We start from the raw sequence: 41,050 nt of genomic DNA on the forward strand, positions 1-41,050 counted from the left end.
GACTCATAATCCGTCGGCCGTGGGTTCGAGTCCCACCCGCCCCACCACGGCGTCAGGGCGCAGGAACGATTCCACCTGCGTCAACTGTGCGCCCGCGGCAGTCGCTCTCTTTGCAGCGACACGCCGGAGATCATTAGCTGGCCCCCTGCTGGCCCCAAAGGCTGACGATCATGAGAAGGCCCCGGCCGGGTATCTGCCCGGCCGGGGCCTTCTCGTTTCGGGCGGCTGCCCTGGGAGGCCTCAGGACAGCCGCCCTCTCGCCCGCCGCCCGACCTCTCCAAGCTGGCGGCGGGAGTCCGGGGCAGCTAGCCCGCGGTCTCGCCGCGGGCCTCTGCACGGGCCGCCTTCAGCGCTTCGCTCTCCGGCTGACGCTGGCAGACGCACGGGCACGCTTCCTCGGGTACGAGGTAGAGGAACCCGCCGGCGATGCCGAGGGATGTGCCTTGAGTGCAGGCGTGCGGGCCTGCTGCGTCCGCGGTGAGGAGCTGCCACAGGCACGGCCCGCACGGCACGAGAGCCGGCGGCGGCACTGCGGGGTCGCTCTGCGAGGGGCGGGGTTCCGGCACGGTCGAGCCCTTCCTTCTCTGCTCGAAGATCAGGTGATGGGCGGCCCGCCCCCGGGGTCGGCGACGGGCGGGCCGCCCTGTCCCGGTGCGACCCTCCCCAGGGCCGCACCGGGGGTCTACCGAGGGATACGGATCACGAAGGCGGGTGGCTTCGGGCACTCCTTGTGGATCCAGATGACGGCGCCGCCGGCCGACATGGAGACCTTCACGACGGAAGTGCCCGGCCACTCCTTGGTGATCGGCGCGTCGCAGCGCCAGCAGTACCGGACGCCCTCGCTCATCAGCGCACCATCCGCATGGCCATGCGGAGCGCCGTGCCGTCGGGGCAGCGGGTGAGGTCGTCGGCGCACTGCTCACAGCTCTGCGTGTGGTCGAGCAGCGCCCGGTAGATGTGCGTGTGACCGCAGGAGCGGCAGCAGCGGGGGAACCAGCGTGCTCCGCTGCCGTGCGCGTCCACGTCCCGCGCGCCGAGGTCGACGGCGATGGCCGTGTTGAGGGAGGCCGCACACCAGACGCAGCGCCGGCCGCACACCTGGTCCTCGGCGAGCCCGGCCGGGTCGGGCAGCTGAATGGGCAGCGAGGGCTGTTCTGTGGGATGCGTGATTGACATGCGTACCTCCGCTGGAGAGGGGCTCGGCCGCGAGGAGGGGTGTGTGGTCGAGCGGCGGGCCGCTGCTACGGAACGTAGGCGCGGCCATCCAGCGGGTTCCAGAAAGTTCTACGAGATTCCACGAGATTCAGCCCAGGGCCTGGATCGCCTTCGCAAGCAAGCTGCGAGCCTCCGCCCCGTACACGGCGAGGTCGGCCAACTCCCCGAAGGTTTCCGCGTACACCGCCACCTCGGCGCTCTGCTTGATCGTCAGATAGCCGGTCACCAACTCGATGTTCACCTGGGCGGAGTCGTAGATCCAGAAGCCCTCGACTGGCATCCGCGTCCGGTCTGGGCTCATCGGGATGACGCCGAGGCTGACATTCGGCAGCGAGCCAACCGTGATCAGCTGTCCCAGTTGGCCCGCCATGACGTCGCGGCCGCCCATCCCCGAGCGGAGGACAGACTCTTCGACCAGAAATGCGAAGGTGCGCCCGGTGCTATACAGCACCTGCTGGCGTCTCATCCGCGCTTCAACCGCCGCGTCGACGTCGTCCACGATCACGCGGCGCTGCTGAACGGCACGCAGTACCGCCGTCGTATAGGCGCGGCTCTGGATCAAGCCGGGGACGAACCACGAGGAGTAGGCCCGGAAGCGAGATGTGCGCTCGAAGAGCGGCCGGACGGCTTCCTGCGCCTGGCGGAGGCCCTCGCGCTCCATGCGGTGCCATTCCACGAACATGCCCTCGACGGCGCGCAGCGATTCAACGAGGCCTTTTGCTCGCTCCGGGACGCCGCAGGCCCTGCACCATGCCCGGATGTCCTCTGCGGACGGTGTAGTCGTGCCGTTCTTGAGGCGAGAGACCTTGGAGGGGTACCAGCCCAGCACGGTGGCGAGGGCTGCGCCGGTCAGCTCGGAGTCCCGGAGGATTTCGGCGAGCTGATCGGCGAGATCCTTCCGGGCCTTCTGGGCGCTGGACGATGCCGATGCGGCCATGGAGGTATGCGGGGTCAGGCGGGGCGGTACTGATTGTGGGGGGTGGCCCGGCGCCAGACGGCTGCGAAGGCATCCGCACATGCCTTGGCGAGCGACGGGTCCGAAACGTATTCGCGGCCGTCCTGGGCGAGGTGACCGTCCCCAGTGAAGTGGTGGAACAGCACAGTCTCGTCGTCGAATACCCAGAAGTCCGTGCCGGGGAGCAGCAGGTCCTTGGCACGACGGCGGGGGAGCCAACGCACGTCCTCGCCGGCGGCCAGGTTGGTGAACGTCAGGTCGTATTCGTACCGCGCGTAGTCGCTGATCGGCTCGGACACGATGCGTGCCCTGCGGACCGTCACGCCGCGGGAGGTCGCTTCGGTGACGGCATCGTGCCAGCCTCCCCACCAGCTTGCCCGGTCGCCGGGGTCGAGCCGCTTGCCCTGCTGCCAGGCGATGAACTCGGGGTCGTCGAGCATGTAGCTGTCGCGCAACTCCAGGTGCGCCGCGGTTCGTTGGGCTCGCGCCAGGGCGCTACGAGCTGGTGGCTGCACTTGCTGCCTCTCCGTCGTCGTCTGGGCGTGGGATGTACTTCAGCATGGCCGCGGGCAACCGGATGATCGTTTCGTGGTCCGGCACGTCTGTTGAGTGTCCAGGGATCGACCCGATCTCCTGGCACTCCCGGACCTCTTCCTCTGTCGCCTTGTACGACTGGATCAAGAGATCGCCAGTTTCCTTATGGAGCCAGATGGTTGGGGATTCGTCTGTGGGGGTGTTCGGGATGATCCCCAAGAACTGTAGGGACACGGCGCTCTCCTCTGTCGAGCGGATTCCACGTTGTTGCACGCACCTTCAGCCTGTCGGGGCACCTCGTCAAGACCCCGTCACTCTCCGTGAAGCGTTCGGGCATGGGGAAAGCCCCCTTCCGCCCGAAGGCGGAAGGGGGGCTGTGTCACGGATATTGGCGGCGGGTCGGATCGAGGGCGGCCTGCGGCGCCGGTCTGTCGTCGGGCTCCGGGTCGGGCGCCCCGTCGCGGCGGCACACGAGCGCGTCCGGATCGTCGGCCGGCGCCTGGAGCGAGTAGCCGCTGGGGCAGGTCTGCCCGTCCGTCCCGTCCTTTCCGTTGGCGCCGTCTTTCCCCGCGGGCCCTTCGGGTCCTGCCGGGCCCGGCTCACCTTGCGGTCCCGGTGGGCCTGCGGCGCCGTCCGCGCCCGGGTCGCCATCGGCTCCGGGCTTTCCCACGCCGTCCGCGCCATCGTCCCCCGAGGCGCCGCCCTTACCGTCCTCACCGCCCTTGCCCGGCTTCCCCGAGGCGCCGTCCTTGCCCGGCTCGCCCCGTTCGCCCTTGGGCCCGCGCGGACCGGTGATCGACTCGCCGCGGCTTCCCGGTGGCCCAGCGACAGGCTTCCCCCCAAGCCGCTCAACCTGCGACGCCAGAGCATCCCGCGCCGAGTTGGCGGTGCGCAGATCATGGGACAGCTGAGAGGTCTGCCACCAGATGTACGCGACGAGAAGCGCAAGCAGCGTGCCGAGCAGCAACACGATCGGGTCACGGCGCGGAGGCCGGTGCGCGCTCATCAGGTCGCTCCCCGGTTCGTGTTGTACAGCTGGATGGCGAGGAGGAGCACGGGCACGATCAGCGAGAAGAAGATCAGACGCCGGTCGGCCACCCGCTGACGCTCTTTCTCGGCGATCTGCTCCTCCAGCTTGACGACGCGGGAGACGAGGGTGGTGTGCCGCTCGTCCTGCGCCTCCTGGCCCATGCGCAGGATCTCGCCGTCCACCTTCTGGTTGACGAGCGCGACGACTCCGTGGATGTCCTCCTTCAGGTCCTGGCGGACATCCTCCAGGCGGCGGACGACTTCCCCGGTTGTCCACTGCTCGTCAGCCACGTGTGCGGCCTCCAGTCAGGTCAGATCGAGATGGGGCCGGACCCGACCGGGCCTGTGCTGCTCGGCTTGTTGGGCACGGCGTAGGTGATGCCCCACGCGCCGAGGACGGCGAGGACGATCGTGACGATCTCGCCGGTGACGAGTGCGCCGTCCTGTGTGGCGGCGACGGCGGCAGCGGAGCCCGCGGCGACACCGGCGACGAGGGACTTGGCGAAGCTGGAGATACGCATGGGGGTCCTCACTTCTTGGGGAGCTTGAGGGTCTGGCCGACGCGGATGTCGTCGGGGTTCTTGAGGTCGTTGAGGTCGGCGATCTGGCGCCAGCGGTTGCCGTCGCCGAGCTGGCTGGCAGCGATGGACCAGAGGGTGTCGCCCTTGCGGACGGTGTAGGTGCTGGCCGTCACGCCCTCGGCGTGCTCCAGGACCCGGGCGAAGTCGATATCACCAGGGTCACCGTGAGAGTTCTCCGGGACGTGCTGGTGGCCGAGCCACCCGTAGTACCGCGTCCACGCCGCGCCGCTCAGGCGTACCCCGTTCGCGCCGTAGCTGCCGCCGACCTGGCCCTTCTTGTAGGGCTTCCACTTCACCGTCGACTGCATGGGGATACCGTGCTTGGCGTGGCACCAGCGCACGAACTTGCCCAGCTCGGCGAGCGCCCAGTCCGGGGCGTCCGGCCAGAACAGGTAGTCGACGCCGGCCTTCTTCCCGGCCCATGTCGTGGCGTTCCGCTCGTCGCACGTGCCGACCAGCTCGACCTGTACGGCGTTGAGGGTGTTGGTCTCCACTCCGCCACGCGCGTTCACCAGCGCGCGCGAGGACACGTCGAAGTCGAAGTGCTGGTACCAGCGCAGCCGCCGGTTCTTGATGTCCGGCAGGGCGGTGAAGTTCGGGGCGTCCAGGCCGCCCCGGTAGCCGGGCACCGTCCGGCCCTCGGTGGTGTGGAGGACGCCGACGTTCGACTCCATCGCCGAGCCGCCCACGTTGTCCTGATACCAGTGGGCGCCGGTCATCGCGCCGGGATACCGCTGCGGTCCGCTCTTCATCGGCTCTGCCCTTCAGGGAGGGCAGCCCGCACGGCTGCGTCCTTGGCCTCAAGCAGCTTGCGCAGCGCCACGGTCAGCTCGGGGCCGTCCAAGTCGCTGCGTGCAGCGAGGTCGACCGCCAGGTCCTCGAAGCAGTCGGCGACCGCGGCCAGGTGTGCGGGCAGGTGGGTGCTGTCGAAGTACCGCAGCACGTTGCGCACCGCGGGGTGGTACTCAGCCATGAGCCCTCCAGGACATGAGAAAAGCCCCGGCCAGGAGGCTCGGGGCGGGTGAGAAAGAGGGAGCGGTCAGGCGATGCGGTAATACATCAGCCGGGTCTGGTTGCCGCCGCGCAGGATGGTCTGTCCGGCGTCGCTGGTGTTCTGCGAGAACTGCATGGTCACCGTGCTGATGGTGCCGTCCGTCGCGAACGTTCCCCGGTCGTAGGCGGAGTGGAAGTTGCCCGGCGGGGAGGTGGCGTCGGTGCCTCCCGCGATCCTCGTCGTCGTGTTCGCCGGTCGGCGCAGGATGATGTCGGAGCCGAGGTTGAGGCTCGTGGTGCCCGCGGTGGCGGCGTAGGCGGCGGTGAAGGAGCACATCGTGGCGCCGGCGGCGTTCCATGACCATTTGAAGTCGGCGGCGGCGATCGCCGAGTAGGAGATCAGCAGCTCGTACCAGTACATCGCGTTGGGCTCTGGGGTGAACGTGATCTCGGAGTTGACCAGCGTGGTGGAGCTGGTGACGATCTGGTCGTTCTCCTGCTGGACCAGGCGCGGGTTGCGGGCGTTCATGCCGTCGGCGGTCATCGCCTGCCCGGCAAACCACTGGGGGATCGACACGGGGCCTCCTAGAGCGCGACGACAGCGGGCTGGGCGAGCAACACGGCGGTGTGGGCCGTCTGCGCTTTGGTGACGGTGTTGATGCTGCGCTGCACGGTCATGCGCTGGGGGGTGGTGATCTCGAAGTTGTCGTAGGACACGGCCAGGGGCAGGGGGTTGGTGTTCGCCGGCGACAGGATGGTGCGCACGCCGACCGATCCGGCGGCCGTCAGGACCGCGTCCGCGGCTTCCACGTGCCAGCCGTCGGGCTCGGCCAGGCCCCGCGGCCAGGCCTTGGCGCGCAGTGTGGAGCCATCGAGCTGGAAGCGGATGGTGTAGAAGGCGGCCGCGGTGTGCTTGCCGGGCACGGTCACCGTGACCAGGTCGGTCAGCGTGCCGCCGACCCGCTTCTGGAGGACCAGCTCCAAGGTCTGAGAGGTTGTGAACCCCAGACGGGCGGCGTAGTGGTTGCTGCCGTCCAGCCAGCGCGCGGCCAGGTGCAGATACTGCGCGCCGCCGGCGGCCAGGACGGGCGTGGAGCCCTCCACCCGCACGTCGAGGTCCGGGGACGGCGCGGTGAGCATCGTGCTGCGGGAGACGTTGAGGCTGCCCATGGAGTGCAGGCCGACGCTGCCGTTGGTGGAGTAGTCGGAGGTACTGCCGCCCGTGGACGTCCATGCCTGTCCCGCAGTCGAGCTGCCCCACCCGTTGGCGGTGGTGCGGGTGAACGCATCCCACGCCGCCGGGGCGCACGCGCTCACGCGGGCGATCTCCCCGCCCAGGCGCACGTCGAAGGGGAAGTGTGCTGGCTGCAGTGCGGGGGCCCCGGCGGGTCCGGTGGAGATGATCCATGGCGCCCGGGTGAACCGGCCCTCGGGCGGGGTGTGGACGAGCAGCTCGGTGGCGGCGTTGGTGATGGCGGACACCAGGTGTGAGCCGCTGGTGTCCAGCCGGTTGGGCCGGTTGGGGCCCGCGGTCGAGGCATCCCCCGGGGGCAGCTGCGCGACGTTCCAGGTCGAGCCCGGAGAGGCGTTCAGCTCGACATTCCAGTCGTAGAGCCCGATCGTCTCGGTGCCGCCCTCGGCGATGAGCTGGATCTGGTCGGGGGGCAGCCACGGCGGGGGGTTGGCGATGGTCAGCCGGTCTCCGAGGCTGAGCCCGGCCACCTGGTCGGCCAGGTCCGGGTTGGCGGCCAGGTCGATGTGAACGAGCGGATAGCGGGCCTCATCGACGGTGCCGAGATGGACGCGCCACCCGGCCTGGTCGGCGAGCTGCTCGTCACGGGCGACGTTGACGGTGACGCCCTCGTCGTAGACGCCGACACCGTCGGGGTCTACGGCCGGGTCGTTGATGTTGAGCGGCCCAGTCTGCTTGGCGTAGTGCGCCTCCCCGCCGTCCTCGCGCTTGGCGGTGACATCGTTACGCAGGCCCTGGTCGTCGTCGGTGGGCTCCAGGGGCGGGGAGACGTGCCCGGCGGTGTAGCTGAGGGCGAGTACCGGCGAGCCGACGTGCACGTAGGCGGTGTGGCTCATCAGGACGGCGCCGTCCTTGTAGCCGGTGCCGGTCAGGGCGATGGTGTGCCCGTTGTCCTGCACGCGCATCGTGCCGTACTGGCGCCGCCCTGCCACCGATCCGATGTCGTACTCGGCCCCCGTGGACCAGGAGCCCGCATCCAGGGAGGCGAACATGAACATCGGGAAGCGGCCGACGGGGTTGTTCGGTCCGGAGCAGATCGAGGTGGCGTGCATGTCCGCCGTCATGAAGATCATGCGGTCCAGCCAGCCCAGGTCACCGAAGAGCTGCACCATCTCGGCGCGCTCGTAGGCGAATGACTCCCACGTGTCCGAGCCGCCCAGCCAGCGCGAGGGACACTGCCACACCAGCGCCTCGGCGGAGGTCGAGGCGAGCAGGGCCTCCATCCACGCCTTCTGTGCCGAGCCGAGCATCGTCTTGGCGGGGGTGACGGGGTCACCGTTGGGGTCGCGGTAGGAGCGCACATCGGAGGCGATGTACAGGACGCGGCCCACCTGCCAGGACTGCCAGATGCCCGCGGCGTCGGCGAGCGGGTAGTGCGGCACCCACTCGCGGTACACCTGCTGCGCGGCGGGCCTGGAGGCGCTGGTGCGGTCGCTGTTGTTGGGCCCGAAGTCGTGGTCGTCCCACACGTAGGTGGAGGCCACGGAGCGGAAGAAATCCGACTGGCGGAAGTTGCCCACGACCGGGCCGTAGTTCATGTTCTCGAAGTAGGCGGTGCGGAACGCGGCGACGGAGTTGGTTGCGATGTTGCGGTAGTGCAGGTCTCCGAGGTGGGAGAACCACAGCCACTGCTCGGCGTCGCCCTGGACGCGCATGGTGTCGAAGACGGGGCTGTTGCTGACGGCGTTGGTGATGTCCCCGTCGTAGCCGTCGCCGGTCAGGCCCGCGTCACCGGCCGCGCCGAAAATGTACGAGAGGGGCTCGCCGGCGGGGCCGGGGTGGGTGAGGAAGTGCGCTTTGAAGCTGATGTTGAGGTCTCCGTCATCGACAACAGCCCAGTACCGGGTGTTCGATGACAGGCCGCTCATGTTGAACGTCAGGACGTTGTCGGCGCCGGAGGCGACCGGCCCGAAGGTGGCGGGTGCGGTCATGGCCTCGTTGTCGGCGACCAGCAGCGTCCCGGAACCGGCGGCCGTCAGCCGGGCCTTGAGCTGGGCGGTGGTGGCGGTGGACGCGCCGGTCCACACCGAGGACACGTTCAGCGCCATGGCTCACATCCCTTGGTTGTACTTCGATTTCTGCGTCCGGTAGGCGAGCCCGGCGGCGTCCCGGGATTCGTAGATGACGCCGCCGTCCACGTCGGCCGCGCTCTGCAGCAGGTCCAGGAATGCGCCGGGCCGCTGGGGGCCCATCTGTGGCGTCTGGTCGAGGTTCCCGACGACCTGCAGGGGCACGTTCTGTTCGGCACACAGCCGCTCGATGCGCCGCCCGGCCAGCTCGCGGTCGTAGCCCTTGGCCGCGCGCCAGGTGTCGGCTGCGGAGGGCGGGCTGGGGCCCCAGTAGGTGATGTGGCCCAGACCCATCGCGTTGGTGGTGACGCCGCCGCCATCGACCGTGCCCCACCGGTAGTTGACGGTGCGGATGGCCCGGTGCTTCACCGCGTAGGTGCCGCTGGCCGCCAGGGCGCCGTCGTAGTACAGCTCCCAGTCGATGCCGCCGGCGCCGTCATCGGAGGTGGTGAGGCGGATCTGGTGCATGGCGTCGTTCATCAGGTCGGCCGGGGCGACGTTGGCGAGGAACGCGGTGCTGGCCGCCGTCTCGCCCCGGCTGGTGACCATCAGCCGGATGGCATTGGCCGTGACGTTCGTGGTGATCGTCCACTGGATCTGGTTGTCGGAGTCGAGGCGGGGGCCGTTGTCCCAGATTTCGAAGCTGTTGGCGTAGCCCAGGCCGCCCCCGGAGAACACGTGATCCACCGACCAGGCCAGGAGCGCGCGCGGCGGGACGTAGGCGGTGATGCGCCCGATCGTCTCGTCGGGCAGTTCCACCACCGGCTCCAGCCACGGCGCCAGGGAGCCTTTCCCCCACGCCGGCTGGCCCTGGTAGAAGGACCCGGCTTCGCCGATCGCCCGCATCGGCTGGCTGCCCTGCACGACTTCGGTGCCGTGGCGGGCGTCCTCGCCGTCGGTGAGCGGCCAGTGCGCCAGGGGACTGTGGCGGTCGATGTGGCGCCGCAGGCTGTCGCGGGCGGATGGCGTGCCCTGCTTCAGACGCCGGGTGATCCCGTTGGCCTGCACGCCGGTGTAGACGTCCTTGCCGGAGACGTCCCAGCGGGTCGGCCAGCTGGAGACGTGGCCGTCGAAGCGGGTGGAGACCAGGCCGGTGGGTGTGGTGACGCGGATCCGGATGGGCGTGTTGCGGCCGAGCTGCCCGTAGTAGGGGCTGCCCGGGTTCTTCGGGCTGTACTTGCCCAGCCGGTTGTTGATCGTCAGGGGGCATTTGCTGGTGTCGGCCTTGGCCGCCTCGTCCTGGCGCCCCCACGTGATCTGGATCGGGTTGCGCAGGTAGACATCCGAGGTGATGTCGACCCAGACACCGCCGAGCTGCAGCTCGATGGTGACCACCAGCGGGTCCCGGGGGAATGCCACGGCCGCCCCCTACCCTCTGCCGAAGGCGGACTGGACGTCGCCGCCGCCCTCGACCCGCACCATCTTGCGGAACAGGCGCAGCAGTTCGTCGTAGGCACCGCTGGTATCGATCCGCACGGTGATGGTGCCGCCGCCCCCGCCTGCGCGTGACAAGGGGGTGACGCCCGCACCGCGGGGCAGGGACAGCAGCTCCGGGCCGCGCTCGCCGACCATGGCCATACCGGCCCGGTTGACCAGGCCGCCCTTGGCCAGGTAGGGGATGTTCGGCGTACCGATGGTCACCTTGGGGACATCCACGCCCATGAAGCTGCCGCCGCCGATGCTGAAGGAGAAGTTGTTCCACTTCCCGATCACCCAGTTGATCGCCGACTTGAACGCGGTCCTCACTCCGGAGAACAGGCCGCTGGCCTTCTTGGCCAGCCGCCCCGGCAGCGTGGCGAAGAAGCCGACGAAGTCGTTGAACTTGCCGCGCACCGAACTGATGGTCCCGCTGACCACGGAACGGATCTGTGAGCCAGCGGACGTGAAGGCGCCGACGATCCTTTCCCGCACCACGCCCGCCGCACCGGGGATGGTCTGGGTGAAGAAGCGGCCGATGGGCAAAAACACGCGATCACGCATGAACGTCCACGCCGACCACAGACCGGATTTGATGCCCGACCAGGCCACGCGCCAGGCGGTCTGAAACCACGTCGTCTTGGTCGCGATGAGCACCACCGCGGCAACCAGCGCGACGATGCCCACAATGATCCACGTGACCGGGGAGGCCCAGATCGCGCTGTTGAGGACCCACTGCGCCGCGGCCCACAGAGCGGTTCCGGTACGGACCGCGGCCATGCGCACGTAGTACGCCGTCAGGGCCAGGGTGTTGCCCTGGATGGCTGCGGCGTTCACCGCGGTCAGACCGGTGTTGATGCCGATCACGAGGTTGTAGCCGATCATCCCGAGCTTGGCGCCCACCAGGGCCGCCGCGAACGCAGCGAGCACCGGAGTGGGTACGGCGTTGATGAGCTGGGCAAGGCCGGTCGCCAGCGTCGCCGTAGTGCCGATCAGCGGCGAAACGGCCACCAGCAGGTTCACGGCGGCCGTGCCGAGCGTCGCCAGGGTCTCACCGCCCTGGTCGGCCATGTTCAGGAACTGGGCGAAGCCCTCGGAGTCCTTCAGGCCGGACCCGAAGGAGGCGAAGCCCTCGGACATCTTCACCAGGCCGCCGCTCATGCCGTCCGAGGTCGGCAGGAAAGCCTGCAGCAGCCCGGCAAAGCCGACGGCGAGATTTTTGACGATGGCCAGGAAGCCCGTCAGAGCGGGGCCGGCCGCTGCGGACATGTCCGCGGCCCAGCTCTTGAAGCCCGCGGACTTCACGCCGACGGCCACCTCGTCCAGGAACCCTCCGAACGCCTTCGCGGCAGCCTGCACGAACGGAGTCAGCATGGGCAGCAGATCCCTCAGGATCCCGATGCCCTTGGTGAAGACGGGCATCGTGCTGGCCGACATCTCATCCGACCAGGACGCGAAGTCCGTCTTCAGGCCGATGAACGCCTTGGCGGTGTCCCGAGTGGCGGGCGTCATGTCCGCCAGGGACGCCTCGTATGCCTTCTGCGCCTCCACGGCCGCCTCGCCGCCCTTGGCCGCAGCATCCTGGGCCGCGCTGTACAGCTCCCACGATTCGGTGACCTCGGCGAGCTGCGGGCCGGCCGCGGCGTTGAAGGCCTTCACCGCGAGACCGGCGGCCACCGCACTTGAGGCGAGGGCGGCACCGCCCGCCACGGCCGCCGCCAGGCCGGGCAGAGCGATCCCGACACCGGCGAGCTTCCCGGCGGCCGTGCCGACAGCGCCCAGCTTCGCGCGCAGCTCTGCGAGCTCGGGGGATGCCTCGTCGCGTGCGACGAGGTTGAACACCAGGGAGGTGTCGCTCATGGCACCTCCCTGATCGTCAGTTCTTCACTTTTGAGTGCGCCTCGTCCTGCGCCTTCTCGTAGGCGTCGAGCCAGTCGAGGATGTGGTCACACTGCTCGACGGTCATCAGGCCCCACTGCCAGGGCCGGATGCCGAGCAGGTGCGCCGCGTCGCCCAGCCGCCTTAGCCGGCGACGGGCAGACTCGCTTTTCCCTCGTCCTCCGGATCCTCGAATGCCTCGGCGATCTCACTGTCCAGCTGCGCGAGGGCGGCGGCCAGCTCATCGCCGTGCAGGGACTCGGCGACCTGTGTGCGCATCTCCCGCAGCTCACCGGCGGAGTAGGACAGCTCCAGCTCGTCCCAGGCGAACTGGACGTCCTCGTACCGGGTTTTGGGGTGATCGCGGCGCAGGAAGACGTACAGCAGCGCGCGGCGGCACAGGCTGTTGCCCTTCAGTACGCGGGTAGTGAACTCGGCGAAGTCGTAGCCCGTGCGCCGCTCGATGTCCTCCCGCTCCGGGGTCATCAGCTTCTTGGGGTTGTACTTCCAGCGCTGGGGCTCCTCGGAGCCCTCAGGCGTGTAGACCAGGTACACCGTGTTCCTCCTATCGGACCCGGGACGCGATGCGCTGGGCCATGTTGTGCATGGCGGCCTCGACCGCCTCCTTGTAGAGGCCTTCGCGGCCCTGGAACGAGCGGTCGAACCAGCCGAGTTTGCCGCGCTGCTGTACCCACACTTCGCGGTCGCCGAAGACGGGGTGGCGCCAGCCGGAGGCGCGGTTGGTGCGCTTGGGGGCGTTGGGAAAGCCGCGCACGTTGCGGGTCTTGAATGCCTTCACGCGGGCGCCCGTCCAGCGGCCGCCCAGCTTCACCTCGGGCCTGATCTTGCGGGCGATCGAGGAGCGCAGGGCCGGGCGGGTCGGCAGGCCGCCGGCGGAGACCATGCCCATGACGCTGGCTTTGGCGTGCTCCGCCCCGGGCCGCAGGGCGTCGCGCAGGTTCCGTGCGAGCTCCTTGCGCAGTTCCTTGCCGTCCTCCTCGGCGCGGATCGCGCGGGCCAAGGCGTCCAGGCCTTCGTGTGTGCAGCGCAGTTCGAACGGCGGGCCCCCGGCCATCAGGCGGTGGCCCGGGTGACGGCTCCCGAGGTGGGGTAGCCGACCGAGACGGACGCCTCATCGCCGACGGATCCCTCGATGGGGTTCCAGCCGTTGATGAGCACGCTGCCGGTGTACTTGGGGTTGGAGGTGCCGACCGCGGCCTGGGAGAGCCGCACCTCGAAGGGGACGACCGTGCCGAGCAGCGGCCACATGATCGAGTCGATCTTTGTCGCGGCGACGTCCTGGAGGAACTCCAGGCCGAGCTCACCGGACTTCAGACCGCCCAGGAGTTCTTTCCAGCCCTGGGAGGCGTAGGTCGTGACGTCCTTGTCCTCGACCTCGGCGGACACTTCCGCCTTGCGGCAGTACTCGGTCAGTTCGATGCCGTTGAGGCTGACGTACTCCGCCAGCAGAACCATCTTGGGCATGTGATCACCAGATCCCGATTGAAGAGACGAAGAGGAACGAGGGAGAGGTGCCGGTGATCGTCCATGCCACCCGCCACCAGGTATCGGTGATGGCCGTGCCGTCCGTGCGCAGGATCTGACCGCCCACCGCCGAGGCGCTGGAGAACGTCAGCCGCGTCGTCGGCGAGGAGAACCCGGTCGCGTCGTCGGACTCGATGCGGCCGGTGATGCCCGGCGTCCCGGTCCCGGCCACCGACAGCACGTGCAGCGAGGCGTACAGCCGCTTGCCCGCCGCCACGGCCCCCACGTTCAGCGAGGCGCCGGTTCCCGTCGCGGTGCGCGCCGTGCCGGGCGGATGGGCGAACTGCCCGCGCACCAGCGGCCAGCTGCTCTTGGCGGTGCCGGTCCAGGGGGCGACCTCGCCGACCGCCTCACCGAGCTTGTAGTCGGCGCGCAGGGCGTTGGTGAAGTAGGACAGGCCCCCCACCGACGCGCCAGCGGGGCCGATCGACCAGGGGCCCAGGCCGCCCAGGGACGCCCACGAGTGGTCATCGACCTTGCCGGGGTCGCCGGCCTCCCACTGCCCCTCGCCGGAGAGCTCGGCCGAGGCGAGGCCGCCGAGGATCTCTTTCCAGCCCTGGGAGGCGTAGTTGGTGGTCTCCTTGTCCTCGACCTCGGCGGAGATCTCCACCTTGTTGGAGTGGCCGGTCAGGTCGGCGCCGCCGGTGAACAGCCGCACGTCGGTGAGCACGAACTTGGGCATCAGGTGCTCCCGTCTCCGATGACCTTCAGGGCCAGCTCGGCGCCGAGGAAGGTGGTGTCGTGGTGCGTGTACCAGCGGTAGGCCTGCACGCGCATGAGGTGCAGGTCGTCGGCAAGGCCCCCCAGGGCCAGCACGCCGGGGGCGCCGCGGGCCGCCTCGATGGCCACCTTCAAGGACGCCGGGCCGGAGCCGGACAGCATGGCGTCCAGGACCCGCTGGGCGGCCCGGTCATCGGCGCGGCCCACCAGGACCCGGCAGGTGAAGTTCAGCTCGTCGGTGCCGCGGCCGAACGTCTTGTCGTAGGTGACCTCCACCTCGGCGACGAAGAAGCACGGGGCGACGACGGAGTCCGGCACATAGCCGGTGCACGTCAGCTTCCCCACACCGGCGGGCAGGACGACCGCGCGCGCAGCGGCGGCGACGGCGTCCCGGATCAGGGAGATCTGCACGGTGCCCCCTATCCGAAGCCGGGAAGGATGAACGGCTCGATGAGGCCCCACACGTCCGGGTCACGGCGCGAGAGCCGCACCACGCCCCAGTCCGCCGAGCCGGTGATGCCCTCGGGGCTGTCCTTGCGCTTGTACAGGCGGGCGGCCTGGATAAGCGCGGCCTCGGCGATGTCATCCGGCACGCCGGGCCAGCCGAACCGCGCCGTGATCCGCACGCGGCCGGCGGCCGTGCCCCACGTCCCGTTCACGCGCAGCAGGCCCGTGATCGGCCTGCCGTCCAGCAGAGCGTTGTCGGGGCTGGCCTCGTAGCCGGTGACGGGCGTGTAGGAGGCGCCCGCGCCGGTCTCCACCAGCAGGCCGGTGGCGTTGCCGATGTCGTCGACCAGGAAGAGGTCGCCGTCGAGCTCGCGCACCACACGGCCGCGCGGGTTGAACGTGCGGGCCACCGGGGCCGGGTCAATCCAAAAACGGCGGCCGCACGCCCGGTCGATCCCCCGGGAGGCGGCGGCCAGCGCCGAGTTCAGCAGACCGTTACGGCTGTCATCGGCGGCCTCGATGCCCAGCTTCTCCTTCAGCGCGGGCAGCTCGCCGTACTCGTTGGCCACCTCCCCTCACGCCCCCGCGGGCGGGGGCGCGGTCTTCTTCTCGGCCGTCTTCTTCGTGGGCGGCCTGCCCTGGACGGCGCTCTGCTGCGGGGTGGCGGTGCGCCCCTGCGGCTCCTCCGCCTCGGGGGTGTGGCCGTAGTGCGCCAGCTGCTCGTCGACCTGGCGCACGCGGTCTGTCTTGCCCTGGGTCTTGTAGGTGTCGCGCTCGCGCAACAGCGCGGCGATCATGTTGTCGCTGGCCATCGGGGCTCCCTCAAAAGACGGTCAGATCAGCTGTGTTCGTGACGTTGGTGTTGGCGGAGTACGTCAGCCGCACAAAGCGCCACGGCTGGTTCGGCCGCAGGATCTTCAGCGTGGTGCCTGCGGTGGTGAGCGCGAACGTGGCGGTGGCCCAGGTGTCCGGGGCGGCCGGGTCCGCGTAGGAGAGGGCGGACCAGGTCACGCCGTCGGCGCTGCCCTCGATCGCGTAGGTGCACGTTGGTGTCGCGCCGACCGCCGTGGTGATGGCCAGCAGCGTGGGCCGCTCAACGGCCGCGCCGCGATCGACGATGTGTGTCGAGACGCCGTTGCCGGTTTGCGCCTGGGAAAGGCGTGCTGCGTTCGGCAGCCGGTCGCCGCCGAGGGCCTGAAGTGTCGCCATGTGGACCTCCGTCCCTGGTGCCGTGGTGGGGCGCGCGGCCCGGGGGGTGGGCCGGACCGCGCGAGGGTCGGTCAGAACGCCGGCGTGGCCATGCCGGTACCGCTGACCTTCTGCATGCCGTTCGAGTACCGGCCGAAGGTGTAGGCGTAGTACGAGTAGGCGACGAGCAGGACGCCCAGGTTGGCGGCCTTGGCCTGCTCCGCCCGGATGAACATGGGCGCGTTGGCGTCCTCCCACAGGTGGCATTCGGCCTGCGGCACGACATACAGCTCATCCTCGTTCGTGCCGGCGCCCAGACCGGTGGGGATGTTGTTGTCGACGATGACCTCCAGGCCACACGGCAGGACGCCGCGCGGGCCGGAGGCATAGGAACTGCTGGCGTCGGCCTTGCCGCTCGCCTGCACCGGAATGTTCGACCAGTTGATCATCGGCCAGACCGACGCCATCTGGCTGGAGAGCCAGTACCAGCGGCGCGAGTGCATGACGGCGTGCGTCGGGCGGCCCATGGCCAGCAGGTTCGCCTCGACGCCCGCGGCCGCGCCCAGGATCTTCGGGTACAGCTCGGCGCCGGACGGGGTGGCGTCGGTGTAGGCGGTGGCCTGCGCGACGGCCGACAGACCGGTGGTCGCCTGGTTGATGAGGGTCGAGTCCAGGACGGTGGCGACCCGGTTGAACAGGTCCTGCATCGTGACGTCCTCGATGCCGGTGCCGCGGTCGATCGCCTGCCTGGAAACGGTCTGCTGGCCAGCTGCGGTCTGCACCGGCACGGTCAGCAGGGTGTCGTCCATGTTCGTCTCGGACACCGCGTCGTTCTCGGCTGCCTGGTTAGCGGCCGAAGACGACGTGGTGATCCGGGAGATGTTCACCGACATCCCGGCTTCGGGCAGCGGGTGCCGGTTGCAGGCGTCCGCGAAGGGACGCAGGTTCGCCGTGGCCGGGGCATACATGTCGGTCAGGTACTGCGGCACCGTCAGGCCTGAGAAGGCCGACGTGCCGACCGCGCGCTGGAGGTACTCGGCGCGCTCGACCCGCTCCTCGCGCATGTGCTGGGCGAGCCGGTGGGAGGCCTCGACGTCCTGGTAGAGGAACTGCCGTGAGACGTCCATTAGGAAGCTCTTGCCGAACGGGTCCTGGTCCTTGCGGTACGTGCGCTCTTCCTGGCCGACACGGGCGACCTGGTCGTAGGACGGCTTGCGGGCCTGGGTGGCCGTGGCGCGGGACTCCTTCTGCTTGGCCTCCCGCTCCATCTCCTCAGTCTTGATCTTGTTGGCGTTGGCCAGCTTCGTTTCGATGCCGCCGATGTCGCCGCGGGCCTGGTCGCGCGCGGCGAACAGCTCGGTGACCCGCTGGTCCTCTTCGCCGGTGAGGGCGGCGCGGCCGTCCTGCTGTGCTTTGTCGAGGATCAGCTGGACCTCGGCGCCGCACTTCTTCAGCCGCTTCTGGGCGGCCTCCAGCTCGACCTCGATGCTGGCGATCAGGTCGTCGATGGTTCCGGGCATGAGTGCCTCCGTACAGGTGTCAGGTGGGTGCAGACAGCTCGACCACGGCCCACCCGGGACATCTGCCGGGCGGCACAGGGCTCGCCTCCGGGCATCTGCCGGAGAGCGCGCTGTGTCTGGGGTTACTCAGTCCTCGTCGGCTTCGACGAGAAGCTTCGTGCGGAGCATGGAGATAGACCGCCCCGGGGCGGCCGGGGCCACCGCGCGTGCGGGCGCCGGCATCTGCGGCGCCAGGTTGTGCGGGGCGGCCAGGTCGGAGCGCTGTGCAAGACGGCTGTACGCCTCGCGGGCGAGCAGCGCGGGCAGGTTGGGGATCAGGTCGAGGAACTCGCCGGAGCGCGCCGCGATGGAGGTGTGCGGATTGGCGCCGTAGGTGACGGGGCCGACGTCGCCGCGCTCCAGGTCGAACCGCTGGATGCGGTACTCCGTGTAGTCCGGGGACCACTGACCTGAGGTGATGCGGAACATGAACGACTGCTCGCGCACGTCGGCGTCCTCGATGGCCTGCACGAGCAGCTGTACATCGGCCCGCTTGGGGTTGAGAAAGGCGCGCTGGCCCAGACCGGAGCCATCTGCCCACAGCTCCAGCCGCCCGTTGCGGGTGCTCGCCATGGGCGTGCCCGCGTGGTTGAAGCGGAACACCACCTCGGGGTCGGCGGCCAGCGTCTCGTCAGCTGCCCCCGCTGAGACGATCTCGGTGTAGGGCCCGAACATGTCCCACATCTCGTAGCCCTGCTCGAACGCCGAGGCGTAGCCCTCGACTTCGTACCAGTCCATGTCGTCGCGCGTGATCTTTTTCGCGCGCAGCTGCGAGGTGAACCGGATCTCCGGTGTCTCGGGCCGGTCGCGGGGAAGGGCCATCGCAGTGGAGCCCGCCGCGCCGGCGCGGGCCTGGGCAGCCTGCTGCCGCAGGATCGCCAAGTCGGTCATGAGGGTGCTCCTCCTGCTTGCGGGGTCGCGGTGGTGGGCGTCGGCTGGGTGCCCTTGCCGAAAAGCCGGTCGAACTCGGCGAGCTGGGCTTCGGTGAACGGCGGCCGGTCATCGAGCGCGCGGGCCTCGGACGGCGCCAGGGTGCGGGCATCGATCTGCGTCTTCATCACGGCGGCCCGGGTCTGCGGGTCCATCCGCAGCAGCGCGTCCGTGTTCAGCTTCACGAACCGCGGCCGGGGCGAGAGGCGGCTCAGCGCATCCTCGCGGCGCTTGACGGCCGGGCCCAGGGACATGACCAGGAACTGCAGGTTGCGCTGGGTCATGTTGGCGTAGGTCACCGAACTGCCAGACACTGCCGCGTCGATCAGGTCGGAGGGGCAGTCGAAGAACCGGGCGATGTCCCCGATACCGAACTGCTTCGCCGCGATCCAGTCGGCGCCCGCCTGCTCGGCCTGGATCATGTCGTAGTCCCAGTCCATCCCGGTGACGAACAAATCCCGGTTGGCGACAGCGGCCTTGAACCGCTGCTTCGTCGCCTCGGCGACGTCCGGACTGATCGTCTTCGCGGTGTTCTTCAAGTGAGCAGAAGGGACAGCACCATTGGAGAACCAGTCGAGGGCGAACTGCTGAATGGACAGGAACTCGCTGATGGACCACGCCGCATACGCCACCGGGGACAAGCCGACCGGCAGCCCGGCCACGGTGTACTGCTTCTCGTGCCAGACCTCATGCGGCTCGTAGAGGGTGCCCGCGATCCGGTACTTCCTCTTGCCCTTGCGCATCTGCACGGTGACGTCGCCGATCGGCGCCAGCTCGATACGGGCGGGAAGGCCGAGGCCGTCGCGCGCGGTGATGAGCCCCACGGTGTTCCCGGCCCGGTCGAGGTCGAACTGAGAGCTGTACAGCCACTCGGGCATCTCGACCTCATCCCCGCCAGGGGTGAGGAGCACGGCGGGCTTGGGCACCTCGACCTGGATGCCCTCGACCCTGCGGTACAGGTCCACGGGCATGGTCGAGATGAGATTGGCGCGCAGCCGCAGACAGGCCCATACGGCGCTGTGCCGCAGCGCTGTCTCATTCGTGACGACCGCGATACCGCCGCCCGTGCCGGGCCGGGCCGGGACCATCTGCTCGGCGCTCTGTCCCGCGTGATCGCGGCGCCGGAAAAGGCTCACGTCCTGCCCTTCCTGCCGGTGCTCGCAGCCAGCCAGGACCCGGCCAGCACCACGGCGCCGCTGACGGCGAGCGCAGCCCACCCCAGCCACCTGTACACGCCCGCGCCCGCGCCGGCCGCCACGAGCAGCAGGCCTGCGGTGTCGAGCGCGGTCGTCATCCGCTCGCGCACTACGCCCCCTCCTTCAGTAGATCGAATCGAGTGGGTCGTAGTCGTCGATGACATGCGGGCCCCGGATGAGCAGAGCCCAGCGGGCGAAGGTGGCCGCACACAGCGGGCTGATCTCGGTCAGCGAGTTGGTGCGGTCCAGCGTCCACGCATCGCCGTTGCGGCGCGTGCGGGCGCCGTTCACCGCGGCGGTCAGCGGGACTTGATCGATGTGCCGGGCAGTGCCCTGGTTCATCGCGTCGGCCATCTGCCCGCACGCCTCGACCACGTCCCCGTTCCGCATGACGATCAGGTCGCCGCGCTGCGGGTGTTCCTTGTCCTTGGGCACGTCGATGCCCGCGGCCACCAGATCGTCGATGAGCGAACCGGCCGGGGCGCCCGATGAGGCGACCGCGACGACCACGGGGTCCCACAGCTTGTGGAGCTTGACCATGGCGGGCACCACCCAGTCCGTGCCGGGGCGCCGTGCCACGACCTCCATGTGGACCTTGCCGTCCGCCCGCAGCGAGGCCGCCGCGATGGACGCCTGCGTCCGGTCCTGTGACACGTCGATGGCGAACGCCACATCCCGGCCCGGCCTGCTCTTCGCGTCGACCAAGCCGGGCCACTGCTTCTTCGGCACGTTCGGGTCGGTCGGCGGCGTCGGCTTCCGCGTGCGGTTCAGATACGCCCGGTCGAACTCCGCCGGGTCCATCTTCTCCAGCTCGGCCGCGATGATGGCCTCGGTCACCGTATGGCCCAGAGCGGGCAGCGTGGCCCGCCACGTCGCAGGGTCCGCGCGGTCCATGTCCTCCGGGGCATACCACTCGAAGTACGCCGCGCGCGGCCGGACCGCCGCAGCGTCCGCGGCCAGGGCGGCGAACAACGCCTCGATCAGCGCGCGCCCCATCTTCCGCTTCTTGTTCAGCCACACCGACTTGGTGGTGCCCCCCGCCGAGGCCCACCACAGCTGAGCCTTGGCCCGGGTCAGCATGGCCGGGCTGAACGCCTGCTCCAGCCGGTCGTCCTCATGGGCGAACGCCTCGTCGATGAACCCCAGATCCAGCGGCGGGCCGTGGCCGGCCTTCTCCGTGTTCGCCGTGATGCCCATGCGCGAGCGGGTCGAGGGCCACAGGATCGCCTCGTTGCCGTTGCTCTTGCGGATCCGCGCCCGCTTCGCCAGATCCGATCCGGAGATCTTCTCCCAGAACTCGTCTTCCCACCGCTGCCTCGCCATGCCCCGCGTCTGGGCGGCGTAGACGATGTTCTGCCGCTGCCAGGCCAGCGAGCGGTGCACCTGCGCGCCCAGGCACAGCTCGGTCTTGCCCTGCTGCCGGGAGACGGACAGGCCGACCTCGCGGTGCGCGAACAGGCCCGTCGCCGGGTCGATCTCCAGGGCGACGTCCGACACGTACTTCTGCCACGGCATCGGCGGAGCGCCGAGCTTGGCCATCACCTTCCACAGCTTCGGCCCCAGCGACGGCCGGTCCGGATGCCGCGGCGTCCCCCAGCGCGGCGGGCACGTCAGCCCGTACCGCTCGTACAGATCCTCGGCGAACTCAGTCGGGGGAGCCCAGGTCTCCGAGGTCGTCGTCATCGTCAGCGGCCCGCCCCTCCAACAGCTGGGCGAGCGTCTGACGGAGCTCGCGGGTCAACTGCGGAAGCAGCTTGTCGTCCTGGGCAACCGGCTCCCCGCACGTCTCACACTCACCGGTGGCCGCAGCGTCGATCCGGCCGGCCAGCGTGTACGCCAGCTCGGACAGGGACGGCTCGACACCGACCAAGTCGCCGAGCTGCTCGACATCGCTGCGCACGGCTTCCTCGACGGGCCCCATGTCGCCCCCCTTCGGCAAGATCACTCGCGGCTCAACGGCCCGGGGAGAGAAAAATAAAAGCTGGGCGCGGGGTTGCGATATGTCCGTTTCTAAAGAATCTTTGGGTTGTCCCAGGTCAGGGGCCTGCGAACCAGTCCACTGAGGTGGTCAGTTGCTGTACCTCTGCGAGTGGGCGGGCACCCTTCTCGTTGTTGCACTTGCGCAGGCAGACGGGGCAACCGTTCACGCCGTGGATGGGGGCGAGGTTGTCGGGGTCGACCTTGGCCCCGCCCTTGGATACGGGGTGGATGTGGTCGACGGCATCGGCGGCGCTGTGGCCGCAGAGGATGCACACGTCGGATTCGGCGAGGACGCGGGCACGCACCTGCCGGTACTCGTAGCTGGTGAGCTCTGCGCGCCCAGCCATGCCGCCTCCCGTCAGAAGCAGTTGATCGCCAGGTGAGGCCAACTGTCGGGCTGAGCCTGGCGGTCGCTGTGGGTGCGGTAGGCGGCGGCGTCCTTGTACCAGCGGGCTCGGCAGACGTACCGCTTGGCGGTCTTGCTGTGCATGACCTTGATGAAGTACAGGTCGGGGCCGTCGATGTCGCGGGCGAAGTCACGGATTGCGGCTCGGGCCTGATTGGCGTTTGCGCCCGGGGTGATCAGATCCGCGCTGGCGATGGAAGCGCTCGATGCCTTTTGCGTGACGCTGTAGTCGGGGCGGCGGGGGCGCTCATCGTTGGCCGTTGCCCCGCACCCGGCGGTGAGTAACAGGCAGGCTGCCGTGGCGAGCAGGCGTGAGTGCATGGTCCCCCCTGGGTGTTTGCGTCAAGGGGCAGCATGCGTCGTACGGGAAAGCGGTGAAGGCAAAGTGATGAGGCCGTGACGCAACGAAGTCCCGACCGATTGGATGGTCGGGACTTCGTCATGCGTCTGTGGTGCCGTGTGTGGGCACAGTTGTACGCGGAAAGCGTGACAGGTCGCTGACCTGCGGTCAAGCAGCTTGGGCTGCGGAGCGTTCAGCGGCGAGCGCGGTCACGGCTTCGACGGTGTACCAGGGCTGGCCCACGGTCCCGCCAGCGCGGGCGAGCTGCCCGCGCTGGACGAGCTTGCGGACGCCTCCGAGGCTGATGCCGAGCAGGCGGGCGACCTGGTGGGCGGTGAGGTGGCCGGGCCGGATGATTTGCGACTCCATGCCCCCATGATGCCGCGACCTGGTCAGGTGGTGAGGTCTCGTGGCGCCTTGCCAGCCTCGTAGGCGGGGAGGTCGGGGCGTAGGCGGTGCAGGTCCTCTGTCTTGTATTCCAGGCGGGTGGTGGAGATGGCGACGAAGCGGGCGCCGCACGGCCGGTCGCGCGGGTCGGGGGTGCTCCATCCGGACGCGATTCGGTCGTGGTGGGTGGCTTGGGTGAAGGCGCCGTGGCGGCACTTGCTGCACGTTGTGGTGTACCTGTCGACGAGCAGGACGGCGGTTCGGGCGGTCGTGGCCATTCGGGCATCCTCTCGCAGGGGTGCGGGGTTCGGTGTGTGGTTCGGTCAGTTGAGCCGGATGGCTTCCACGAGGGCTTCAGCGGCGGTGAGGGCGTGGGCCCGTCGGGCGATCAGGGTCTGCCGGTCCGGGGCGGCGCGAAGCGCGTAGGTGGCCTCTGCTGCTGCCCGCGCCAGTTCCCGGGCCGTGGGGACGAGGACCTCCACGGCGACGAGGGGCGCACTGATGGCTGCTCGGGTGGAGTGGCTTTCGGCCCGGAGCGCGGCGTACTCCTCCTGGGTGGCTCCGGTGAGCCGGGCGTCTTCCCGTACCCACATGGCGCGACGGTGGGCGTCGAGCGCGGTGGCAAGTTCACGCAGCGCGTCCAGGACGGCAAGGCGGTGCTCGGCGGCGTCCTGGCGCCGGGCGGCGGTGCGGGTGACGCGGTTCTGGAGAAGGGTGGCGATGACGGAGGCGGACAGGGTGCCGAGGACGGCGATCAGGGTGGACCACATAGGGCGTTCTCCGATCTTGTTGGTGTCGGCTGGCAGTTGTCGCCATAGGAGCGATTGCGGACGGTTATGAGCTTCTGGAGGGAGGGCCTGAAACCCGAAACTGTGCAGCTCAGTGTCGGTATCGGGGGTGAAACCGGTTTCGGATCAAGGTGAAACCAGGGCCTTGATCCGAAACCGGCTTGAGGGCCCTACTCGCCGTCCTCGACGCCCGGAAGATCGGCCCAGCGGAGCCCCTTGGCACCGCCGCAGCACTCGCGGATGGTGAGCTGCTTGGTGGCCACCTTGAACGGCTTCAGGGCCGTGCTGAGCGCCGTGGAGGCTGCGGCGGCGTCCATGTCCGTCCACGGCTTGTACAGGTCGGGCCGGAGGCGGGCGAGGGCCTCGACCAGGCGGTGAGAGTGCACGGCTTCAATGCCGTCGGGCCAGATGGCGCGCACGTGGTCGACGACCGTTTCGACGTCGACCTCGATGACCTGGGCACCGATGGCCTGCCCGGTGAGGGTGCCGGCGGCGGTGCGCAGGGCGAGGGCGCGCTTGCCGATGTCTTCGGCTTCGGTCTGCTTGATGAACGCCGCCCGCACGGTGATGCCTTCGCGGCCGCGGGCGAGGATGCCGGTGCCCTGCTCGTCGATGCTGATGTCGGTGGCGCGCAGGCCGCGGTCGTAGGCGCCGGTGCCCAGCACGTTGTTGTTGGCCCGCCAGTCCATGACGGCCAGGCACAGGCGGGTGCCGACCGACGAGGACACCGACGAGGGCAGGGACGGCGCGTCCGGGTTCTGGGTGAGCAGGATGAGGATGATGCCGTAGGCGCGGCCCTTCTTGATGAGGCGGGTGGCGAGGGTGGCCGCCTCGTCCTTGTACTCGGCGTGGGTGAAGAGTTCCTGTACCTCGTCGATGACGATGACGCGGGGGCCGAGGTCCTGGCCGGGGTACTTCTCGGCGAGTGCCCGGGTGACCTTGCGGCCTTCGGGGACCTCGCTGGCGGGCAGGGACTTGATGAATTTGGCGCGCCGCTGGTACTCGGCGATCCCCGAGCGCATTCCGGCGAGAGCGGCCTCCAGGTCCTCGTCCTCGTCGCCGGAGACGTAGCGGTGACAGATCGGCTTGACGGAGTCGAGGTCTCCGGAGCCCTTGAGTTCGTAGATCCACAGTTCGGCGGTGGGGTCGAGGGCGACACCCAGGACGATGGCCAGCGCGCAGGACGTCTTGCCGGAGCCGGGGATGCCGCCGACGAGCAGGTTGGAGTACATGAGGGTGATCTCGATGAGGTTGCCGCGGGGGTCGAAGCCGTAGGGCAGCGGCTCGTACACGTCGGCCTGGCCGGACTTCATGAGGGGCCACAGCTTGCGGCCGGCCTTGGCGGGGTCGCGCTGGGCGACCCACAGGACGAGGCGGCCGGGGTGGGCGGTGCGGTCGGCTTCGGGCCACACGGTGGAGATGGGGCGGCGCATCGCGGCGGCGAGGGCGGCCCGCTTCTCCAGGACGGCGGTGGCCTCGATGCCGGGGGGCAGGTCGACTTCGGCGCGCCAGCCGGGGCCGTCCCGCATCACCTCGGAGGCGAATTCGACGCCCTTGCGGCCCTTCTTGCCTTCGATGCCGATGGCGGCGAGGGCGTCGAACACCTCGGTGGAGTCGAGCTTGCGCAGCACGTTGGTGGCGACGTAGCGGGTGATGAGGGGCTTGTCGTTCTTCTTGCCCGCCAGGCCTGCGAGGGCGGCCGCGGTGATGCAGGCGGTGAGGGTCCAGCCGGGTACGAGGAAGCTGCTGATGAGGGTGGTGATGCCGGTGGCGGTCGCGATGGCGATGGAGGCAATACGCCGGGGCCGGACGCGGCGGGAGTGCTCGCGGGACAGGGCGAGCCAGGCTTCAATGTTGGCGCTGGCTGCGGCCTTGGCCTCGACCGGGCGGGCTTCGGTGTCGGCGACCCACTTGCCCCAGCGGGTGATGAGGCGGCCGGTGCCGCGCGGTGCGCGCAGGAGGAGCCTGGTGAAGTAGACGGGCGTGCGCAGGGCGTGGAAGGCAAGGACGTGCCCGTAGTAGGAGGCGGTCCAGCGGGTGGCGTCGATGAACTGGGCGGCGGTGCGCAGGAAGGTGGGGAAGATGGGCGGGGCCTCGGCGAGGTAGGCCTGCTTCTCGGCGATCCAGTCGCCTGCTGCCGGGGTGGTGTCGGGGGTGTCGACGGGGCGGGGCTCGGCGTTGGCGACGACGTCGATGATGGTCTCGGTAAGCGTTGACGCGGGGTCCGGGAAGTCGGGGGGCGGGTCCTTGTGGAGCTGTACGACGTTGTCGGCCATGCTGGTGATCTCCTGGTCTGCATGCTCGTTGCGGCTGGGGGCACGGGGCGGCCGGCGGTTCCTAGGCCGGTGACGGCCGCCCCGTGGCGTAGCTACTTGTTGTTCTCGCGCTTGGCGGTGCGCTCTTCGAGCTTCTTCAGGGCCCGCAGCTGTTTGGCGGTGTACTGGCCGCCGCGCAGGGCGGCGACGGTGCTGATGCCGTAGATGCGGGCGAGTTCGTAGGCGCTGGGCTTGTGGGCCACGTCAGTTCTCCTCACCGGTGTCGGCGGGGGTGGCCTGGGCGATGGCGGCGTAGGTGCGGGCGATGTCGGCGTACAGGGTGCCGACCGCTGTGATGCCGGGCACCTGGTGCCGCTCGGAGGAGGCGTAATGGTTCTTGTCCTCGGCGTGCTCGGCGAGGCGAGCGGCTTTGCCGGCGTACCGGCAGGCCCGGTACAGGGCGTCTTCGCGGATGTTCTTGGCGTCCATGGGGGTCCTTTCCTGGTGGAGGGTGGTCATTTGCGGTTGAAGCCGGGGCAGCCGTTGACCATGTGGTCCACGCACTGCGGGCAGTCCTCGCGCGGCCCCAGGCGGCGGTGGATGCTTTTGTCGTAGGCGTGCTGTCAGCACTGCGGGCACTCGCCCGGGGGTGTCGGCTTGGGGGCCATCAGCGTCGCTCCTGCTTCTCGGCTTTCTCGGCGGCGACGACCCGGTCGTGGGATGCCAGGTACTCGTCGCTGTTGGGGTCCGTGTCCTTGTTGTTGAACTCGGCGTTGTGCTCGCGCTGCTCCGGCGAGCCGAGAATTTTGTCGATGAGGCCCATGACGGGCTCCTCTCGGGTGTGTGGGCCGGGCTGTCCGGCCCCACCGCACCCCCGCTTGATCGCTTTACGGGCGCCCACAAAGTGATCAAGGTGGGGGACGGAAGGGCAGGTCAGCGGCCCTTCTGGGCGTCGCGCCAGATGGAGCGCAGCATCAGGAAGCAGCCGGTGGCGCAGGTCGCGCCGATTGCGACGGCAGTCATGGCGACGGCGAATGCCAGGGCGAGGGCGCAGGCCACGCACCCGCCGACACAGGCGAGGCCGCCGATCGTCAGCCACTTCTTGGCGTCGAACTGCTGCTGCGGCGTGTGCTGGCAGCCTTGGTGCTGCGTCTGCTGCTGAGCGGTCTTGGCCAGCTCGACCGCGGCGAGCGCCAGTTGCACGGCCACGGTGTCGGTCTGCGCCTCGGTGACTGCGGCCTCTGCCTTGCCCAGCGGGGTGAGCTCGTTCATGCCGCCCACCCCTTGATGCGGCGGCTGATGCGCGGCCAGAGGATGACGCCGGCCGCGAAGGCGAGCACGGCGGGCTGCGCGACGAGGACGGCCACGACGGACAGGAGCGTGGGGAAGGCGACGAGGAGCGCGAGGAGCGCCCCGAACAGGAAGCGCATCATGCGTATCCGCCCTCCATCGGCGTGGCCGGGGGTTCCGGCTGCGGCTTCTTCGCGGCCCTGGAGAGGGCGGCGCGGATGTACGGCTCGTCAACCAGGAGCCGCCGGTTGCGTTCCAAGTGTTCGGCGATCTGCTTGGCCTTGGCATCGGGGCCGAGGATGGATGCGGCCTCGATGACGGCGCCCTGCAGGTTCACCGGTTCCAGGGCACTGACCTGCTGATGCGCAGCCGCATCAGGTCGATGCACTTCGTACTCGGGTGGCCGCTGGCCGAGGATCAGCGCGACCTGGATGGGGTCGACGGCGAGCCCGTAGGTGAGGAGCAGCTGGGAGAGGTCGTTGGGCGGCATATCCGGTTGCGCATCATGTGCGATGAGCACCGCATCCACCGGGTCCATCGCGGCGAACTTGCGCCGCAGGACGGCCTGCGCCGACCGGTCGCGGCCGAGTGACGGCTTCTCACTCTGGCGCCCGTACATGCTGCTGAGGGCGGTGTCGGCGCCGTTGCGGATGCGGATGCGCTGCACGTCGACGAGCTCGGCGCCGAGCTGCGCGTCGCCGCGGCCCACCTTCTTGGCCAGCGTCCAGCTCTCGCGGAGCGCTTCGTCGCGCGTCTTCTCGTCGGGGTGGTGCTGGGCGACAGCTTGCTTGTAGGCGATCTGCTGGACGGCGTCGGCGTTGCGGCGCATCTGCTCGGCGTCCACACCGGTGCGGTAAATGTTGACGCGGCGGGCGATCAGGCCGAGGCCTTCGGCGGCGCCGCTCATCGCCATCGGTGTCAGCCCGTACACGATGGCCTCGCCCGTGCTCTCGGCGATCGCAACACCGGTCGCGCAGGCGCCGAGGGGGGCGAGCCACAGGCCGATACGGACCACGGTGGGGGACGGCTGGTCGAGCATCGTCAGGCACAGCATCGTCAGCGCCAGGACGAGGGCGAGGCCCTCGCCGGCGGCGACGACACCGGCCGCGGTCGCGCCGCGGTGGAACTGGGCCTGCACGTTGCTGTAGGTGCCCCATCCTCCGAACCCGCCCACGGCCAGCATGAGGACGGTGGCGACGCCCAGGACGGCGTACTGCCACGCGTTGAGGGTGCGGTTCATCGCCGCCCCCGCTTCTTGCCATCCTCATCATCGAGGGTCTGACACAGGATGAGGGCGTACTCGCCGCGGGTGATGTCCCGCTCCACGCGGGGCATGCGTGCCTGCAGCATGCGTTCCAGCTGCTCGGCGGGCTCGGAGAAGCCGCGGCAGCGGGTGGCGTACGTGCAGGCGAGCGCGAGCCGCGTCTCTTCGAGCATCCGGTCGTTGGGCCGGTGGGCGGCCAGTTTGTCGGCGACGACGCCGAGCAGCTCGGCGGCGTCGGCTCGCATGGCGGCGGCGAGGTCGTCCGGGTAGGGGTGTTCGCGCGCGGGTGGGCGCGTGGAATGATCGGTCATGCCGACTCCTGGTTAGGTCAGGATGTTCGGTAGAGGGTCGGGCGGTGCGATCGCCTCGCCGGTGTGTCAGCACCGGCGAGAGCTGCTGTCCGGCCCTCGTCCTATTTGGTTGTGTACTTCTTGATCGCGTTCGCGACGGCAGTCCAGCTGAGCTTTCGGTCCTTCGCCACGGCGTAGACGCTTCCGAGTTCCTCAGTCCCGTCCTTCAGTGCCTGGGCTCTTCGCTTTCGGGCCTTCTCCGCCTTGGTTTCGAGCTGTGTCAGCAGCTCGTCTTCCGCACGGATCCGGTCCCTCCATGAGGGCGTTTCCACCTCTCCGAGAGTATCGCACGGGGGGTTATATGCAACCCCCCGTACGATACTCGTCACGCCGCTTCCTTGGGCTGGAAATGCGCGAGAGTCAGGAGCCCCTGCCCGCCCTCGTACACGCAGCCGCACCACCGGCAGGCGAGCCGGGTCTCACCGGGCAGGCGACTGATCACGGCGCCGCACACGCCGGACTCGGTCATCGCCACGCACGTGCCGAGACGCTGCCGCCGGGGTGCCGGGTCGCCGACGATCGACCGTGCGGCACTCTCCAGGTCGCTGATCTCGCGCGCCAGGTCACCGACGGCCGGATAGTGGTCGACGATCCATTCCAGCTCCATCGCCAGCCAACGGCAGTCCGCGCCCAGCTCGGCCGCGGGCGGCGGCCCGTGGTGGGGCCACCGCTCACGCTGCACGTCCACGCGCCACAGGTGCACCACCTCGGCCGCGCGGCCCCAGTTGACCGCGTCGAGGACGTCCTCGTCGATTGGGGAGCGCGGTCCGGCCGCTCCCCGGGTGGCGACGATCTCGCCCCAGCCGGACCGGCGAGGCACCAGGCACTCGCCGACCTCCGCGTACAGCGTGGGCAGCTCGTTCAGGCGCGCGGCCAGCTGCTGCCGGTGCCTGCCGCACAGGTAGCTGCTGGCCGCGTCGCCGCACAGTTCGCAGGTCACAGTGCGCTCTGCTCCTTGGGCTCGTCGAGGGCCGCCACGGTGTCGCAGGGGTAGTCGCGAAGGAGCCCGAGACAGCGGACGCCGTTCCATCCGGAGCAGTGAGCGCAGATGACGAATCCTGCGCGATCCATGGGCCGGTGCAGGGTTCGTACGCGCTCGATGGCGGCCTCGGCGCGCTGCAGGTCGGGCACGACGAGCTGCACGTGCCGCTTGTTGCCCGCGGCGACGTGTTCGAGGGTCTCGACTCGGCGGTACAGCGCGTCCAGGGCGTCGTCGGTGATGCTGTCGGCGGTGTACCGCTTCCCCTTCATGCGGCCCGCTCCTTCCTCGCGCAGGTGGTTTCGTCGTGGTCGGCGCCTCTGGTCTCCCAGCCGCGCAGGCAGCAGGTCGCCGACAGCTCGTCCCAGCCCAGGGTGGCCTCGTCCTGGCGGGCGCGGATGCGGACGGCACGGGCGGCATGCACAGCGGCCGCGCGGCGGTCGTTGGCGGCGAGGAACTCGCGGGCGTGGGCGACCAGGAGGAGCAGGCCGGTGATGAACAGGCCGATGGCGTACCACCAGTCGTCTGACCGGGCGCTGGTGGCCGCGCAGTGACCGGTGAAGGCGGCGGCGGTGAGGTAGTGCCAGCGCAGGATGCGGGCGGACGGGGTCACAGGTACCTCCCGGCGAGAGCGACAGTGCGGATCGTGCGGGCGGGGAGGCCTTGGCCCCACAGGTCGGCGGCGAAGCGGTACGCGTGGTGCTGGCGGCGGGGGCGTAGCGTGCACTGGCAGGCGTCGGTCTCGGCGGTGGCGAGGATGAAGTGCCCGCGGCGACAGCGGCGGCGCATCATGCGGCGGCCTTCCCTTCGGCGCCGTGGGGGCAGTAGCCGACGCGGACGCGGGCCAGCAGGTGTTCGACGCCGAGGCGGCCGGCGGCACGCTCGTGGGCGCCGCAGGTACAGAGCCAGTCGGCGACGGCGGTGTGGTCGTGGCCGCGGACGGTGAGGCCGGCGGGGATGCCCTGGATGCGGGCAGGCTGGTCGCTCACGCCGCACCGCCCTCGTAGCTGTGGCCGGGGCACCAGACATCCGGCTGATCAGCCCAGGGGTGCGGCGAGTGGTAGTCGTCGTGCCCGCACTGGCGGGTGCTGGGCGTGGCGGACGGGTCGCAGAATGCGCAGTGGCACGGGCCGTCGGTGCAGTCCGGCGTCTGGCACTCCGTGACCGGGGCGGGCAGGGCTTGCTGCTCGCGGAGCAGGGTGGCGAACTGGTCGCCGCTCATGGTGACGAACCAGCGGCCGGGGTCGGTGGTGCCGCGGCGCTTGTGCCAGACGACGCCGAGGGTGGCGTGATCGTTGTCGCGCTCGAGCTCGGCTTCGCCGACCCAGGCGGGCAGTTGGTCGCGGGCGCAGTTCTTGACCTCGATGACGACGCCGGGCACACCGGCGATGTCGCCGCGGTCCTGGATACCGCCGAGGGTGCGGCGCTCGGCCTGGACGAACCCGGCCTCGCGCAGGAAGCGGACGACGGCGGTCTCGGCGGCGGTGCCCTTGGCTTTCGATCGGCTCACAGCAGGGTCTCCTGTACGGGTTGGGGCCGACAGCGGTGGTCGGCGATGACGGTGTGGGTGCAGCGGCCGGCGGCGATGTGCTCGGTGCCGCGCCAGCGGATGCGATCCCCGGTGTGCTCGCCACGGTCGAGGCACCAGGTGAGGCGTCCGTCCAGGCGGGCGAGGATTTCGGCGACCGGGTCGAGCGGGGTGGGGTCGGCGCGGACGTCTAGGGCGGCGACGCGGTCGGGGGTGCGGGCGGTGATGATGTCGGCGCCGCAGCGCGGGCAGGGACGGAGCTGCGCGTGCTCGGCGGCGGCCTGCGCGTGGTCGGCGGCGGTCGGCCTCGGCCGGCGGGCGGTCACCGCGGTTCCAAGGTGAGTGCCGTTGCGAGTGCCGTTGGAGTGCCGTTGGTTTCTGCTGTGACGGCACTGACGTGTGTGCAGGTCAGACCAGGTTTTGAAGATCGAAGTGCCGTTAGTGCCGTTGAAGGCGCATAAGAACCTCGACTCGTGTGCGCGCGTATGCGCGTGTGAGCTTGATATGGGAGTTCAACGGCACTAACGGCACTAGAACCCGTTGACCTGCGAAGACGCCCCGTCCGCAACGGCACTTCCAACGGCACTGCAACGGCACTCGCAACGGCACTCATCGCGATCACCAGGCCCTCGGCTCGTCGGTGTCGCCCTCGGCGAGCAGGCCGAGCCCGGCGTAGAAGTAGCGGCCGGACGATGGCTTGCGGGCGATGCCGCGTGCCTTCAATTCCCGGCCGAACGTGCGGGCGTCCATGGCCTGCTCGCCCTCGGAGTGGCACCACGCCTCGTAAGCGGCGCGGACGCGGCCGGTTTCGGTGCGCACGTGGGCGATGGGGCCGCGCACGCAGCAGTCTTCAAGGAAGCGGCCGATGTGGTCCTCTTCGGCCGCGTAGGCGGCAGTGGCCGTCTTCACGGAGTCCGGCTCACGCAGGCCGCGGGCGAAGTGGTCGACGGCGCCCTGGATGATCCAGGCGAGGATGCCGGGGCCCTCTTCGGCAACGAGGAGGTCGGCCAGGCCCTCGATCTCCTTGGTCTCGGGGACCTTGTACTGGAAAGGGATCAGGCGCAGGCGCCGCCAGAACGAGTCTCCGCCGGACTTCACTCGCGGCTGGTGGTTGCCCATGAGCCACAGGTGGTGGGTTGGCTCGAACTCGAAGAACGACTGATGCATGAACCGGGCGGTGAGGGTGTCGCCGCCGGTCAGTTCTTTCAGCTTTGCCTCGTCGAACCGGGCGTCAGGGTTGATCTCGGAGGCGACGACCAGGCGCAGGCCCTGCAGCCGGGCCAGTTCCTCGGAGTGCTCCTGTCGGCCAGCCATGAGGAATCCGGCCGGGGCGGGGGCGGCGTAGTCGCCGAGGAGGTGCCGCAGCACGTCCATGATTACGGACTTGCCGTTGCCGCCAGGGCCGTGCAGGAAGGGGAAGACGTGGGTGCCGGTGTCGGCAGACGCGGAGTATCCGGCGAGGCGCTGGACGAACGCGAGCATCTCGGGGTCGCCGCCGAACGTGTCGTCCAGGAACTGGCGCCAGCGTGGCGTCGGCATGAACGAGTCGGGGGCCAGGCTGGTGGATCGGGTGTGGAGCGCGGCGGGGTCGGGCGGCGCGGTGGTGCCGTCGGCCAGGGAGACGATGCCGCCGGGGGTGTTGAGGTGGCGGGGCGCGGCGTCGAGGGCGGTCATGGGGACCGACAGGCGCTGATCGGATTGGGCGAGCCCCACCATGGCGGTGATCTTGTTCCGGCTCAGGCTGCCGTTCTGGTGGCGCTTGGCAGCCTTCTGTAGGTCCTCGTCGAACACGGTCGGATCGAGGCCGCGGACGAGGGCGCGGGCGAACTCGATGGTTCGGCCAGCCTCGTCCCAGGCCCAGCGGTGGCCGTCCCAGGTGAGCCAGGCGCCGCGCTGCGGAACGTACCGGATATCACCCTGGTAGGTGTCGGCGAGCAGCAGGGCATTGCCGTCGTCAGTGAAAGTCTCGGGCCAGTTGATACCGCGGGCGTGAGCGGGCGGCTCGTTGATCTGGAGTGCGGCGGTGCCGTCGATGGGGACCGCCGGGGCGGGGACGACGGCGAGGTGCCGGGTGGGCTCGGGGCGTTGGCCGTAGCCGCGGCGGCGCAACTCCTTGGCGGCGGCACTGTGGTCGCCGCCGTGTTCGAGGAGCGCGTAGGCGCCGGGCTTGGTGTAGGGGCGTTCGGCGTCGAACTCTGTGCTGGTGGTGAAGACGTAGAGGCGGTCGCGGTCGGTGGCGTGGCCGGTGGTGGCGGATACGCCGACCGTCTTGCCGGGGCGCCGCCAGTAGGAGGTGTGGCCGTGGGTGATGAGCAGCTGCCAGCCGTGGGGCTTGAGGATGTCGGCCCATTGGGTGCGCTGCTCGAAGTCGTCGAGCGGGGACAGGCCACCCTCGGCGGGTGCGCTGCCGAAGAGGAACGCGGCCGCCTCGTCGGTCGGGGCCGCGGGAGCCGGGGGCTCCTCGGCCTGCGGTGTCTGGTCGAGCATGCGGGCGATGGTGAACAGGGCGTCGCGTTCGTCGGCGGTGATGGTGGCGATGGTGTCGGGTCCGCCGGCGAGGAGCTCCCAGGGGTGGCCGGTCTCGTGGACGGGGCCGTGGCTGGGGGCGGTGACGACGAATCCGCCTTCGCCGCGGGTCTCGATGAGGACCTGGTGGCGGGCGCCGGGCGTGGCCGCCAGCTCGGCGTCGGTGGACGGGCGGCGGGCCAGCCTGGTGTTGGCGAGGACGGGGCCGTCGGTGACGCGGTAGATGAGGTGGTAGCCGCCGGACGGGGTGCGCTCGCAGTAACCGCGCTTGATGGCGTCCCAGATGTCGCCGAGCCCGGACGCTTCGACGATCTCTCCGAAGGCTTCGTGGACCTTCTCCTCGATGGCGCGGCCTTCGAACTCCAGCATTTCCAGGCCGCCGCTGACGGCGCCGAGGATGATGCCGAGGCCGGGGTGCCCGCTGGCGAACCACGCGTGGAGGACCGATTCGTCGGCGCGCTCGGCCTGCGCCGCCTTCCACTGGCCGAGCGGTGCCTTGGTGCCGTTGGCGGCCGCGCGCACGACGCTTGCACCCGCCTTGTGCCAGGCGAGCGCTGCGGCGTGTGTGTCGTGCTGCGGCGTGCTCAACGTGCGTGCTCCTCGGTGGGAGGTGGGGGTGCGGGTGTGGCGGTGGTCCTCCCGCCGCCGCGGGAGTCGTCGCGGCGGCGGACGGCGCTGCGCGGTGGGTGGACTCAGAAGGGCACGTCAGAACTCGGCGGGCCGGGCTGTGGCGCGGGCGCGGCGGCCTGCTGGGCGAGTGCGGCGGTGGCCGGGTTCTGCTGCGCGGCCGCGTACTGCTGCGGGGTGAGGCCGGGCGGCGGCGTGGTGATCTCGCCGGTGGCCGTGTTGACCTGCTCGCCGGTCCCAAGGTGCGCGGCCGCCGCCGGGACGTATTGCGCGGCGTACTCCTTCGGGGCGTTGAACCGCGGGTTCTTCTTCTCGCCGTCGCGCACGTACTTCACGGTGAGCTGGCCGCCGACCTCCAGGCCGCGGGCGCCTGAGGCGCGGACGGCCTGCGCGACGGCGTTCTTCATCTGCCCCTTGACGTACAGGCGGCGGGTGCCGTCGTCGTCGGCTACGGCCGGGTCACGCTCGGTGGTGGCGAGGGTGACGACCATCTGCATCTGCGGCTTGCCGTCCTCCCAGAACTTCAGGTCGCCGGTGGTGTAGTCGCGCTGCTGCTCCACGGTGGGCGGGCTGGTGATCTGGCCGGTGAGGATGGCGCCGAGGGTCGGGAACTTCGCGCTGGGGACGCTGCCGCCCATGAGGAAGTCGTCGGCGGAAGGCACGGGCTGCTGGGGAGTGCTCATTGCTGGGTGCTCCTATGCGATGAGGGATTCGAAGCCGTGCCGCTGGTCGGCAGGCTGTGCGGTGCCCGGGCATCCGGCGGTGAAGTCGGTGGAGCCGGGCTTGGACCACGGGCAGAAGCGGCACTTCGCGGCCGTGCTCGTGGGGATTTGGGCCCACCAGGTGTGGGCGTAGTTGGACGCGGCGGCCTCGGGGCTGTCGAGGCGGGCGCGGATGGAGTCGAGGCGGGCGAGCGCATCGAGGGCGACCTGCCGGTCGTACGGCTCGGTCCACACGTGGACGCGCAGCTCGTGGTAGCGGCCGACGAAGCAGATCGCGACGCGCTGCGGGGTCTCGCCCGCGTTCTCCTGGCCGAGCCCGTACAGGTGGGCCTGGGTGCGGTACTGCGGACCGGGGCCCTTGCGCCGGTACTCATCCAGCGTGGTGTGGCCGACGAGCTTCCAGTCCCAGACGGTGCCGGTAGCCCGGTCGTACAGGTCGGAGGACCCGGCGATGACCAGGGCGTCGACCGCGTGGGGCCGGACGGTGACGCGTTCCTCGACCTTGTATCGCGGCCGTCCGTCGGGGAGTTGGGCCTGCCGCGTCGTGAACGACTCCTCCATCCACGTGTGGAAGCCGGTCCCGATGACGGAGGCGATGGGGTCGCCCTCGTCGCGGGCGACCGGCCAGTCGAGGAGCTTGTAGGCCAGGCGCCGTTCGCACGGGTCGCCGACCTCGGACGGGCCGATGCGCTTCTGCAGGGAGCGGGGCGAGTTGGCGGCGGCGTGCACGATGAGGTCGGCGATGCGGGCGGCCATCACTTCGCCGTCTGGGCTGCTGCCGGTGGTCTTCGCCACGGTGTGCCTTTCGGGTGGTGGGGTGGCCGGGCCCGCTCGGGGGTGGAGGCGGGCCCGGCCGGATCGGGGGCTACGCGGCGGTCTCCTGCCGGAGTTGGCCGCGCTCGCGGCGGGTGAGGCCGCCCCAGATGCCGGTGAGGCTGGGGTCGTTGAGCGCGTGGTCGAGGCAGGCGGTGCGGACGGGGCAGGCAGCGCAGATGCGCTTGGCCGTGTGGACGGGGCGGCCGACGGTGGGGTGCCAGAGGTCGGGGTCGACCTGGGCGCACAGCGCGTCGTTCGCCCAGGTGCCGGGGCGGGGCCCGGCGGCCGGGGCCGTGGCCCCAGCGCGCGCGGTCGTCGTCATTCGTCGGCCTCCTCGTCGTACTCGGAGGCGACCGTGATGCGGGTGACCGTGTACTCCGTGATGTCCTCGGCGCCGTTCTTGCCGACGACCAGCTCGTAGGGGTCGTCCGGCTCGGACTCATCCCCGAGCCAGTCGAAGACGTGGCCCGTCTCGTACTGCGGGTTGTGGTTGATCGCGTTGGCCTCGCAGTGCATCCGCGCGGCTTCCGCGTTGGTGTACGTGCCGAGCGGTGCCATTCCCCACGCGGCCCGGTAGACGTAGGCGGCGGCAGGTTCCGTCTCCAGCTGCACGGCGGACACGGCCGTGTCCTGCGCGGCGGCGAGGGCGAGCGTCGCGTACACCTGCGCCTCAGCGGCCAGGGCCGCACCGGCCACCGCGTTGCCGCCGTCGCCGTAGGTGAAGTGGTGAGCCATGGTGACGAGGCGTACGGCCTCCCGGGCATGCTGCTCGGCGTTCATGAGCGGCCGCCCTTCCGGCTGTTGAGGGTGTAGAAGCGGCGGCCCTTCATGTCGTGCTCGACGAGGTGGCCCATCGCGTGGAGCGTGTGCAGGTCCCGGCGGGCGGTGCCGCGCTGCGGGGCGTCGAAGCCGGGGCTGCGGTACAGCTCCTGGACGCGGCCGGTGGTCCATTCGCCGCGATGGGCACGGATCGCGTCGAGCAGCTGCGCGGTACGGCCGGTCGGCCCGTTGGCCGACTCGACGGCCTTGGAGGTGAGCGCGTAGGCGATCGGGTCCTCGTCGGCGGGGCGGGTGGTCGCGTGCTCGGCGGTCAGATCGTCGACCTGCGCCCGCAGCCACCGCAGTTCGGCGGCGGTGTCGGGGCTCATGAGGAGTCCGGCGGAGTCGAGTGCGGTGGCGATGCCGGCAGGGACGCGGCCCTGCTGGATGGCGGCGAGGATGACCCCGGCGGCCGCGTTGATAGCACGGGCGTTCACGCGGCACCACCCTCGGCGGGGAAGAGCGCCAGGCCGTGGGAGGCGGCCCAAGTGCGGGCCTGCTCCTCCTGCCTGCGGGCGTAGTGGGCGTCGAAGTCGACGTAGCCGTACACGTGGTACGTGATGGGGCCGAACCGCAGGTCGGTGTGCGCGTCGCCCTGCTCGTTGTACTCGGTGACCAGGCCGTGCGCGGCGGCGAATGCCTCGACTGCGGCGTTCGCCATCAGCGGGTACACGAGCCGCTCGTGGCTGCGGCACGGCGCGCTCGGCGTGGTCTCCAGGAAGTCGGCGAAGGCTCGGAGTCCGGCGATGAACTCGCCGCGGGGATCGGTACTCTCGTTGGTCACGGTGACCTCTGCTTTCTTTGGTGTGTGGAGGCGCCGGTCGGGGGTCGCTCGGGCCTGCAAGCGGAGCGGCCCTCTGGCGCGTCCAGGGGCGGGTCAAGCGGCGGGGGCCGCCTCGTCCTCGCGGATGCCGAGGAAGTCGAGGAGGTCGCTGCGGCGCACGCGGATCGCGTGGCCCAGGCGGAGCACTTCCAGGGGGAAGTCGCCGCCCCGGATGAGCGCGTAGCCCAGCTCCTGCGACACGTTCATCGCAGCGAAGGCCTGCTTCGCCGACGGCATCGCGGGGAGCGCAAGGACCTCGGCGGGGGTGAAGGCCCGCGTCCGTGTCGTCATACGGCCACCGCCAGTCGCCCGGCGTTCAGAGCGGCATGGCGGCCCGCGCGCTCGCAGGGGATGAAGAGGACCAGCAGGTCGACGCCGATTACGGAGACGATGCGCTTGGCCTTGTCCTCGGGGAGCCTCTGCTGTTCCCCGGTGAGCAGCGAGCCGACGGTGCCAACGGAGACGTCGGCAGCGGCGGCCAGCTCGCGCACCGTGACGCGGTTTCCGGTGCCCGTGCGCTGCATGAGGGTGCGCAGCAGGGCGCCGCTCACCAGCCGGTACATGGGCGTAGATGTGCTCACGTTCACCTCGCGAAATGGTTCATTTAGCGATCTGAATGCGATGAGCATTGCACTACCTGAACGACCTGTCCAGCTTTCTGAACGAGGGGCGCGTAAAAGGCTGGCGAAAAGCGCCCGTGCGACCTGGCGCACACGGGGTGTGTACTGAACAATCCGTTCAGCTAGTTAAATAATTAGGGTTGCCTGACCAGCACCCCCCGGTTCGCTGGTCGCGCCCAGTCACTGAACGCCCACCAGTCGACCCAGTCCCAGGAGTGGCAGGATGACCCCCATGGCCGCACAGGACACGCCCCCCGCTGACGAACAGCGCACCCAGTTCCGCGACCTAGTCAAAGAGCTGCGTCGGCAGACCGGGCTATCCCTCGTCCGATTCGCAGAGAAGGCCGTTGACCCCGTGACGGGCGTCGCCTTGAAGTACGGATGGATCCACAGGCTGGAGTCGGGCGAGCCGGTCAAGCCGCCCCAGCTGCCGGAGCTCCGGGCGCTGGCGGCTGCCGGCGGATGCGACCTTGAGATTTTGCAGGACGCCGCCGGGCAGCAGTTCCACGGAGTGGACCCGGTCTACAGCCAGTCAGGTGAGGCGAGGGCGTTCGTCAGGAAGACGGAGAAGATGACTCCCCGGCAGCGGGAGCAGCTGCAAGCGTTCCTCGACACGATCGTGCCCGCTGACGGCGAATGAATATGCCAGCGGGAGATGTCGCCCCAAAGGATTACGCTCCGTAACAAAGCTGTACCGCTAGTAGTGCTCAGTGACGGATGATGCGAGCATGAACGTCTGCTCCGTGGATCTTTGCGGAGCGGGCGTGCACGTACTTGTTCGAACATCTGAGCGAGGAGTGGGGGAGATATGACGCGTCGGCCCGCGAAAGCGTGGTGGGAGTTCAGTGACGCCCTCCCGGACGGAGAGGTCCTCCTGCCGGTCCAGACCGATCAGGGCCTGATCATGGTGGTACGTCCCGGGCACATGTCGGAAGAGCTCCTGGTAGAGCTCAACAAGGTGCTGGAACACCTCATCGGTACCGGTCTCTGGAATCCCGGCGAGGACGGAGGGCACGACCATGGCGGAGGGGACGACGATGACGCCACCTGAGGGCCGCGGCGAGTTAGCCCTCGTAGTGAGAACCCGGCTCATGTCCCAGGACGTAGTCGCAGCAGTGGGCCTGCTCGCCGCTGGTGACACAGGGAAGCAGATCAAGGAGTAGCTCATGCCGTCGTCGCGTCGGGCCGGAGGCATCAAGAAGCGCTGTGAGTGCCGCGACGCGGACGGCAAACTGCTGGGCACCAAGTGCCCGCAGCTTAAGAAGAAAAGTCATGGCGCGATCGCGTTGCGCCAAGAACTCCCACTCGACGCCGACGGCAAGCGCCGGCCATTCCGCAGGACCGGCTACGCCACTGTCACGGACGCCCAGGCCGACCTCTCCCGGCTCCAAGCGATCCTCGATCTGCCAGGCGACGACCTTGAAGAACAGCGCCGCGTCGGCGACATGCTCGCCGACGTCATGAAGCGACGCGCTCCGATCCCGGCGACGGCCGAAGTCTCTCGGCGTCTCGGGGTCGGCGTGCCGCTGGACGGTGCGATGACCGTGGGGGAGTGGCTGGATACCTGGATCGAGTCGAAGAAGACGAAGACGACTACCACGAACGGCTACCGCTCCCACATCCGCGTCCACCTCAAGCCGGGCGTCGGGCACTACCGGATAGATCGCTTCAACGTCGGCCATGTGCAGGAGTTCTTCGACGGCATTGACGCGACCAACGAGGTCATTGCCGCAGAGAACCAGGCCCGCCGAGAGCAGGAGGCGCGGTGCAAGTGGGGGAAGAGCTCCCGGCCGCCGGCCGCAGAGTCGGCGCGACTGGCGGTTGAGCGCGAGAAGCTCGCCGCGATGCCGCCCTACCGCAACATCACGGGCCCGGCGACCAAGCAGCGGATCCGCGCCACGCTGCGCACCGCGCTGAACGCGGCGATCAAGCGGCAGCTCATCACCTTCAACCCGGCCGCCCATGTCGAACTCGCCTCCGGGAAGCGGCCCAAGGCGGTGCTGTGGTCTGACCAGCACGTCGAGTACTGGCGCCGGACGGGCGAGAAGCCGTCGGCTGTCATGGTGTGGACGCCCCCGCAGATCGGCGCCTTCCTCGATGCGGCCGAGTCGTCGAGGCTGTACGCGTTCTTCCACCTGATCGCATTCCGGGGCCTGCGCCGCGGGGAGGGCGTCGGGCAGGACTGGGTGAACGTCGACCTCGACAACCAGGCCATCACCATCGCCAAGGAGATCATCGTTGACGGCTGGACGCCGTTCGAGGATGACCCCAAGACGGACGGGTCGGCGGCCACGATCGGCCTGGACACGGTGAACGTGGCCGTTCTGCGGGCGCACCGGATCCGGCAGGCGGTGGAACGCAAGGCATGGAACGTGCACGCCGCCGAGGAGCGCGCGAAGGACAAGGACGTCGCGGACTGGACGGACACGGGCAAGGTGTTCGTCGACGTCGACGGGAACTGGCTGCACCCCGAGAAGGTGTCGGACGAGTTCCGTCGGATCTGCCGGCAGGCAGATCTCCCTCCGGTCAACCTCCGGGATCTGCGGCACTGTGCGGCGACGCTCATCCATGCGGGCGGCGGCGACCTTCACGCCATCAAGGAGACGCTGCGCCACTCCACGATCAAGCTGGCAAGCGATACGTATACGTCGCTCCTCAAGGAGGTCGACCTGGAGATCGCAGAGAAGGCGGCGGCTCTGGTGCCGCGGGCGCGGAAGCCGCTCGATGAGGCTGCCCAGACGGAGGCGTGAGCGGTATTCTGGACCTGGTGCTGAAAGGGCTTCTGACCTGCGGGTCGGGGGCTCTTTTTGCTGGCCCCTTGCTGGCCCGAAGGACATGCACCAGTGCCCTACGGGACACAACTGGACACGACGACTGGGCAACTTGAGTGGAACTGAAATCCCGTTGACCTGGTCATTAGCCGATCCGGCACAACGCGAGGCAACTTAACGCAACGAAACCTTACGGGACTCCCGCAGACTCATAATCCGTCGGCCGTGGGTTCGAGTCCCACCCGCCCCACC

63 protein-coding genes and 1 pseudogene are annotated in these 41,050 nt (G+C 69.7%); 3 read left to right on the top strand and 61 right to left on the bottom strand.

The features are described 5' to 3' along the window. Nucleotides 1-305 precede the first annotated feature (305 nt). The 61 genes and pseudogenes from ACWDZ7_RS37680 to ACWDZ7_RS37980 form a co-directional block, all read right to left on the bottom strand. Nucleotides 306-566, bottom strand: coding sequence for a hypothetical protein (locus ACWDZ7_RS37680; RefSeq protein WP_451803262.1), 261 nt, complete (start codon nucleotides 564-566; stop codon nucleotides 306-308). A gap of 116 nt (nucleotides 567-682) precedes the next feature. After that, nucleotides 683-847, bottom strand: a complete 165-nt coding sequence (locus ACWDZ7_RS37685; protein ID WP_451803263.1) for a hypothetical protein — start codon at nucleotides 845-847, stop codon at nucleotides 683-685. After that, nucleotides 847-1,176: a hypothetical protein gene (locus ACWDZ7_RS37690; protein ID WP_451803264.1), complete on the bottom strand. Its 330-nt coding sequence runs from the start codon at nucleotides 1,174-1,176 to the stop codon at nucleotides 847-849. The genes ACWDZ7_RS37685 and ACWDZ7_RS37690 overlap by 1 nt, the downstream gene beginning before the upstream one ends. A gap of 127 nt (nucleotides 1,177-1,303) precedes the next feature. Further along, nucleotides 1,304-2,152 (bottom strand): helix-turn-helix domain-containing protein, encoded by an 849-nt coding sequence (locus tag ACWDZ7_RS37695; protein ID WP_451803265.1) that lies wholly within the window; start codon nucleotides 2,150-2,152, stop codon nucleotides 1,304-1,306. A 14-nt stretch (nucleotides 2,153-2,166) separates the two neighbouring features. Further along, nucleotides 2,167-2,685 carry a DUF6879 family protein gene (locus ACWDZ7_RS37700; protein WP_451803266.1) on the bottom strand — a complete coding sequence of 173 codons (519 nt, stop codon included), beginning with the start codon at nucleotides 2,683-2,685 and terminating at the stop codon, nucleotides 2,167-2,169. Then, nucleotides 2,666-2,938: a hypothetical protein gene (locus tag ACWDZ7_RS37705; RefSeq protein ID WP_451803267.1), complete on the bottom strand. Its 273-nt coding sequence runs from the start codon at nucleotides 2,936-2,938 to the stop codon at nucleotides 2,666-2,668. The genes ACWDZ7_RS37700 and ACWDZ7_RS37705 overlap by 20 nt, the downstream gene beginning before the upstream one ends. Nucleotides 2,939-3,083: 145 nt before the next feature. Then, nucleotides 3,084-3,710 (bottom strand): collagen-like protein, encoded by a 627-nt coding sequence (locus ACWDZ7_RS37710; RefSeq protein ID WP_451803268.1) that lies wholly within the window; start codon nucleotides 3,708-3,710, stop codon nucleotides 3,084-3,086. Beyond that, nucleotides 3,710-4,024, bottom strand: coding sequence for a hypothetical protein (locus tag ACWDZ7_RS37715; protein WP_451803269.1), 315 nt, complete (start codon nucleotides 4,022-4,024; stop codon nucleotides 3,710-3,712). Before ACWDZ7_RS37715 ends, ACWDZ7_RS37710 begins: the two co-directional genes overlap by 1 nt. A 20-nt stretch (nucleotides 4,025-4,044) precedes the next feature. Next, nucleotides 4,045-4,254, bottom strand: coding sequence for a hypothetical protein (locus tag ACWDZ7_RS37720; protein ID WP_451803270.1), 210 nt, complete (start codon nucleotides 4,252-4,254; stop codon nucleotides 4,045-4,047). Nucleotides 4,255-4,262: 8 nt separating this feature from the next. After that, on the bottom strand, nucleotides 4,263-5,066 hold the full coding sequence (locus ACWDZ7_RS37725) for a LysM peptidoglycan-binding domain-containing protein (protein ID WP_451803271.1): 804 nt from the start codon (nucleotides 5,064-5,066) through the stop codon (nucleotides 4,263-4,265). Next, the gene (locus ACWDZ7_RS37730; protein ID WP_451803272.1) at nucleotides 5,063-5,287 is read right to left on the bottom strand and encodes a hypothetical protein; all 225 of its coding nucleotides are present in this window, start codon (nucleotides 5,285-5,287) and stop codon (nucleotides 5,063-5,065) included. The genes ACWDZ7_RS37725 and ACWDZ7_RS37730 overlap by 4 nt, the downstream gene beginning before the upstream one ends. Before the next feature lie 66 nt (nucleotides 5,288-5,353). Continuing rightward, on the bottom strand, nucleotides 5,354-5,884 hold the full coding sequence (locus ACWDZ7_RS37735) for a hypothetical protein (protein ID WP_451803273.1): 531 nt from the start codon (nucleotides 5,882-5,884) through the stop codon (nucleotides 5,354-5,356). An 8-nt stretch (nucleotides 5,885-5,892) separates the two neighbouring features. Further along, on the bottom strand, nucleotides 5,893-8,607 hold the full coding sequence (locus ACWDZ7_RS37740) for an alkaline phosphatase D family protein (RefSeq protein ID WP_451803274.1): 2,715 nt from the start codon (nucleotides 8,605-8,607) through the stop codon (nucleotides 5,893-5,895). Between the two features lie 3 nt (nucleotides 8,608-8,610). Then, a complete protein-coding gene (locus tag ACWDZ7_RS37745) occupies nucleotides 8,611-9,987 on the bottom strand; it encodes a hypothetical protein (RefSeq protein ID WP_451803275.1) in 1,377 nt (458 codons plus the stop codon). 9 nt (nucleotides 9,988-9,996) lie between these two features. Continuing rightward, nucleotides 9,997-11,904, bottom strand: a complete 1,908-nt coding sequence (locus ACWDZ7_RS37750; RefSeq protein ID WP_451803276.1) for a hypothetical protein — start codon at nucleotides 11,902-11,904, stop codon at nucleotides 9,997-9,999. A gap of 16 nt (nucleotides 11,905-11,920) precedes the next feature. Next, nucleotides 11,921-12,118, bottom strand: coding sequence for a DUF2949 domain-containing protein (locus ACWDZ7_RS37755; RefSeq protein ID WP_451803324.1), 198 nt, complete (start codon nucleotides 12,116-12,118; stop codon nucleotides 11,921-11,923). Further along, nucleotides 12,067-12,477 (bottom strand): hypothetical protein, encoded by a 411-nt coding sequence (locus ACWDZ7_RS37760; protein WP_451803277.1) that lies wholly within the window; start codon nucleotides 12,475-12,477, stop codon nucleotides 12,067-12,069. The genes ACWDZ7_RS37755 and ACWDZ7_RS37760 overlap by 52 nt, the downstream gene beginning before the upstream one ends. 10 nt (nucleotides 12,478-12,487) lie before the next feature. Further along, nucleotides 12,488-12,997: a hypothetical protein gene (locus tag ACWDZ7_RS37765; RefSeq protein WP_451803278.1), complete on the bottom strand. Its 510-nt coding sequence runs from the start codon at nucleotides 12,995-12,997 to the stop codon at nucleotides 12,488-12,490. Beyond that, a complete protein-coding gene (locus ACWDZ7_RS37770; protein WP_451803279.1) occupies nucleotides 12,997-13,407 on the bottom strand; it encodes a hypothetical protein in 411 nt (136 codons plus the stop codon). The genes ACWDZ7_RS37765 and ACWDZ7_RS37770 overlap by 1 nt, the downstream gene beginning before the upstream one ends. A gap of 4 nt (nucleotides 13,408-13,411) precedes the next feature. Next, nucleotides 13,412-14,149 (bottom strand): hypothetical protein, encoded by a 738-nt coding sequence (locus ACWDZ7_RS37775; protein WP_451803280.1) that lies wholly within the window; start codon nucleotides 14,147-14,149, stop codon nucleotides 13,412-13,414. Beyond that, the gene (locus tag ACWDZ7_RS37780) at nucleotides 14,149-14,598 is read right to left on the bottom strand and encodes a hypothetical protein (RefSeq protein WP_451803281.1); all 450 of its coding nucleotides are present in this window, start codon (nucleotides 14,596-14,598) and stop codon (nucleotides 14,149-14,151) included. The genes ACWDZ7_RS37775 and ACWDZ7_RS37780 overlap by 1 nt, the downstream gene beginning before the upstream one ends. Before the next feature lie 8 nt (nucleotides 14,599-14,606). Further along, complete coding sequence (locus tag ACWDZ7_RS37785; protein ID WP_451803282.1) at nucleotides 14,607-15,203, bottom strand: phage gp6-like head-tail connector protein; 597 nt, start codon at nucleotides 15,201-15,203, stop codon at nucleotides 14,607-14,609. A gap of 6 nt (nucleotides 15,204-15,209) precedes the next feature. Beyond that, on the bottom strand, nucleotides 15,210-15,446 hold the full coding sequence (locus ACWDZ7_RS37790) for a hypothetical protein (RefSeq protein ID WP_451803283.1): 237 nt from the start codon (nucleotides 15,444-15,446) through the stop codon (nucleotides 15,210-15,212). Nucleotides 15,447-15,456: 10 nt separating this feature from the next. Further along, a complete protein-coding gene (locus ACWDZ7_RS37795) occupies nucleotides 15,457-15,843 on the bottom strand; it encodes a hypothetical protein (protein ID WP_451803284.1) in 387 nt (128 codons plus the stop codon). A 71-nt stretch (nucleotides 15,844-15,914) separates the two neighbouring features. After that, nucleotides 15,915-17,342, bottom strand: a complete 1,428-nt coding sequence (locus tag ACWDZ7_RS37800) for a phage major capsid protein (RefSeq protein WP_451803285.1) — start codon at nucleotides 17,340-17,342, stop codon at nucleotides 15,915-15,917. Nucleotides 17,343-17,468: 126 nt separating this feature from the next. Next, nucleotides 17,469-18,272: an HK97 family phage prohead protease gene (locus ACWDZ7_RS37805; RefSeq protein WP_451803286.1), complete on the bottom strand. Its 804-nt coding sequence runs from the start codon at nucleotides 18,270-18,272 to the stop codon at nucleotides 17,469-17,471. Then, nucleotides 18,269-19,447 (bottom strand): phage portal protein, encoded by a 1,179-nt coding sequence (locus ACWDZ7_RS37810; protein ID WP_451803287.1) that lies wholly within the window; start codon nucleotides 19,445-19,447, stop codon nucleotides 18,269-18,271. The genes ACWDZ7_RS37805 and ACWDZ7_RS37810 overlap by 4 nt, the downstream gene beginning before the upstream one ends. Beyond that, a complete protein-coding gene (locus tag ACWDZ7_RS37815) occupies nucleotides 19,444-19,617 on the bottom strand; it encodes a hypothetical protein (RefSeq protein WP_451803288.1) in 174 nt (57 codons plus the stop codon). Before ACWDZ7_RS37815 ends, ACWDZ7_RS37810 begins: the two co-directional genes overlap by 4 nt. 13 nt (nucleotides 19,618-19,630) lie before the next feature. Further along, nucleotides 19,631-21,190: a terminase large subunit domain-containing protein gene (locus ACWDZ7_RS37820; protein ID WP_451803289.1), complete on the bottom strand. Its 1,560-nt coding sequence runs from the start codon at nucleotides 21,188-21,190 to the stop codon at nucleotides 19,631-19,633. Beyond that, nucleotides 21,153-21,428 (bottom strand): hypothetical protein, encoded by a 276-nt coding sequence (locus tag ACWDZ7_RS37825; RefSeq protein WP_451803290.1) that lies wholly within the window; start codon nucleotides 21,426-21,428, stop codon nucleotides 21,153-21,155. The genes ACWDZ7_RS37820 and ACWDZ7_RS37825 overlap by 38 nt, the downstream gene beginning before the upstream one ends. A 115-nt stretch (nucleotides 21,429-21,543) precedes the next feature. Continuing rightward, nucleotides 21,544-21,834: an HNH endonuclease gene (locus tag ACWDZ7_RS37830; protein ID WP_451803291.1), complete on the bottom strand. Its 291-nt coding sequence runs from the start codon at nucleotides 21,832-21,834 to the stop codon at nucleotides 21,544-21,546. 11 nt (nucleotides 21,835-21,845) lie between these two features. Beyond that, on the bottom strand, nucleotides 21,846-22,214 hold the full coding sequence (locus tag ACWDZ7_RS37835) for a hypothetical protein (protein WP_451803292.1): 369 nt from the start codon (nucleotides 22,212-22,214) through the stop codon (nucleotides 21,846-21,848). Between the two features lie 187 nt (nucleotides 22,215-22,401). After that, entirely contained in the window at nucleotides 22,402-22,602 is a 201-nt protein-coding gene (locus tag ACWDZ7_RS37840) for a helix-turn-helix domain-containing protein (protein WP_451803293.1), read from the bottom strand. Nucleotides 22,603-22,625: 23 nt separating this feature from the next. Beyond that, nucleotides 22,626-22,898, bottom strand: coding sequence for a hypothetical protein (locus tag ACWDZ7_RS37845; RefSeq protein WP_451803294.1), 273 nt, complete (start codon nucleotides 22,896-22,898; stop codon nucleotides 22,626-22,628). 45 nt (nucleotides 22,899-22,943) lie between these two features. Beyond that, nucleotides 22,944-23,390 carry a protein kilB gene (locus tag ACWDZ7_RS37850; protein ID WP_451803295.1) on the bottom strand — a complete coding sequence of 149 codons (447 nt, stop codon included), beginning with the start codon at nucleotides 23,388-23,390 and terminating at the stop codon, nucleotides 22,944-22,946. A 188-nt stretch (nucleotides 23,391-23,578) separates the two neighbouring features. Then, on the bottom strand, nucleotides 23,579-25,684 hold the full coding sequence (locus tag ACWDZ7_RS37855) for an FtsK/SpoIIIE domain-containing protein (protein WP_451803296.1): 2,106 nt from the start codon (nucleotides 25,682-25,684) through the stop codon (nucleotides 23,579-23,581). A gap of 92 nt (nucleotides 25,685-25,776) precedes the next feature. After that, a complete protein-coding gene (locus ACWDZ7_RS37860; RefSeq protein ID WP_451803297.1) occupies nucleotides 25,777-25,926 on the bottom strand; it encodes a hypothetical protein in 150 nt (49 codons plus the stop codon). A 1-nt stretch (nucleotide 25,927) separates the two neighbouring features. Continuing rightward, complete coding sequence (locus tag ACWDZ7_RS37865; protein WP_451803298.1) at nucleotides 25,928-26,152, bottom strand: hypothetical protein; 225 nt, start codon at nucleotides 26,150-26,152, stop codon at nucleotides 25,928-25,930. 26 nt (nucleotides 26,153-26,178) lie between these two features. Beyond that, a pseudogene (locus ACWDZ7_RS37870) lies at nucleotides 26,179-26,331 on the bottom strand (pRL2-8). Beyond that, nucleotides 26,331-26,486 (bottom strand): hypothetical protein, encoded by a 156-nt coding sequence (locus ACWDZ7_RS37875; protein WP_451803299.1) that lies wholly within the window; start codon nucleotides 26,484-26,486, stop codon nucleotides 26,331-26,333. Before ACWDZ7_RS37875 ends, ACWDZ7_RS37870 begins: the two are co-directional and overlap by 1 nt. Nucleotides 26,487-26,596: 110 nt before the next feature. Beyond that, nucleotides 26,597-26,935: a hypothetical protein gene (locus ACWDZ7_RS37880; RefSeq protein ID WP_451803300.1), complete on the bottom strand. Its 339-nt coding sequence runs from the start codon at nucleotides 26,933-26,935 to the stop codon at nucleotides 26,597-26,599. After that, complete coding sequence (locus ACWDZ7_RS37885) at nucleotides 26,932-27,096, bottom strand: hypothetical protein (protein ID WP_451803301.1); 165 nt, start codon at nucleotides 27,094-27,096, stop codon at nucleotides 26,932-26,934. The genes ACWDZ7_RS37880 and ACWDZ7_RS37885 overlap by 4 nt, the downstream gene beginning before the upstream one ends. Next, nucleotides 27,093-28,193 (bottom strand): conjugal transfer protein, encoded by a 1,101-nt coding sequence (locus ACWDZ7_RS37890; RefSeq protein WP_451803302.1) that lies wholly within the window; start codon nucleotides 28,191-28,193, stop codon nucleotides 27,093-27,095. The genes ACWDZ7_RS37885 and ACWDZ7_RS37890 overlap by 4 nt, the downstream gene beginning before the upstream one ends. Continuing rightward, nucleotides 28,190-28,528, bottom strand: coding sequence for a hypothetical protein (locus tag ACWDZ7_RS37895; RefSeq protein ID WP_451803303.1), 339 nt, complete (start codon nucleotides 28,526-28,528; stop codon nucleotides 28,190-28,192). The genes ACWDZ7_RS37890 and ACWDZ7_RS37895 overlap by 4 nt, the downstream gene beginning before the upstream one ends. Before the next feature lie 101 nt (nucleotides 28,529-28,629). Next, the gene (locus tag ACWDZ7_RS37900; RefSeq protein ID WP_451803304.1) at nucleotides 28,630-28,896 is read right to left on the bottom strand and encodes a hypothetical protein; all 267 of its coding nucleotides are present in this window, start codon (nucleotides 28,894-28,896) and stop codon (nucleotides 28,630-28,632) included. Beyond that, nucleotides 28,893-29,507 (bottom strand): hypothetical protein, encoded by a 615-nt coding sequence (locus tag ACWDZ7_RS37905; RefSeq protein ID WP_451803305.1) that lies wholly within the window; start codon nucleotides 29,505-29,507, stop codon nucleotides 28,893-28,895. Before ACWDZ7_RS37905 ends, ACWDZ7_RS37900 begins: the two co-directional genes overlap by 4 nt. Continuing rightward, nucleotides 29,504-29,818: a hypothetical protein gene (locus ACWDZ7_RS37910; RefSeq protein ID WP_451803306.1), complete on the bottom strand. Its 315-nt coding sequence runs from the start codon at nucleotides 29,816-29,818 to the stop codon at nucleotides 29,504-29,506. The genes ACWDZ7_RS37905 and ACWDZ7_RS37910 overlap by 4 nt, the downstream gene beginning before the upstream one ends. Next, nucleotides 29,815-30,159 (bottom strand): hypothetical protein, encoded by a 345-nt coding sequence (locus tag ACWDZ7_RS37915; protein WP_451803307.1) that lies wholly within the window; start codon nucleotides 30,157-30,159, stop codon nucleotides 29,815-29,817. The genes ACWDZ7_RS37910 and ACWDZ7_RS37915 overlap by 4 nt, the downstream gene beginning before the upstream one ends. Then, entirely contained in the window at nucleotides 30,156-30,338 is a 183-nt protein-coding gene (locus tag ACWDZ7_RS37920; protein ID WP_451803308.1) for a hypothetical protein, read from the bottom strand. The genes ACWDZ7_RS37915 and ACWDZ7_RS37920 overlap by 4 nt, the downstream gene beginning before the upstream one ends. After that, nucleotides 30,335-30,535: a hypothetical protein gene (locus ACWDZ7_RS37925; RefSeq protein WP_451803309.1), complete on the bottom strand. Its 201-nt coding sequence runs from the start codon at nucleotides 30,533-30,535 to the stop codon at nucleotides 30,335-30,337. The genes ACWDZ7_RS37920 and ACWDZ7_RS37925 overlap by 4 nt, the downstream gene beginning before the upstream one ends. Then, entirely contained in the window at nucleotides 30,532-31,056 is a 525-nt protein-coding gene (locus ACWDZ7_RS37930; protein ID WP_451803310.1) for a hypothetical protein, read from the bottom strand. The genes ACWDZ7_RS37925 and ACWDZ7_RS37930 overlap by 4 nt, the downstream gene beginning before the upstream one ends. Continuing rightward, the gene (locus tag ACWDZ7_RS37935) at nucleotides 31,053-31,400 is read right to left on the bottom strand and encodes a hypothetical protein (RefSeq protein WP_451803311.1); all 348 of its coding nucleotides are present in this window, start codon (nucleotides 31,398-31,400) and stop codon (nucleotides 31,053-31,055) included. Before ACWDZ7_RS37935 ends, ACWDZ7_RS37930 begins: the two co-directional genes overlap by 4 nt. A 292-nt stretch (nucleotides 31,401-31,692) precedes the next feature. Then, entirely contained in the window at nucleotides 31,693-34,188 is a 2,496-nt protein-coding gene (locus ACWDZ7_RS37940; protein ID WP_451803312.1) for a phage/plasmid primase, P4 family, read from the bottom strand. Nucleotides 34,189-34,292: 104 nt separating this feature from the next. Then, nucleotides 34,293-34,910 carry a hypothetical protein gene (locus ACWDZ7_RS37945; protein WP_451803313.1) on the bottom strand — a complete coding sequence of 206 codons (618 nt, stop codon included), beginning with the start codon at nucleotides 34,908-34,910 and terminating at the stop codon, nucleotides 34,293-34,295. Nucleotides 34,911-34,922: 12 nt separating this feature from the next. After that, on the bottom strand, nucleotides 34,923-35,744 hold the full coding sequence (locus ACWDZ7_RS37950; protein WP_451803314.1) for a hypothetical protein: 822 nt from the start codon (nucleotides 35,742-35,744) through the stop codon (nucleotides 34,923-34,925). A gap of 70 nt (nucleotides 35,745-35,814) precedes the next feature. After that, complete coding sequence (locus ACWDZ7_RS37955; protein WP_451803315.1) at nucleotides 35,815-36,087, bottom strand: WhiB family transcriptional regulator; 273 nt, start codon at nucleotides 36,085-36,087, stop codon at nucleotides 35,815-35,817. Next, nucleotides 36,084-36,545, bottom strand: coding sequence for a hypothetical protein (locus ACWDZ7_RS37960; protein WP_451803316.1), 462 nt, complete (start codon nucleotides 36,543-36,545; stop codon nucleotides 36,084-36,086). The genes ACWDZ7_RS37955 and ACWDZ7_RS37960 overlap by 4 nt, the downstream gene beginning before the upstream one ends. After that, entirely contained in the window at nucleotides 36,542-37,021 is a 480-nt protein-coding gene (locus tag ACWDZ7_RS37965) for a hypothetical protein (protein ID WP_451803317.1), read from the bottom strand. The genes ACWDZ7_RS37960 and ACWDZ7_RS37965 overlap by 4 nt, the downstream gene beginning before the upstream one ends. Next, nucleotides 37,018-37,368: a hypothetical protein gene (locus ACWDZ7_RS37970; RefSeq protein WP_451803318.1), complete on the bottom strand. Its 351-nt coding sequence runs from the start codon at nucleotides 37,366-37,368 to the stop codon at nucleotides 37,018-37,020. Before ACWDZ7_RS37970 ends, ACWDZ7_RS37965 begins: the two co-directional genes overlap by 4 nt. A gap of 93 nt (nucleotides 37,369-37,461) precedes the next feature. Continuing rightward, nucleotides 37,462-37,698: an integrase gene (locus tag ACWDZ7_RS37975; RefSeq protein WP_451803319.1), complete on the bottom strand. Its 237-nt coding sequence runs from the start codon at nucleotides 37,696-37,698 to the stop codon at nucleotides 37,462-37,464. Continuing rightward, nucleotides 37,695-37,988, bottom strand: coding sequence for a helix-turn-helix domain-containing protein (locus tag ACWDZ7_RS37980; protein ID WP_451803320.1), 294 nt, complete (start codon nucleotides 37,986-37,988; stop codon nucleotides 37,695-37,697). The genes ACWDZ7_RS37975 and ACWDZ7_RS37980 overlap by 4 nt, the downstream gene beginning before the upstream one ends. 271 nt (nucleotides 37,989-38,259) lie before the next feature. Here ACWDZ7_RS37980 and ACWDZ7_RS37985 point away from each other — a divergent pair, with 271 nt between their 5' ends. The 3 genes from ACWDZ7_RS37985 (at nucleotide 38,260) to ACWDZ7_RS37995 (ending at nucleotide 40,777) form a co-directional block, all read left to right on the top strand. Beyond that, nucleotides 38,260-38,667: a helix-turn-helix domain-containing protein gene (locus ACWDZ7_RS37985; protein WP_451803321.1), complete on the top strand. Its 408-nt coding sequence runs from the start codon at nucleotides 38,260-38,262 to the stop codon at nucleotides 38,665-38,667. A gap of 168 nt (nucleotides 38,668-38,835) precedes the next feature. Then, nucleotides 38,836-39,078, top strand: a complete 243-nt coding sequence (locus ACWDZ7_RS37990; RefSeq protein WP_451803322.1) for a hypothetical protein — start codon at nucleotides 38,836-38,838, stop codon at nucleotides 39,076-39,078. A 115-nt stretch (nucleotides 39,079-39,193) separates the two neighbouring features. Then, nucleotides 39,194-40,777 carry a site-specific integrase gene (locus ACWDZ7_RS37995; RefSeq protein ID WP_451803323.1) on the top strand — a complete coding sequence of 528 codons (1,584 nt, stop codon included), beginning with the start codon at nucleotides 39,194-39,196 and terminating at the stop codon, nucleotides 40,775-40,777. Nucleotides 40,778-41,050 lie beyond the last annotated feature (273 nt).

Source organism: Streptomyces sp. NPDC003032, from assembly GCF_053591415.1.

Bases quoted from the DNA above. Each gene is read 5' to 3' on its own strand.
- ACWDZ7_RS37685 (WP_451803263.1), bottom strand. From the start codon at position 847: ATGAGCGAGGGCGTCCGGTACTGCTGGCGCTGCGACGCGCCGATCACC.
- ACWDZ7_RS37690 (WP_451803264.1), bottom strand. From the start codon at position 1,176: ATGTCAATCACGCATCCCACAGAACAGCCCTCGCTGCCCATTCAGCTG.
- ACWDZ7_RS37695 (WP_451803265.1), bottom strand. From the start codon at position 2,152: ATGGCCGCATCGGCATCGTCCAGCGCCCAGAAGGCCCGGAAGGATCTC.
- ACWDZ7_RS37710 (WP_451803268.1), bottom strand. From the start codon at position 3,710: ATGAGCGCGCACCGGCCTCCGCGCCGTGACCCGATCGTGTTGCTGCTC.
- ACWDZ7_RS37720 (WP_451803270.1), bottom strand. From the start codon at position 4,254: ATGCGTATCTCCAGCTTCGCCAAGTCCCTCGTCGCCGGTGTCGCCGCG.
- ACWDZ7_RS37725 (WP_451803271.1), bottom strand. From the start codon at position 5,066: ATGAAGAGCGGACCGCAGCGGTATCCCGGCGCGATGACCGGCGCCCAC.
- ACWDZ7_RS37730 (WP_451803272.1), bottom strand. From the start codon at position 5,287: ATGGCTGAGTACCACCCCGCGGTGCGCAACGTGCTGCGGTACTTCGAC.
- ACWDZ7_RS37740 (WP_451803274.1), bottom strand. From the start codon at position 8,607: ATGGCGCTGAACGTGTCCTCGGTGTGGACCGGCGCGTCCACCGCCACC.
- ACWDZ7_RS37750 (WP_451803276.1), bottom strand. From the start codon at position 11,904: ATGAGCGACACCTCCCTGGTGTTCAACCTCGTCGCACGCGACGAGGCA.
- ACWDZ7_RS37765 (WP_451803278.1), bottom strand. From the start codon at position 12,997: ATGGCCGGGGGCCCGCCGTTCGAACTGCGCTGCACACACGAAGGCCTG.
- ACWDZ7_RS37770 (WP_451803279.1), bottom strand. From the start codon at position 13,407: ATGCCCAAGATGGTTCTGCTGGCGGAGTACGTCAGCCTCAACGGCATC.
- ACWDZ7_RS37775 (WP_451803280.1), bottom strand. From the start codon at position 14,149: ATGCCCAAGTTCGTGCTCACCGACGTGCGGCTGTTCACCGGCGGCGCC.
- ACWDZ7_RS37790 (WP_451803283.1), bottom strand. From the start codon at position 15,446: ATGGCCAGCGACAACATGATCGCCGCGCTGTTGCGCGAGCGCGACACC.
- ACWDZ7_RS37795 (WP_451803284.1), bottom strand. From the start codon at position 15,843: ATGGCGACACTTCAGGCCCTCGGCGGCGACCGGCTGCCGAACGCAGCA.
- ACWDZ7_RS37800 (WP_451803285.1), bottom strand. From the start codon at position 17,342: ATGCCCGGAACCATCGACGACCTGATCGCCAGCATCGAGGTCGAGCTG.
- ACWDZ7_RS37805 (WP_451803286.1), bottom strand. From the start codon at position 18,272: ATGACCGACTTGGCGATCCTGCGGCAGCAGGCTGCCCAGGCCCGCGCC.
- ACWDZ7_RS37820 (WP_451803289.1), bottom strand. From the start codon at position 21,190: ATGACGACGACCTCGGAGACCTGGGCTCCCCCGACTGAGTTCGCCGAG.
- ACWDZ7_RS37825 (WP_451803290.1), bottom strand. From the start codon at position 21,428: ATGGGGCCCGTCGAGGAAGCCGTGCGCAGCGATGTCGAGCAGCTCGGC.
- ACWDZ7_RS37830 (WP_451803291.1), bottom strand. From the start codon at position 21,834: ATGGCTGGGCGCGCAGAGCTCACCAGCTACGAGTACCGGCAGGTGCGT.
- ACWDZ7_RS37835 (WP_451803292.1), bottom strand. From the start codon at position 22,214: ATGCACTCACGCCTGCTCGCCACGGCAGCCTGCCTGTTACTCACCGCC.
- ACWDZ7_RS37840 (WP_451803293.1), bottom strand. From the start codon at position 22,602: ATGGAGTCGCAAATCATCCGGCCCGGCCACCTCACCGCCCACCAGGTC.
- ACWDZ7_RS37845 (WP_451803294.1), bottom strand. From the start codon at position 22,898: ATGGCCACGACCGCCCGAACCGCCGTCCTGCTCGTCGACAGGTACACC.
- ACWDZ7_RS37850 (WP_451803295.1), bottom strand. From the start codon at position 23,390: ATGTGGTCCACCCTGATCGCCGTCCTCGGCACCCTGTCCGCCTCCGTC.
- ACWDZ7_RS37855 (WP_451803296.1), bottom strand. From the start codon at position 25,684: ATGGCCGACAACGTCGTACAGCTCCACAAGGACCCGCCCCCCGACTTC.
- ACWDZ7_RS37865 (WP_451803298.1), bottom strand. From the start codon at position 26,152: ATGGACGCCAAGAACATCCGCGAAGACGCCCTGTACCGGGCCTGCCGG.
- ACWDZ7_RS37875 (WP_451803299.1), bottom strand. From the start codon at position 26,486: ATGGGCCTCATCGACAAAATTCTCGGCTCGCCGGAGCAGCGCGAGCAC.
- ACWDZ7_RS37880 (WP_451803300.1), bottom strand. From the start codon at position 26,935: ATGAACGAGCTCACCCCGCTGGGCAAGGCAGAGGCCGCAGTCACCGAG.
- ACWDZ7_RS37885 (WP_451803301.1), bottom strand. From the start codon at position 27,096: ATGATGCGCTTCCTGTTCGGGGCGCTCCTCGCGCTCCTCGTCGCCTTC.
- ACWDZ7_RS37890 (WP_451803302.1), bottom strand. From the start codon at position 28,193: ATGAACCGCACCCTCAACGCGTGGCAGTACGCCGTCCTGGGCGTCGCC.
- ACWDZ7_RS37895 (WP_451803303.1), bottom strand. From the start codon at position 28,528: ATGACCGATCATTCCACGCGCCCACCCGCGCGCGAACACCCCTACCCG.
- ACWDZ7_RS37910 (WP_451803306.1), bottom strand. From the start codon at position 29,818: ATGAAGGGGAAGCGGTACACCGCCGACAGCATCACCGACGACGCCCTG.
- ACWDZ7_RS37920 (WP_451803308.1), bottom strand. From the start codon at position 30,338: ATGATGCGCCGCCGCTGTCGCCGCGGGCACTTCATCCTCGCCACCGCC.
- ACWDZ7_RS37945 (WP_451803313.1), bottom strand. From the start codon at position 34,910: ATGAGCACTCCCCAGCAGCCCGTGCCTTCCGCCGACGACTTCCTCATG.
- ACWDZ7_RS37955 (WP_451803315.1), bottom strand. From the start codon at position 36,087: ATGACGACGACCGCGCGCGCTGGGGCCACGGCCCCGGCCGCCGGGCCC.
- ACWDZ7_RS37960 (WP_451803316.1), bottom strand. From the start codon at position 36,545: ATGAACGCCGAGCAGCATGCCCGGGAGGCCGTACGCCTCGTCACCATG.
- ACWDZ7_RS37975 (WP_451803319.1), bottom strand. From the start codon at position 37,698: ATGACGACACGGACGCGGGCCTTCACCCCCGCCGAGGTCCTTGCGCTC.
- ACWDZ7_RS37985 (WP_451803321.1), top strand. From the start codon at position 38,260: ATGGCCGCACAGGACACGCCCCCCGCTGACGAACAGCGCACCCAGTTC.
- ACWDZ7_RS37990 (WP_451803322.1), top strand. From the start codon at position 38,836: ATGACGCGTCGGCCCGCGAAAGCGTGGTGGGAGTTCAGTGACGCCCTC.
- ACWDZ7_RS37995 (WP_451803323.1), top strand. From the start codon at position 39,194: ATGCCGTCGTCGCGTCGGGCCGGAGGCATCAAGAAGCGCTGTGAGTGC.